Source organism: Ectopseudomonas toyotomiensis (assembly GCF_900115695.1).
Classification (GTDB): domain Bacteria; phylum Pseudomonadota; class Gammaproteobacteria; order Pseudomonadales; family Pseudomonadaceae; genus Aquipseudomonas; species Aquipseudomonas toyotomiensis.
In genome coordinates this window covers 221,072-277,979 of sequence record NZ_FOXK01000008.1, presented here as the reverse complement: position 1 = coordinate 277,979, position 56,908 = coordinate 221,072, and the positions used below count along the sequence as shown (strand labels likewise).

Below are 56,908 nucleotides of genomic sequence, written 5' to 3'. Positions count from 1 at the left end.
CTGGCCGGCTACAGGCCCGAGGAATACAAGCCGGGGCCGCAGTACCAGAGCGAGGAAGACCTGCAGCGCGCTGCGGGCGAGATCGGCACTACCATCTTCCACCCGGTCGGCACCTGCGCCATGGGCCAGGGCCGTGAAGCGGTGGTCGATGCCCGTCTGCGCGTACATGGCATCGCCGGGCTGCGTGTGGTCGACGCGTCGATCATGCCGAGCATCACCTCGGGCAATACCTGCTCGCCGGTGCTGATGATCGCGGAGAAGGCCGCGCAGATGATCGCCGCCGATGCGCGAGCGGCGATAAGCATGGTGCCGCAGCGCGAGCCTGGTTGCGGGGTGAGCGCGTGACCGCTCGATTCGAAGTGCCTTGGCGGGCGAGGCGACAGGTGTGCTCTGCTAGCATTGGGCGTCGATGAATGGAGGCGAACATGGCTCTGCGTGGAGTGCTGATCGGGTTGGGCTTGCTGCAGGTCGCCACGGGTGTTGTAGCTGGCGACCTGGCGTTGGACCAGCGCGCCTTGCTCCTGGAGGACAGTAGGTTGCCGCGTGAGGCAGCCCTGGATCGTCTGCAGCAGGTGCGCTTCGCCTTTCGCGAGGCGGCGCCTGAGGCCGGCGAGTGGCCGCTGTGGTCGCGTACTTACGGCATCCAGGGGAGCTGGGGCGACGCCGGCCTCGAGCGCCGCGGCGAGGGGCTGCTGATGGGGATGGATCGTGCGCTGGGCGGACAGTGGATCGGCGGTGTGCTGGGTGGAGTGACGCGTGCCCGGCTGGATCATGATCAGGGTCATGGCCGCACCGATAGCCGTTACCTTGGGGTCTACGCCGCGACTCGGGTATACAACCAGTTAGGGTTTCGGCTCGGGTTGCTGCACGGCTGGCACGAGCTGGAACGGCGCGATAACGCGCGCAGTTGGCAGCTGTTTGGCGAAAGCAGTTACGCCATGGACTATCGCGATTTCACCTTGGAGCCATTTGCCGGCCTGGCGTTAGTGCATCTGGATGCCGACGCCCGGCGTTTCGACGGACTGCGCCTGGCGGCAGCGCACGAGCAGGCTGGTTACCTGACGCTTGGCTGGCGCCTGGCCGCGCCCTGGTATTGGCAGCAGCGCAAGTGGGTAGGGCGTGCCAGTCTGGCGCTGCGGCAGAACCTGGGCAGCGACCGCTTGCGTGACGAGGCGGTCGACGGCCAGGGCGTACTCCAGCAAATGCACAGTCGTGAGTTCGAGCGCAGCAGCCTGCGTCTTGACCTGAGCCTGGATCATGAACTCAGCCGCAGTCTCTACCTGGGCCTGACCTATGCGGGCCACTATGCCGAAGACGCGCGCGACAACGCCTTGGCCGCACGCCTGAGCCTGAAGTTCTGAGCGCGCCCCGCCGGTCAGCCAGCGGGCTGCCAGGGGGCTTCGAGTCGGGTATACTCGCCGGCTTTTCAGAAACTTTGCGGTCACGGCTCTTGCCGTGCTCGGCCAGGGCAGCGCATCAGCCGCCCGGGTGAGCCGGATTGAGCCGTTTCGCGTCTTTTGCCCGAGAGTGCTGCCCACCATGGAAATCAATCCGATCCTCAACAGCATCAAGGACCTGTCCGAGCGAACCCAGTCAATTCGGGGGTATCTTTGACTACGATCACAAGCATGATCGTCTGGTCGAAGTAAACCGCGAGCTGGAAGACGCCAGCGTCTGGAACAAGCCCGAGTACGCGCAAGCCCTGGGCCGTGAGCGCGCCATGCTGGCGCAGATCGTCGAAACCATCGACGACCTCACCGGCAGCCTGACTGATTCCAAAGATCTGCTGGAAATGGCTGCCGAAGAAAACGACGAAGGCGCGGTGAACGACATCGCCGCCGAAGTCGAGCGCCTGCGCGAAATCCTCGAGAAGCTGGAATTCCGCCGCATGTTCAGCGGCGAGATGGACCCGAACAACTGCTACCTGGATATCCAGGCCGGCTCCGGCGGTACGGAAGCGCAGGACTGGGCCAACATCCTGCTGCGTATGTACCTGCGCTGGGCCGACAAGCGCGGCTTCGACGCCACCATCATCGAACTGTCCGAGGGTGAAGTCGCCGGTATCAAGGGCGCCACCGTGCACATCAAGGGCGAGTATGCCTTCGGCTGGCTGCGCACCGAGATCGGCGTGCACCGCCTGGTGCGCAAGAGCCCGTTCGACTCCGGCGCGCGTCGTCACACCTCGTTCTCGGCAGTGTTCGTATCGCCCGAGATCGACGACAAGGTCGAGATCGACATCAACCCGTCCGACCTGCGCATCGACACCTACCGCTCCTCCGGCGCTGGTGGTCAGCACGTCAACACCACCGACTCGGCGGTGCGTATCACCCACGTGCCGACCAACACCGTGGTCGCCTGCCAGAACGAACGCTCCCAGCACGCCAACAAGGACACCGCCATGAAAATGCTGCGGGCCAAGTTGTACGAGCTGGAGATGCAAAAGCGCAACGCGGCTTCGCAGGCGCTGGAAGACAGCAAGTCGGATATCGGCTGGGGGCATCAGATCCGCTCCTACGTGCTCGATGACTCGCGCATCAAGGACCTGCGTACCGGCGTCGAGCGTAGCGATTGCCAGAAAGTCCTTGATGGCGACCTCGACGGCTACCTCGAGGCCAGCCTCAAGCAGGGCCTGTAAGCCCAGTAACCAATCCGTGGGAGCCGGCTTGCCGGCGCCTGCTCAAAATCTTGTACGACACGCCAGGCAGAAAAAGCGACCATGAGCGACCAACAACTCGACCACAACGAACTGCAACAGGAAGAAAACAAGCTGATTGCCCAGCGCAAGGAAAAGCTTGCTGCCGTCCGTGAGCAGGGCATTGCCTTCCCCAACGATTTCCGCCGCGACCGCCTGTGCGCCGACCTGCAGAAACAGTACGAGGGCAAGAGCAAGGAAGAGCTGGAAGCCGCCGCGATCCCGGTCAAGGTGGCTGGGCGCATCATGCTCAACCGTGGCGCCTTCATGGTCATCCAGGATACCTCCGGGCGCCTGCAGGTCTACGTCAACCGCAAGACCCTGCCGGCCGAGCAACTGGAAGCGGTCAAGCACTTCGACCTGGGCGACATAATCGCTGCCGAGGGCACCCTGGCCCGCTCGGGCAAGGGCGATCTGTACGTCGACATGCAGAACGTGCGCCTGCTGACCAAGTCGCTGCGCCCGCTGCCGGACAAGCACCATGGTCTGACCGACACCGAGCAGCGCTACCGCCAGCGCTATGTCGACCTGATCGTCAACGAGGAAGTGCGCCACACCTTCCGCGTACGTTCGCAAGTGATCGCGCACATCCGTCGTTTCCTCAACGAGCGCGGCTTCCTTGAAGTGGAAACCCCGATGCTGCAGACCATCCCCGGCGGCGCTGCGGCCAAGCCGTTCGAGACCCACCACAACGCGCTGGACATGGCCATGTTCCTGCGTATCGCCCCGGAGCTGTACCTCAAGCGTCTGGTGGTCGGTGGCTTCGAGAAAGTGTTCGAGATCAACCGCAACTTCCGTAACGAAGGCGTCTCGACCCGGCACAACCCCGAGTTCACCATGCTCGAGTTCTACCAGGCCTATGCCGACTACCGCGACAACATGGACCTCACCGAGGAGCTATTCCGCGAGCTGGCCCTGGCCGTGCTGGGCAGCACCGACGTGCCATATGGCGACAAGGTGTTCCACTTCGGCGAGCCGTTCGTGCGTCTGTCGGTGTACGACTCCATCCTCAAGTACAACCCGGACATCACCGAGGCTGACCTCAACGACGTCGAGAAGGCCCGCGCCATCGCCAAGAATGCCGGCGCCAAGGTGCTCGGCCACGAAGGCCTGGGCAAGCTGCAGGTGATGATTTTCGAAGAGCTGGTGGAGAGCAAGCTGGAGCAGCCGCACTTCATCACCGAGTATCCGTTCGAAGTGTCGCCACTGGCGCGTCGCAACGACGACAATCCCAACGTCACCGACCGCTTCGAGCTGTTCATCGGTGGTCGTGAGATCGCCAACGCCTACTCCGAGCTCAATGACGCCGAAGATCAGGCCGAGCGTTTCCTCGCCCAGGTGGCCGAGAAGGATGCCGGTGATGACGAAGCCATGCACTACGACGCCGATTTCGTCCGCGCCCTGGAGTACGGCATGCCGCCGACGGCTGGTGAAGGCATCGGCATCGACCGCCTGGTGATGCTGCTGACCAACTCACCCTCGATCCGCGACGTCATCCTGTTCCCGCATATGCGTCCGCAGGCTTGATGCCACACAGAAAGCCGCCTTCGGGCGGCTTTTTGCTACTTGTCGTTGCACTTTTCACGGCGATTTCACCGGTCGCCCGGGCTGTAAGCGAAACGGAGCCTTTTGCTTGCCTGTCCAAGCCATTACTCTCCCTGTCATAACTAGAACCTAGAGGGTCGACCCATCTTGAGCTCCGTGCCCGCGTCCCCGAATGCCACCCAGGCAGCCAATGCCGTCGCCGAAAGCGTCCAGTACCAGGGCCGCAAGGCCAGCCGTCAGGGCAGCGAGCAGCGCCGCCAGGCGATTCTCGATGCCGCCATGCGCATCATCGTGCGCGAGGGCGTGCGCGCCGTGCGCCATCGCGCTGTGGCGGCCGAGGCGCAGGTACCCTTGTCGGCCACGACCTACTATTTCAAGGACATCGATGACCTGATCACCGATACCTTCGCCCAGTTCGTCGAGCGCAGCGCCGCGCAGATGGCGGCATTCTGGGCCGGTACCCAGGGTGCGCTGGAGGAGATGGTCGGGCGCCTGGATGGCAGCGAGCAGGCGCGTCGGCAATTGGCTGACGAAATCGCCGCTCTGGCGGTGCAGTACGTGCAGCGCCAGTTGCATGAGCGTCGTGATCACCTGATCGCCGAGCAGGCATTCCAGCAGGAAGCCTTGCTCAATCCACGACTGCGCGAGCTGGTGCGAGCCCACCGGCAGATCCTGCAGCAGGGGGTCACCCACTTCTTCGAGGTACTGGGCTCGCGCCAGCCTGAACAGGATGCCGTGCTGTTGACGGCCGCCATCGTGCGGATGGAGTATCAGGGCCTGCTAGACGGTGTAGAGCACCTGGACAGCCAAGGAATGCTGGCCATCCTTAAACGCTACATGAATCTGGTTCTGGGGTTGTAAACCGTCGATCATCGGGTCGAACGGCCTTCACAAGGAGAGCGTAATGAAAGCCTGGCGCGCATTGGTCGCCCTGTCCTTCCTGCTGTTGAGTGGTTGCCTGGTCACCTTCAAGGACCCGATTCCGGCCAACGAGGCTGCCCCGATACCTCTGCTGGGCGAATGGACCCGGCAGGACGAGTGGGGCGACCAGCTGTTTCTGGAGATCACCCGTGCCGGCTCCAACCTCTACCTGGCGCGTATCTACGAAGGCAGCGCGGACAACGAAAGCAGCTTCGAGGAGTTCGGTTTCACCGTCGCTCATCATGGCCGCCGCTGGTACCTCTCGGCGGGCCTGCCGAAGAGCCTGGGGGCCAACTTCGCCATTGCCGGTTTCGAGTTGACCAAGGACAACGAGCTGGTGCTGTACAACCTCGACGCTGACCGCATTCTCCAGGATATGGAAAAGGGCCTGCTGGAAGGGCAGACCGTTTCCATGCCTGAAGCGGACGGCGCATTGATCACCAGCCCGCTGGACAAGGTGTTCGCTTACCTCGACGACCCGGCCAATGCCGACCTGTTCGTCGAAGTGGCGCGTTATCAGCGGGCCGCCGAGTAGGAACTGCAATGAATAGCCAGCAGAAACTGGACGACTATCAGCTCTGTATCCGCGCCCTCAGTGACCGCATCGTGGAAGCACAAACGCCCATCCGTGTACTCGATGCGGTGAAGTGGGACGACGGCATCCGTGACGGCTTTCTCAAGGCCAAGGGCAAGCAGCCGCCGGCCGTCGATCGCGACTACTACCTGAGTCGGCCGCTGGCCTTCGATGCCGCCGCGAAGAAACTGGAATTTCAGAACATCGAGCGCGACATTACCCGCCAACTCGGCCAGTTCAACCCGGTCGGGCAGATCATGCGGCGCATGTGCAAGGAATACCGCATGGTCATCCGCATGCTCGAAGCACGTGGCACCGAGGACTTCGGTCTGATCAGCCAGGAGCTGTATGGCGCTGCCTCCGACGCCTTTCATGCCGGTGATCCGACCCTGGCCGACCTCGGCCTGATGCTATCGGACTACCTCAACAACATCGCTGCGCGTGGTGACCTGGAAGACGAGGCCAAGACCCTCGGTGCCAGTGATGCGGTGAACATCCTGCAGCAACGTCTGGCCGGGGTGTTCGGCGACGACACCATTCGCGTGTTCGAGTCCGACGGCATCCTTGCCGACGCGGCCGCTGGCGCCGATTACATCAAGATCCGCAGCGATGCGCGTTTCAACGAGCGCGACGTCAAGGCGCTGGAAGTGCATGAAGGCCTGGTGCATGTCGGCACCACGCTCAACGGCCTCAACCAGCCGATCTGCACCTTCCTGGCCAAAGGCCCACCCTCATCGACGGTGACCCAGGAAGGTCTGGCCATTCTCATGGAGGTCATCGCCTTCGCCTCCTATCCGACCCGCCTGCGCAAGCTGACCAACCGCACCCGCGCCATCCACATGGCCGAGGAGGGCGCGGATTTTCTCGAGGTGTTCGAGTTCTTCCGCGAGCAGGGCTACGGCCTGGAAGGCGGCTACAGCAACGCCAGCCGGGTGTTCCGCGGTTCGCTGCCGACGGGCCTGCCGTTCACCAAGGATCTCTCGTACCTCAAGGGCTTCATCCTGATCTACAACTACATCCAGCTGGCGGTGCGCAAAGGCAAGCTGGAGCAGATTCCGCTGCTGTTCTGCGGCAAGACCACCCTGGAGGACATGCGCACCCTGCGCAAACTGGTGGACGAGGGCCTGGTGCAGCCGCCCAAGTATCTGCCGCCGCAGTTTCAGGACATGAACGCGCTGTCGGCCTGGATGTGCTTCTCCAACTTCCTCAACCATCTGAGCCTGGATCGCATCGAAGCGGACTACGCCAATATCCTTTGATCGCAGCCCGGTAGGGTGCGCCGCGCGCACCGCTGGCGCAGCGCATCGCCAGGCATACACCGTCGTGGCCTACCCTGGAGACCCGTAAGTGCCCAGCCATCAACTCGAATACGAAATCCTCGGCGCTTCGGCGCAATCGGTGGAGATCATCCTCGATCCTGGCGAGACGGTGATCGCCGAGGCCGGCGCGATGAACTACATGACCGACGGCGTGCGCTTCGAAACGCGCATGGGTGACGGTTCGTCCAGCGGTCTGCTGGGCAAGCTGTGGAGCGTTGGCAAACGCATGCTCACCGGCGAATCGCTGTTCATGACCCACTTCAGCAATGCTGGCAAGCGCCAGGCGCGGGTCGCCCTCGCCGCGCCTTATCCGGGTACTGTGGTGCCCATCGATCTGGCGAAGATCGGTGGGCGCTTGATCTGCCAGAAAGACGCCTTCCTTTGTGCCGCCCATGGCACCAGCATCGGTATCAGCTTCGCCAAACGTCTGGGCGCCGGTTTCTTCGGCGGCGAGGGTTTCATCCTGCAGAAGCTCGAAGGCGATGGCCTGGCCTTCGTGCATGCCGGTGGCACGGTGATCCGCAAGGAGCTGAACAATGAAACCCTGCGCCTGGACACCGGCTGCCTGGTGGCCTTCAGCAGTGGCATCGATTACGACATCGCTCTGGCCGGCGGCCTCAAGAGCATGCTGTTCGGTGGCGAGGGCATTTTGCTGACCACGCTCAAGGGTACCGGCACGGTGTGGATTCAGAGCCTGCCATTCTCGCGCCTGGCCGAGCGCGTCTATGCGGCGACCGTGCAGGCGCGCGAGGAGGTTCGCGCCGGTGGCAAGTAGCCTGCGAGCACTGGTCTTGCTGCTGGCCAGCCTGTGGCTGGCTGGTTGCAGCGGCCTGTTGTTCTACCCGGAGCCGGGTTTACCGATCACTCCGGCTCGCGCTGGCCTGGAATACCGCGACATCGAACTGCGCGCAGCCGATGGCACGCGTTTGCATGCCTGGTGGTTGCCGGCCCAGGCTGGCGTGCAGGTCAAGGGCACGGTGCTGCATCTGCATGGCAATGGCGGCAACCTGGCCTGGCACCTGGGCGGCGTTCACTGGCTGCCGGAACAGGGCTATCAGGTGCTGATGCTGGATTATCGCGGCTACGGTCTGTCCGAAGGCAAGCCGCGGCTGCCGGAGGTCTATCAGGACATCGATGCCGCTTTCGTCTGGCTCGAACAGGCGCCGCAGGTGCAAGGCGCGCCGCTTTTCCTGCTCGGGCAGAGCCTCGGTGGTGCATTGGCCGTGCATTATCTGGCCGAGCATCCCGAGCGCCAATCGACCTTGCAGGCCATCGCACTGGACGGGGTGCCGGCCAGTTATCGCGACGTCGCCCGCCATGCGCTGAGCAAGTCCTGGTTGACCTGGCCGCTGCAGGTGCCGCTGTCCTGGCTGGTGCCGGACGGCGACAGCGCGATTCACAGCATCGATCGACTCGCAGGCGCGCCCTTGCTGATCTATCACAGTGTTGACGACGTGATCGTGCCGCTTTCCAATGGCCAGCGTTTGTATCAAGCTGCGCGCCCGCCACGCGCCTTTCAGGCGACTCGTGGCCTGCACGTGCAAACCTTTGCCGAGCCCGCCTGGCGTCAGTCGCTACTGGCGTTCTTCGTCGCGCCGCAGGCCTACGTCGAGCGCCTGGGACCGGCTACCGAATCCGCAACAGAGAGTCCGCAATGACCGAACGTAATCCCATCCCCCTGATCCTCACGGGTGTCGCCAGCATCGTCGGCACCATCGGCGTGCTCTGGTACTACGGCTACGTGCATTTCGCCAAACCGGAAGATGCGCTGCTGCTGTCCGATTTCACCATGCTCAAGACCGTTCCAGGTGAGGACTACAAGGTCTCGCTGAAACCGGCCAACCAGGTGGCGCAGTGCATCGATGGCGTGCTGGTGTTGTTCGACATGCAGCAGAAGGGGCTGACCGGCGTGCTGGTGGACAACAAGAAGCAGGCGGTGCGCTGCATCGGCCAGGAAACCCCGGCCCTGGAGCAGTAAGGCAAAACGCCAAAAAAGAAACCCGCCATCAGGCGGGTTTCTTCATTCCGGCATGGCTGTCAGGCGCCGGTAGCCGAACGCGGAGCGACCGGCTGGTTGTCGTTGGAGATGGTCACCTCCACACGACGGTTCTGTGCACGACCGGAGTCACTGGAGTTGTCCGCGACCGGATACTCCTTGCCATAACCCTGGGCGACGATGCGCGTCGGCTCCACGCCGGCGCGAATCAGTGCGCGACGTACGGACTCGGCGCGACGCTCGGACAGGCCCTGGTTGTAGCTGGCCGAGCCGACGCTGTCGGTATAACCCTCGACGATCACCTGGCGCTCCGGATTTTCCTGGAGAAAGCGTGCCAGCTGGGTGACGTTGGGCAGTGCGCTGCTCTTGAGTTCGGCCTTGTTGAAGTCGAACAGGACGTCACCGAAGGTCACCAGGGTGCCGCGTTCGGTCTGCTTGGCGTTGAGGCTGTCCTGTAGCTTACGGATCTGCGCGTCGCGAGCATCGAGCAGGGCCTGGGCGCGCTGCGCCGAGGAGTTCTTCAGCTCGGCTTCGGCGTTACGCAGGACGATGGTCTGCTTGGCTACCTCGACGCGCTTGTTGGTCAGGTAGGCCAGTTGGTCGACCTTCTTCTCGTCTTCCTTTTCCATGTAGGCCTTGTCGGCCTTGTTCAGCCATTCCTGGGCTTCCTTGGTTTCCAGCGCCGCGACCTTGCTCGCCTGCGGATCGCTCTGCAGCGAGGAGAAGTTGCTACGCGCCGACTCCAGGTTGGCATTGGGCTGGTGCGAGCAGGCGGCCAGGCCGACGCTCAGGGCCAGAAGGGCGGGGATCATCACGTGTTTACGCATGGCGTTCATCCTTTGATCTGTCAGCGAATGGGTGGGGTGCATGCCGCTCACTGAGCGTTACGCATGCCTTCCTCACGCAGTTCCTGAACACCCTGACGGGCGTCCTGCAAAGCCTGCTCGGCTTTGGCGGCCTGGGCCTTGCGCTCGGCGAGTCGGGCATCCCACTCGGCCTGTTCAGCCAGGCGACGGGCCTTCTCATACTCTTTTTCGTGCATGGCCAGCTCCGCCTCTTTGAGCTTGTCCTGCGCGGACTTCATTTCCACGGCGGCAAACTCGGTACCGCCAGCGCTGATCGCCGAGTTCACGGCAGACTGCGTCACGGCGTATTGCTCGCTGGGCGGGTTACCCGCACAGCCAGCCAGTACCAGGCTGCTACCCAGTGCCAGGGCAGCCAGTTTGATCCCGTGCAGGCGGCTGCGCGGGGCTTTCTCGGTATGGGTCTTCATGGCGGCTAACTCCATTTGAAACACTCCTATGAATGACGATATCCGTGGCAATTGGCCTATCGTGTTGCTCGTCTACCAAGGGGGTTGGCGCTATTGGCGTGCCACGATGGCCTGCAGTTGGGACCGACAGGTTTTTCGAATAGTTCAGAAAAAAACACAGCGTGCTTATGGTTTTCTGGATGACTGGTCAGTCAACTATTTGCCTGTGACAAGGCCGCGGTAGGGCCTTCCATGCGGTTGGAAACGCTCTTTTTGCCCTTCTATGTAAAGGGTTTGGTGGGTTTCTATGGGGCGAAGGAGGGCCCTGGCGCCCGCGCATTGCCGAAGGTGGGGGAGGCGCGGTGTCAGTGCGAAAAGGGCCGGCCGGGAGACTTACGTTCTCCCTGAGCGCCTGGAATTGAACAATATGTCGAACGCAAAGAGTTGTTCAGGGCGTCAATGGCTTGTCTCTTTACCCGTGTCACTCAGTTCACGCAGGTATTTGCGCGACAGCGCCAGAAAGCGCGGTGTGGGCCCTATGTCCTCGTACAGCGGGTCGCCTTGCTCGTCCAGTGCTACGACCTTGCTGCCGCGCACGTAGGGTAGGCTGGCTTCGAGTTCCTCGAGCGCTGCGCCGATCAGTTCGCCGAGCAGTTCCTCGCTGTGGTGCTTGGGGTACATCTCGGTGAGCGCCGCCAGGCGAGCGGCCGACTCGACATCCAGATGAATGTGATAACGGGTAGGTGTCAGGTGCCCCTTGGCATTCTGTTCCCAGTGTTTTGCCAGTTCGCGAATTCTCATGTCGTTACTCCTCACGGGTGGCGCAGCTGATGCCGGCTAGCGCATCCACTACGCCTGTCAGTAAGCCTAGTCCCAGCACGCACGACTGCCTGGGTACGCGTCGCACCCTTGTAAGAAGTTGGCGCGCTGGGCACTCTGTTGACACTGGACAGGAGAAGGAGTGCGACATGGCGGAAATCGATGCGCGCCTGCGTGAAGAGGTGCACCTGCTCGGCGAACTGCTCGGGCATACCATCAGCACCCAGTTGGGCGACGAGTTTCTCGACAAGATCGAACGCATACGCAAGTCGGCCAAGGCCGGTCGTCGCGGCTCTGCCGCGGGTGCCGAGCAGTTGACCAGCACCCTCGGGGACCTGGGTGACGACGAACTGCTGCCGGTGGCACGGGCCTTCAATCAGTTTCTCAACCTGGCCAACATCGCCGAGCAGCAGCACCGTGTGCGCCGCCGCCGTGCGGGTGAGCCCGAGCCGTTCGAGTTGCGCGTGCTCGACGAGCTGCTCGAGCGCCTGCTCGCCGCCGGGCAGGGCAGCGATGAACTGGCGCGTCAGCTGGGGCGTCTGGATATCGAACTGGTGCTGACAGCGCACCCCACCGAAGTGGCGCGGCGTACGCTGATCCAGAAATACGATGCCATCGCCGCGCAACTGACGGCACTGGATCACAGCGATCTGTTACCAACAGAACGTGAACGCATCGCCCAGCGCCTGCAGCGGCTGATCGCCGAGGCCTGGCACACCGAGGAAATCCGTCGTAGCCGGCCCAGCCCGGTGGACGAAGCCAAATGGGGCTTCGCTGTCATCGAGCATTCGCTATGGCAGGCCGTGCCGCAGTTCCTGCGCCGTGCCGATCAGAGCCTGCAGGCCGCCACCGGTCTGCGTCTGCCGCTGGAGGCTGCGCCGATTCGCTTCGCCTCGTGGATGGGCGGTGACCGTGACGGTAACCCCAATGTCACCGCGCGCGTGACCCGTGAGGTGTTGCTGCTGGCGCGCTGGATGGCCGCCGATCTCTACCTGCGCGACGTCGATAATCTGGCCGCGGAACTGTCCATGCAGCAGGCCAGTGACGAACTGCGCGCGCAGGTGGGCGACAGTGCCGAACCGTACCGTGCCTTGCTCAAGCAGCTGCGCGAGCGCCTGCGCGAAACGCGCAGCTGGGCGCAGCAGGCCCTCAGCGCCGATGTGGCGCCGAGTAATGCAGTGCTGCGCGACAACCATGAGCTGCTGGTGCCGCTGCAGCTCTGCTACCAGTCGCTGCATGCCTGCGGCATGGGTGTGATTGCCGATGGCCCGTTGCTCGATTGCCTGCGCCGGGCAGCCACCTTCGGTCTGTTTCTGGTACGCCTCGATGTTCGTCAGGATTCCTCCCGGCACGCTGCGGCGATGTCGGAAATCACCGATTATCTCGGCCTCGGTCGCTACGCGGAATGGGATGAGGAGGCGCGCCTCAGTTTTCTCCAGCGCGAGCTGGATAACCGCCGGCCACTGCTGCCGAACGACTATCGTCCTTCGGCCGATACTGCCGAAGTACTCGCCACCTGCCGCGAGGTGGCTGCCGCTCCCGCCGCATCGCTGGGCTCTTACGTGATCTCCATGGCCGGTGCTGCCTCCGACGTGCTGGCCGTGCAACTGCTGCTGAAAGAGGCCGGGTTGCGCCGGCCGATGCGGGTGGTGCCACTTTTCGAAACCCTGGCCGATCTGGACCACGCCGGGCCGGTTATCGACCGGCTGCTGGGGTTGCCCGGCTATCGCGCGCGGCTGCATGGCCCGCAGGAAGTGATGATCGGTTACTCCGATTCGGCCAAGGACGCCGGTACAACCGCCGCTGCCTGGGCGCAGTACCGCGCCCAGGAAGAGTTGGTGCGTCTGTGTCGCGCGCATCAGGTCGAACTGCTGCTGTTCCATGGTCGCGGTGGCACCGTTGGCCGTGGCGGTGGCCCTGCTCACGCGGCCATTCTGTCGCAACCGCCCGGCTCGGTTGCGGGGCGCTTCCGCACTACCGAGCAGGGGGAAATGATCCGCTTCAAGTTCGGCCTGCCGGATATCGCCGAGCAGAACCTCAACCTCTATCTGGCTGCGGTGCTGGAAGCCACGCTGCTGCCGCCACCGGCACCGGAGCCAAGCTGGCGGGCGATGATGGATCGCCTTGCCGATGTTGGCGTGAAGGCCTATCGCAGCGTGGTGCGCGAGCATCCGCAATTCGTCGAGTATTTCCGCCAGGCCACGCCGGAGCAGGAGCTCGGCCGCTTGCCGCTGGGCAGTCGCCCGGCCAAGCGGCGCGAAGGTGGTGTGGAGAGCCTGCGGGCGATCCCATGGATTTTCGCCTGGACCCAGACCCGTCTGATGCTGCCGGCCTGGCTCGGCTGGGAGCAGGCCCTGGGACAAGCCCTGCAAGGCGGTGATGCTGAGCTGCTGAAAAGCATGCGCGAGCAATGGCCGTTCTTCCGCACCCGCATCGACATGCTGGAAATGGTCCTGACCAAAGCGGACGCCAATATCGCTGCCCTGTATGACGAACGCCTGGTCGAACCGTCGCTGCAGGCGCTGGGTGCGCAGTTACGCGACCTATTGTCGCAGGCCTGCGCTGCTGTGCTGGAACTGACTGGCCAGTCGCGCCTGCTCGCACATAATCAGGAAACCCTGGAATCGATCAGCGTGCGCAACACCTACCTCGACCCGCTGCATCTGTTGCAGGCCGAACTGCTGGCGCGCTGTCGGCAACGTGAACAGGCGCCGGAGAGCCCTCTGGAGCAGGCGCTGCTGGTCAGCGTAGCGGGTATTGCAGCGGGCTTGCGCAACACTGGCTGAGGGCGGCAGGGCGCTGGCAGGCAGCTGCCTGAGCTGCGCCGCGTAGCAGGTCCAGGCCGCCACGAGGAGGGTTTTTATCCGACTTTTGGCGGCTTGTGCGCCTGGGGTGCGCTGTGTATCTTGAGCAGCCTTTTGGCCGCTACGGCTACCGCACTACATTCAAGAGATTGGCCCCACGAGGCGAGTCCGACCGATTACTACATAACTCTTGAGGAGCACATCGATGCGCGTGATTCTGCTGGGGGCGCCCGGTGCCGGCAAAGGTACCCAGGCTCGCTACATCACCGAGAAATTCGGCATTCCGCAAATCTCCACTGGCGACATGCTGCGTGCTGCGGTCAAGGCTGGCACCGAGCTCGGCCTGAAGGCCAAGAGCGTTATGGATGCCGGTGGCCTGGTCTCCGACGACCTGATCATCAATCTGGTCAAGGAGCGCATCGCTCAGGCCGATTGTGCCAATGGCTTTTTGTTCGACGGTTTCCCGCGCACCATCCCGCAGGCCGAAGCGCTGCGCGATGCCGGTGTCGCGCTGGATCACGTGGTTGAAATCGCCGTTGAGGACGAGGAGATCGTCAAGCGTCTGTCCGGCCGCCGCGTTCACCCGGCTTCCGGCCGCGTCTACCACACCGAGTACAACCCGCCGAAGGTTGCCGGCAAGGACGACATCAGCGGTGAAGAGCTGGTTCAGCGCGAAGACGACAAGGAAGAAACCGTGCGTCATCGCCTGTCCGTCTACCACTCGCAGACCAAGCCGCTGGTGGACTTCTATCAGAAACTCTCCGCTGCATCCGGTACCCCGAAATACAGCCATATTCCGGGTGTCGGCAGCGTCGAAGAGATCACCGCAAAGACCCTGGCGGCTCTGGACTAATCCAGATCGCCCGTTGTCATCGCAGCAAGGCCCCGCAAGGGGCCTTGTTCGTTTATGGAACCTGATACGTTCAGGTCGCTCTCAAGCATGGCCGCGCAACGCGTGCCGGCTAGTATCGACGATGCAGCCTCCGGTCTGCGCCGGGGCGTGTCGATAACCTATAGGGAAGAGGGCATTCAATGACCGAGAAACGCATCCGGCTGGGCCTTGCGATATCGCTGCTGGCCACTGAGCTGGCATTTGCCGACACCGCGACGGATTGTTCCGTCGCCGAGTTCACCATGGGCCTGCGCTTTCAGCAGCAGTCTGCGGAAATCCAGGCGCTGCAGTTGCAGGCCTACAACATCGCCACGGAAAAGCTCGATAAGGCCGTAGCGGCGGCGAAGGATTCATCGAAGCTGGCCATCGTCACCGACCTCGATGAAACCGTGATCGACAACAGCGCGCTGCTGGCGCGCGATCTGGCCAACTGTCACCAGTACGACGCCTGGGATACCTGGCTGCCCTGGGAGCGTGACGGCACGCCCGCACTGATCCCTGGCGCGAAGAAATTCCTCGAGCATGCCGACAAGCTTGGCGTGACCATCCGCTACATCTCCGACCGCGCCGACGAGCAGAAAAAATACACCCTGGCCACCCTGAGCAAGCTGGGCTTGCCGCAGGTTTCGGAGAAGAGCGTGCTGCTGCTGGGGCCGCCCAAGGTCGAGCGTCGCGCCATCGTCAGCGCCGATCATCAGATCATCATGCTACTGGGCGACACGCTGCATGACTTCGACGCACGTTTTCGTAAGACGCCGCTCGATGCGCAGCGCAAGACGGTCGCCGAAGAGTCCGGCAAGTGGGGCGTCGAGTGGATCGTGTTCCCCAATGCTGGCTACGGCACCTGGTCCAAGGCGTCGCTTAAAGGCTGGGAGGCCGAGCCGGTGGTCGAGCCCTGGTAAGGCGGTGCTGATCTCCGTCGGTCGCTCGGCGCGAGCCGAGCGCCGTCATGGTGCTGGAAAAAAATGCGTCGAGCCGGTCTAATGCCGGCTCTTTTTTCTTCCGCTGTCCGAATGCAATGACCACTCTCCTGGCCCTCGATACCGCCACCGAAGCCTGCTCCGTCGCGCTGCTGCATGATGGTCGCGTACTCAGCCACTACGAAGTCGCCCCGCGTATGCACGCGCAGCGCCTGTTACCGATGATTCAGCAACTGCTGGGTGAGGCGGGGATCGCCGCTTCGGCGCTCGACGTCATCGCCTTCGGTCGCGGTCCGGGTGCGTTCACCGGGGTGCGTATCGCCATCGGCGTGGTGCAGGGGCTGGCTTTTGCCCTGGATCGACCGGTGCTGCCGGTATCCAATCTGGCCGTGTTGGCCCAGCGCGCACTGCGTGAGCAGGGCGCGACTCAGGTTGCTGCCGCCATCGACGCGCGTATGGACGAGGTTTACTGGGGTTGCTATCGCGCAGAAGCCGGCGAGATGCGCTTGCTTGGCCAGGAAGCGGTGTTGCCGCCGGAGCAAGCCGAGGCGCCGCGTGGCAGCGATGGTGAGTGGTTCGGTGCCGGTACCGGTTGGGGCACCTTCGCCGCGCGTATCGCCCTCACACCTGTGAGCATGGATGGCAGCATGCTGCCGCACGCCGAAGACTTGCTGACGCTGGCCCGTTTTGCCTGGGCGCGTGGAGAGGCGTTGCCGGCTGATCAGGCGCAGCCGGTGTACCTGCGTGACCAGGTCGCCACGCCGAAAGCACCGCCGGCATGACAACTGGTCGGATGCTTGGCGCCAAGAACTCTTCGGCATTTGCCAAGGACGCAGCCCGCCGCTACATTGCCAGCACTGTCCTTTGTTCAGCCGAGCCCACCGAGCAGTCCTAGATGCGGATCGACGGTTACCTACCTTCCTACTCGCCAGATCGTGGCCCCCGTTCGGGGACTGCGGTCACGCCCTATCGCGAGGCGCAGCGGGAGGTCGAGGCTCAGCGTGAACAGCCGGCTGCCCCGGCCAGCAGCCAGGGGCTTGAGCAGGCGCCGCAGATTCGCCGCGTGCAGGCCAGCAGCAGTAACACCGATAGCCTGCCGGCTCGCTCACAGGACCTCGGTTATCAACAGCCTGCGCTGAGCAACCGTGCTGTTCAGGCGTTGGCCAGCTACAGCACCACCGCCGCTTACGCCAGCGAGTACGATGCGCAGGAAGTGCTCGGGCTCGATCTCTACGCATAACCCCGTTTCACGGAGTGGCTCACGCCCATCAGCTTGGACCGTCGCATAGATCGATGAGCGCTGCGCTTCCCTATTACCTTGGTTGTCCATCCTGGAGCGAAGCGGCCTGGCGCGCCACGCTGTATCCGCAGGATACCCGGCCAACCGAGTTTCTCAGTCGCTACACCGAGGTGTTCAACGCGGTGGAAGGCAACACCACGTTCTATGCCAGGCCCAGCGAGCAAACGGTGGCGCGCTGGGCGCAGGCAATGCCGGCGCACTTTCGTTTCTGCGCCAAGTTGCCGCGAGACATCAGTCACAGCGAGGATCTCTGCCAGCAACTGGATGAGGTCACGCAGTTTCGCCAGTTGCTGGCGCCGCTTGGCGAACGGGTGGCGCCATACTGGCTGCAGTTGCCGGCCAGCTTCGGACCGTCGCGGTTGGCGGAGCTGGCGGCGTTCATCGAGCAGTGGGGAGACTGGCCGCTGGCGATAGAGGTGCGCCACCCGGAATTCTTCGCCAAGAGCGATGCCGAGCGTATGCTCAATCGCCTGCTGCACGAGCGTGGTATCGAGCGCATCTGCCTTGATTCGCGCGCGCTGTTCAGTTGCGACTCGCAGGAACCCGCCGTACTGCATGCGCAAGCCAAGAAGCCGCGTCTGCCGACTCGGCCTACCGCGTTCAGTCAGGACCCGCAGTTGCGCTTCATCGGTCACCCCGAGCTGCTGGCCAACGACCCCTTCATGCTGCCCTGGCTGGACAAGGTCGCCGGCTGGATCGAGCAGGGGCTGCGTCCTTATGTTTTTGCCCATACCTCGGACAACCGCCTGGCGCCGGAGCTGGCGCGGCGTTTTCATGAGCAACTGATGCAGCGCCTGCCTGGCTTGCCCGAACTGCCTGTATTGCAGATTGAACCGGAACTGGAGCAGCTTGGCTTACTCTGATGGAGCATGGATATGCTGATACGGATAATCGGCCGTTTGCTGTTTCTCTCCCTGCTGCTGGGCGCAGCGCTACTGGTGGCGCTTTGGCGTGGCTGGCTGGAGGTGGCGCCGCGTTTCAACCCCTGGGCGCCGCTGGATGTGCGAGAGACGCCGAACCTGCTGACCCCCTTCAAGCTCTGGCGTCTGGGTGACGATCGCGAGTTGTGCGACCTGGCCCTGGTGACGTCCGGGCTGCGTTTTACCCGTCTTGCCGACAGCATCCCGCACCCGGGTTGCCCGGTGGAAAACGCCGTGCGCATCCAGGGTGCCAACGTTGGCCTGAGCAGCAGCTTCATGGCTACCTGCCCGCTGGCGGTGAGCTTCGCTTTGTTCGAGCGACATGGCTTGCAGCCGGCTGCGCAAGCGGTGTTCGGCCAACCGGTGACCCGCGTCGAGCATGTCGGCAGCTTCGCCTGTCGCAGCATTGCCGGCAGTCAGCGGCCCAGCCAGCATTCCTATGCCAACGCGCTGGATATGGTCGGTTTTCGTCTGCGCGACGGCCAGCACATCAGTGTGCTGCGAGACTGGCCAGGGCAGGGCGATAAGGCGCGCTTCCTGCGTCTGGTGCAGGAAGCGGCCTGTTACAGCTTCAACGTCACCCTGGGGCCGGAATACAACGCCGCCCATCGTGATCATTTTCACGTGGACATGGGCATGTGGCGGATGTGCCGCTAGCGTTTGGCCAACAGCAGGTCGGCTGCCTGTCCGCTGCGCCCGTCGGTGAACTCGAATCGGCCCAACTGGGCGATCTGGTCGTAAGCACCCAGGGCGATGCTGACGTCGCGGGCGCGCAGGTCGATGGCGCTGACGCCTGCTTCGCCGAGTGTCTGCAACTGCTGGCGGCTCTGGGCATCGAAACGCAGCAGGCGCAGTTGGTCGAATACCGCATCGGCCGCATCGATACGGCCGTCGCCGTTGTCGTCGAAGCGCGCCAGTTCGGCGAAGCCATTGACGGCGCCATGCTGATCGCCGAACAGCTCGCGGCCATCGTCGATACGCCCGTTGCCGTTGCGATCCAGCGCCAGTAGCGCGTCGTCACCGGTGGGTACGCTGATCGAGTCCATGCGTCCGTCGGCATCCAGATCGAAGCGCACTGGACGGCCAAGACCGCTGGTGGAGAAACCGTTGCCGGCCATATCCAGTACCAGCGGATCGACCTGCTGGGGCGCCTGGCCCACGCTGACATTCAGCTCCAGGCTGCGTTGATCGATCAGCGTCTGGCTGATGACGGCGGCGCTGCTGGACACGGCAGGTTGCTCGGCGGTTTCCCGCAGTTCACGAGCGACCTCACCAGGTTTCTGCTCGTCTTCGATACCCAGAGTGCGGCGCAGAATCTGATAGTTGATGGATTCGCGCGCCGCACGGTCGAGCTCGTCATCCAGCGGACGGGGGCTGGCAGGGCTGCTACTAGGACGCGGGGCGGAGAGGGCGTCGAACATGTTCACTCTCGATGCGGCTGTCGGCGGCCGGGTCTGGCAGAATGCCGCTTCTTCGATATCGGCCGTGTGGCCGGTGCTTTGAGTGATTTTTGAGCAGAACGAGCCAATGACCGACGAGCGGCGCAACGCCAGCATCCGTATCCAAGCCCTCCACCCCCAGTACGCCGAAGCGGCCGCTCAATGGGCATCGCGCCTGGGCTTGAGGCAAGACGGTGAAACCGAGTTCGCCCTGCAACTGGGTGACGATGGGCTGCAACTGGTCGAGCTGGGCGACAAGGCGCCTGGCCCGGTGCGGGTGGATTTCGTCGAGGGCGCGGCGGCGCATCGCCGCCAGTTCGGCGGCGGCAGTGGGCAGATGATCGCCAAGGCCGTGGGCGTGCAGTCGGGCATTCGGCCACGGATTCTCGATGCGACCGCGGGGCTGGGGCGCGATGCCTTCGTGCTGGCCAGTCTGGGCTGCGAGATGACCCTGATCGAGCGCCAGCCGCTGGTGGCGGCGTTGCTGGAGGACGGCCTGCAGCGTGCGGCACTGAACCTCGACGTGGCACCCATCGTGGCGCGCATGCGCCTGCTTACGGGTAACGCTATCGAGCTGATGCGCAACTGGCAAGGGGAGGCGCCACAGGTGATCTATCTCGATCCGATGTTCCCGCATCGCGACAAGAGTGCGCTGGTGAAGAAGGAAATGCGCCTGTTTCGCCCGTTTGTCGGCGATGACCTGGATGCGCCGGCATTGCTCGAGGCGGCGCTGGCGCTGGCCACTCACCGCGTGGTGGTCAAGCGCCCGCGCAAGGCCCCGGCAATCGAAGGTAGCAAGCCGGGTTATGTGCTTGAGGGCAAATCCAGCCGTTACGACATCTACCCGAAGAAGAAGCTGGAGCCCGGCGCTCAGGTGTAAGCAGTCAGGGTCTGTAGGCGCGCAGGAACAGTTGCACGGCGTCCTGAGCGTGATGCTCGGCGGCTTCACCTTCCAGCGGTTCGCCACAACCGATCAGCAGGCGAAAGTGCGCGCCGCCCTTGAGCAGGCTGAAGAAGTGATCGGCGGCCAGATGGGGATTATCCAGGCTCAGCAGACCGCGCTTGGCGGCCTTGTGCAGTAGCACTTCCATCTCTTCCTGCACCCGTTTCGGGCCGGCCTCGTAGAACAGCTGCGACAGCTTCGAGCCCTGGCTGGCCAGATTCACCATCATCCGGTGCATTTCTACCGATTCGCGACTGTTGACCAGCGCCAGGAAACCACGCGCGATTTCCAGGAGCTGGCTTTCCAGCGGCACGTTATCCGGCAGTTCGAACAGCAGTTCGGGAAGCTGCTCCTCGCACTTGGCCTTGATCGCCGCAGAAAACAGGGTCTCCTTGTCAGTGAAGTGGCTATACACCGTGAGCTTGGAAACGCCTGCCTCTGCGGCGATGGCGTCCATGCTGCTGCCGTCGTAACCATTACGCAGGAATAGGCTCTTGGCCGCCTCGAGGATGGCACGACGTTTGGCGGGATCCTTCGGTCGGCCGGGGCCGGAAGGTTGTAACAACTTGTCAGGCATTGGCGGATTTTAATACTGGACTGGCGAGTTTGCTATTTTTACTATACCCGCCAGTACAAATATTCCAAACCTTCTCTGAAAGGTCTTACACATGTCTCGCCATGTTCTCCCGCTCGTTGCTTCTCTGGGTCTCGTCTTCCTGCTGTCTGCCTGCGGTAACGGTGAACAGGCGGAGCAACCGATCCGTCCTGCCATGGTGGTGCAGCCGCAGCCGGCTACTGCGCTGGTCGACAGCTATCCGGGCGAGGTGCGTGCACGTTACGAGCCGGAGCTGGCCTTCCGTATCGCCGGCAAGGTGAGCAAGCGCATGGTGGATGTCGGTGACCGGGTGAAGCAGGATCAGCCACTGGCCGAGCTGGACCCGCAGGACGTGCGCCTGCAGCTGGAAGCCATCCGCGCGCAGATGGCGGCAGCCGAGGCCAACCTGCAGACCGTGCGCGCCGAGCGTGAGCGCTACAAGGCGTTGCTTGGGCGCAACCTGGTCAGCCGCTCGCAGTTCGACAATATCGAAAACCAGTACCGTGCTGGCGAAGCACGTCTGAAACAGGTCAAGGCCGAGTACGACGTGGCCCGCAATCAGACCGACTATGCCGTGCTGCGGGCCTCGCAGGACGGCGTGATCGCCCGTCGTGCGGTCGAGGTGGGGCAGGTGGTGGCGGCTGGTCAGACGGTGTTCACTCTGGCTGCCGATGGTGAGCGTGAGGTGTCGATCAGCCTGCCGGAGCAGAGCTTTGGTCGTTTCGAGATTGGTCAGGTGGTCGAGGTGGAACTCTGGTCGCAGCCGGATCAGCGTTTCCCCGGACGCATCCGCGAGATGGCGCCGGCGGCCGATCCTCAGTCGCGTACTTTCGCCGCTCGTGTCGCGTTCACCGAAGGCAAGGTGCCGGCTGAGTTGGGGCAGAGCGCGCGGGTATTCATCGCCAGCAATGGCGAGGTACCGCTGGCGGTGCCGCTGTCGGCACTCAGCGCCGAGCAGGACCAGGCGTTCGTCTGGGTCGTGGACCCCAAGGAGCACATCGTGCAGCGCCGCCCGGTGCGTGTCGGTGCCTATGGCGATGACCGGGTACCGGTGCTGGAGGGGCTCGCCGCTTCCGATTGGGTAGTCGCAGCCGGGGTGCAGATTCTCCGCGAAGGCCAGCAGGTACGCCCGGTCGATCGGGACAACCGCAACGTCGAACTGGCAGTCAAGGAGTAAGCCCGCATGAGCTTCAACCTGTCTGCCTGGGCGCTGCGCCATCGCCAGATCGTCCTCTACATCATGTTGTTGTTCGCCGTGGTGGGGGCGCTGTCCTACACCAAGCTGGGGCAGAGCGAGGACCCGCCGTTCACCTTCAAGGCCATGGTGATTCGCACCAACTGGCCGGGGGCCAGCGCCGAAGAGGTATCGCGCCAGGTCACCGAGCGCATCGAGAAGAAGCTGATGGAGACCGGTGAGTACGATCGCATCACCAGCTTCTCCCGTCCGGGCGAGTCGCAAGTGACCTTCATGGCACGTGACTCCATGCGCAGCGCCGAGATTCCCGAGTTGTGGTATCAGGTGCGCAAGAAGATCAGCGACATCCGCCACACGCTGCCGCCCGGCATCCAGGGGCCGTTCTTCAACGACGAGTTCGGCACCACCTTCGGCAATATCTATGCGCTGACTGGCAACGGTTTTGACTACGCGGTGCTCAAGGACTACGCCGACCGCCTGCAGTTGCAACTGCAGCGGGTCAAGGACGTGGGCAAGGTCGAGTTGGTGGGGCTGCAGGACGAGAAGATCTGGATCGAACTGTCCAATACCAAGCTGGCGACCCTGGGTCTGCCACTGTCTGCCGTGCAGCAGGCGCTGGAGGCGCAGAATGCGGTGGCGGCTGCCGGTTTCTTCGAAACCGCCAGCGAGCGTATTCAACTGCGTGTGACCGGGCGCTTCGAATCGGTGGAGGAAATTCGCGATTTTCCCATTCGCGTCGCTGATCGTACCTTCCGCATAGCCGACGTGGCCGAGGTCAAGCGCGGTTTCAACGATCCACCCGCGCCGCGCATGCGCTTCATGGGTGAGGATGCCATCGGCATCGCCGTGGCGATGAAGGACGGCGGCGACATTCTGGTGCTGGGCAAGGCGTTGGAAGGTGAGTTCGCCCGCTTGCAACAGACGCTGCCGTTGGGCATGGAGCTGCGCAAGGTGTCGGATCAGCCGGCGGCGGTGAAAACCGGTGTGGGTGAGTTCGTCAAGGTGCTGGTGGAGGCGCTGGTGATCGTGCTCGCGGTCAGCTTCTTCTCCCTGGGAGTGCGCACCGGCCTGGTGGTGGCGCTGGTAATTCCGCTGGTGCTGGCGATGACGTTTGCCGCCATGTACTACTTGGGGATAGGCCTGCACAAGATCTCCCTCGGTGCTTTGGTGCTCGGCCTCGGCCTGCTGGTGGACGACGCGATCATCGCGGTGGAGATGATGGCGATCAAGATGGAGCAGGGCTACGACCGCCTCAAGGCCGCCAGCTTCGCCTGGACCAGCACCGCCTTTCCGATGCTCACCGGCACCCTGATCACCGCGGCCGGGTTCCTGCCCATCGCCACCGCGCAGTCCGGCACGGGTGAATACACCCGGTCGATCTTCCAGGTGGTGGCCATTTCGCTGATCGCCTCATGGATCGCGGCGGTGATGTTCGTGCCCTATCTGGGCGACAAGCTGTTGCCCGATCTGGCCAAGCTGCATGCGGCGAAACACGGCGGCAGCGCAGGCGGTCATGACCCTTATTCGACGCCGTTCTACCGCCGTGTTCGCGCCACGGTTGAATGGTGCGTGCGTCGTCGCGGCATCGTGATCCTGCTGACCATTGCGCTGTTCGTCGCCTCTGTGCTGCTGTTTCGCTTCGTGCCGCAACAATTCTTCCCGGCCTCCGGTCGCCTGGAGCTGATGGTCGACATCAAGCTGGAGGAGGGCGCCTCGCTGAGCGCCACCGAGGCCGAAGTGCATCGCCTGGAGAAGCTGCTCAAGGAGCAGTCTGGCATCGACAACTACGTGGCCTATGTTGGTACCGGCTCACCGCGTTTCTATCTGCCACTGGATCAACAATTGCCGGCGGCAAGCTTTGCTCAGTTCGTGGTACTGGCCAAAAGTATCGAAGAGCGCGAGCGCCTGCGTGGTTGGCTGATCAAGGTGATGAACGACGAGTTCCCGACCCTGCGTAGCCGCGTCAGCCGCCTGGAAAACGGGCCTCCCGTGGGTTACCCGATCCAGTTCCGCGTCAGCGGCGAGCATATCGACGAGGTGCGCGCGCTGGCCCGTCAGGTGGCGGACAAGGTGCGCGAGAACCCGCATGTGGTGAACGTGCACCTGGACTGGGAGGAGCCGAGCAAGGTGGTGATCCTCAATATCGATCAGGATCGTGCCCGTGCCTTGGGGGTCAACACCGCCGAGCTGTCGCGCTTCCTGCAAGGCTCGCTGTCCGGCACCAGCGTCAGCCAGTACCGTGAGGGCAATGAGCTGATCGAGATTCTTCAGCGCGGCACGCCGCAGGAACGCAAGGCACTGAGCCTGCTGCCGAGCCTGGCGGTGCCGACCGACAGCGGTCGCAGCGTAGCGCTGTCGCAGGTGGCGACGCTGGAATACGGCTTCGAGGAAGGCATCATCTGGCATCGCAATCGCCTGCCCAACGTCACCGTGCGTGCCGACGTCTATGGCAAGCAGCAGCCGGCCAGTCTGACCCAGCAGATCCTGCCGACGCTGGACCCGATCCGCGCGGAACTGCCTGCGGGTTATCTGCTGGAGGTCGGCGGCACGGTGGAAGACTCGCAACGCGGACAGAAATCGGTGAACGCCGGTATCCCGCTGTTCATCGTGGTGGTGCTGACGCTGCTGATGCTGCAGCTGAAAAGCTTCTCGCGTTCGGCGATGGTGTTTCTCACTGCGCCACTTGGCCTGATCGGCGTCACCCTGTTCCTGTTGATCTTCCGCCAGCCGTTCGGCTTCGTCGCCATGCTCGGCACCATCGCCCTGGCCGGGATGATCATGCGTAACTCGGTGATTCTGGTCGATCAGATCGAGCAGGACATCAGCCACGGTCTGGATCGTTGGCACGCCGTTATCGAGGCCACGGTGCGCCGTTTCCGTCCTATCGTGCTCACTGCACTGGCGGCGGTGTTGGCGATGATTCCGCTGTCGCGCAGCGTGTTCTTCGGGCCGATGGCGGTAGCCATCATGGGCGGGCTGGTGGTGGCTACGGCGCTGACCCTGCTGTTCCTGCCGGCGCTGTATGCAGCGTGGTTCCGGGTCAAGGAGAGCGAGGCGCGACAGGCGGGATAATTCGCTCCTGCAAAAAGCGGAGCGCCATGTAGGGTGCGCTGTGCGCACCGAAACATCGGCGCCACTGTCATTGGTGCGCATGGCGCACCCTACGTAGCCTATGTTCGAGCGTCAGGGCATGAAAAACGGGAGCCAGTGGCTCCCGTTTTTCGTCGAGCGGATCGGACTTATTCGTCCATCTGCGATTGCAGGTAGTTCTGCAGGCCGACGGCTTCGATCAGGCTGAGCTGGGTTTCCAGCCAGTCGATATGATCCTCTTCGGAGCAGAGGATTTCTTCGAGTAGTTCGCGGCTGGCGTAGTCACCGATGCTCTCGCAATAGGCGATGGCGGCCTTCAGATCACCGTGAGCCTTGTGTTCGATCTTCAGGTCGCACTCGAGCATCTCCTTGGTGTTTTCACCGATCAGGATCTTGCCCAGGTCCTGCAGGTTGGGAATGCCTTCGAGGAAGAGAATGCGCTTGATCAGCTTGTCGGCATGCTTCATCTCGTCGATGGACTCGTGGTACTCGTGCTCGCCGAGCTTCTTCAGGCCCCAATCTTCGTACATTCGCGCATGCAGGAAGTACTGGTTGATGGCGACCAGTTCGTTACCAAGAATCTTGTTCAGGTGTTGAATGACCTTCTTGTCGCCTTTCATGACCGCTCCTGCTACTTCAATGACCGTGATGACTTCGAATTTTCGGCCTGGTTTTCCCTTATGTCAAACTTAAGTGTTTGAAACATAAGTAAAAATAAAACTGAATAAGAATGTTTTTATTCCGCATCATGACGCCAAGTTATTGAATCAACGCAATAAAAAAGTTGCTGAAAGTTCCACGCTGACTAAAACGGGGAAGTAACCCCGATATTTTATTTTTCCGCGCCCATAAAAAAGCCCCGCAGAGCGGGGCATGGGGCACGCAGAATTCAGGCAGCGTAAGCCGAATGCGGGTCGCGGCTGTTCAGGTAGTCCTGCAGGCGGTCCTGCTGCACCGGGGTCATGAAAAGGCCCAGTTTGCTGCGCCGCCAGAGAATGTCGGCACTGCTGCGCGCCCATTCTTCACGGCGCAGGTATTCCACTTCGCGGGTGTAGAGTCCGGCACCGAGATGTTCGCCGAGGTCGGTAAGGTTATGTACGCCATCGAGCAGGCGCCAGGTACGGCTGCCATAGCTGGTAGCCCAGCGTCTGGCCAGGCTGGTGGGTAGCCAGCCATAGCGTTCGCAGAGCGCTTCGACCAGGGCGCTCTGGCCTTGCAGATCTTCGCCACCGGGGAGCGGGGCGGTGGCTGTCCAGCTCGGGCCCAGGTTGGTGAAATGCGCGGCCAGTTCATGCATGGCGGATTCGGCCAGCTTGCGATAGGTGGTCAGCTTGCCGCCGAACACTGAAAGCAGCGGCGCCTCGCCCGGCGCGCCGGAGAGCGACAGGGTGTAGTCGCGGGTAATGGCCGACGGCTCATCGGATTCGTCGTCGCACAATGGGCGCACGCCCGCGAAGCTGTGCAGCACATCGTCGCGACTGAGCTGTTGCTTGAAGTGATCGTTGACCACCTTGAGCAGATAGTCGGTTTCCTCGGCGGTGATCGTCACTTGGGCGGGGTCGCCCTGATATTCGCGATCAGTGGTGCCGATCAGGGTGAAGCGCTCCAGATAGGGGATGGCGAAGACGATGCGACGGTCTTCGTTCTGCAGGATGTAGGCCTGCTCACCGTCATACAGGCGCGGCACGACGATATGGCTGCCCTGGATCAGGCGAATGCCATAAGGCGATTGCTGCTTGAGGTCTTCACGGATGAAGCGCGCGACCCAGGGGCCGGCGGCGTTGACCAGGGCGCGGGCGCGAATGGACAGCAGGCTGCCGTCGCTGCGCTCGAGATGGATATGCCAGAGACCCTTGCTGCGCCGTGCACTGACGCAGCGGGTGCGCGGGTGGATGTGCGCGCCTTTTTCCCGCGCGGCCATGGCGTTGAGCACCACCAGGCGAGCATCGTCCACCCAGCAGTCGGAATATTCGAAACCGCGGCTGATCTCCGCTTTCAATGGGCTACCGGCGCCGAAGCGCACGCCGCGCGAGGCCGGCAGGCGCTCGCGCTTGCCCAGGTGGTCGTAGAGAAACAGGCCGGCGCGGATCATCCAGGCCGGACGCAGGTGCGGGCGGTGTGGCAGGACGAAGCGCATCGGTTTGACGATATGCGGCGCCTTGGCCAGCAACACTTCTCGCTCGGCCAGTGCCTCACGTACCAGGCGGAATTCGTGGTGCTCCAGGTAGCGCAAGCCGCCATGGATCAGCTTGCTGCTGGCAGATGAAGTATGGCTGGCCAAGTCGTCCTTTTCGCAAAGGAACACGGACAAGCCACGACCGGCTGCATCGGCGGCGATGCCCACACCATTGATACCACCGCCAACGACGGCGAGGTCATAGACTTCCGCAACGGGGCTGGCGAACTGGTCGTGGGGCATGTGGCACGCTCGGCTATTGGATTCGAATGTGGTTATGTTCACTTTCGAAAATATGCTAGACGAAGATGCGCAGCTTCGCTACCCCGGCGCGCGATTGCGCGCCGAGCGGTCGTCGAGGCATGTTGGACGTAGCTCAGGCCGAGCGGGATCAGACCAGGTCGAGCTGGACCTTGTGGTTGTGCAGCAGGCGGGTGATGGCGGCTGAAGGCGCGCTATCGGTAAAGACGCGGTCGACCAGCGCGATTGAGCCCAGGCGCACGACGGCGTTGCGGCCGAACTTGCTGGAGTCGGCGGCGAGGAAAACCTGCCGCGCGTTGTCGATGATCGCCTGGGAAACGCGTACCTCCTGATAGTCGAAGTCGAGCAGACTGCCGTCGTCGTCGATGCCGCTGATGCCAACGATGGCGTAGTCGACCTTGAACTGCTGGATGAAATCCACCGCCGCCTGGCCGACGATACCACCGTCGCTGCGCACCGTACCGCCGGCCACCAGGACCTCGAAGTCGGCCTTGGCGCTGAGTTGCGCAGCGACGTGCAGATTGTTGGTGATGATCTTCAGGCCCTTGTGGTTCTGCAGCTCGCGGGCGATGGCCTCGGTGGTGGTGCCGATATTGATGAACAGTGAGGCGTGATCAGGTATCTGCGCCGCCACGGCTTCGGCGATACGCTGTTTTTCTTCGCGCATCTGCCCGGCGCGCATGCCATAGGCGGTGTTCTGAATGCTCGATGAGTCGCACGCAGCGCCGCCATGGGTACGACGCAACAGACCGTGCTCGGCCAACTGGTTGATGTCGCGGCGAATGGTCTGTGGGGTAACGGCGAAGGCTTGAGCCAGTTCATCGATGCTGACGTAGCCACGGTCGCGGGCGAGGTTGAGGATGTCGTGCTGGCGGGGAGCGAGATTCATGAGCGCTTCCTGTGATGGTCACCCATTATAGGCTGTAGATGCGGAGGATTTCGGCCTGTTAATGTAGGGCATCTTTCACAGCGTTTTCACATTCGAACATGACTCCAGCCATCGATCTGTTGAAAAAGGCCAAGGCCGAACACCGTGTGCATAGCTACCAGCATGACCCCAAGGCGCCGTCCTATGGGCTGGAAGCGGCGGAAAAGCTCGGCCTGGCGCCCGATTGCGTGTTCAAGACTCTGCTCGCGGTGACTGAGAAAGGCGAGCTTCTGGTGGCCGTGGTGCCGGTCGTCGGCAGTCTCGATCTCAAGGCGCTGGCCGCAGCGGCTGGCGCGAAGAAGGCCGACATGGCCGACCCGACTGCCGCGCAGCGCGCCACTGGTTATCTGGTCGGCGGCATCAGCCCGCTGGGGCAGAAGAAACGCTTGCGCACCTTCATCGACGAGACCGCACGCCAGCACCCCACCATTCACGTCAGTGGCGGCCGGCGCGGGCTGGAACTGGAACTCTCGGCCGAGACCCTGGCGCAACATACCCAGGGGCAATTCGCCGCTATCGGCAAAGCCTAAACCGAGCATTATGCTGCCAGCAAAATAAGCCAGTCTGCAGTCAACTGCACTGAATGCTACCGATAACAACAAGGAACCTTGCATGACCCAGTACCTGCTAGCCATCGACCAGGGCACCACCAGCTCCCGCGCCATCATATTCAGTGCCCAGGGCTTGCCGGTTGCGCGTGCCCAGCAGGAGTTCAAGCAGTACTTCCCGCAGGACGGCTGGGTCGAGCACGATGGCCAGGAAATCTGGCTGTCCACGCTCAAGGTCTGCCGTGATGCGATTGCCAGCAGTGGACTGCAGCCGGAAGCGATCGCCGCCATCGGCATCACCAACCAGCGCGAAACCACCCTAGTGTGGGATGCCGTTAGTGGCACGCCTATCCACCCTGCCATCGTCTGGCAGGATCGCCGCACCGCTGATTATTGCGCCGGGCTCAAGGATCAAGGCCATGAGGCAATGGTCTCGGCCAAGACCGGTCTGCTGATCGACCCCTATTTTTCTGCCACCAAGCTGCGCTGGATACTGGAGAACGTTCCAGGTGCCCGTGAGCGAGCTGAGCGTGGTGAACTGCGTTTTGGCACCGTCGACAGTTTCCTGCTGTGGCGCCTGACCGATGGCAAGGTGCATCGCACCGACGCCAGCAACGCCTCGCGCACGCTGATGTTCAATATCCACACCCAGCAGTGGGACGACGAGCTGCTCAAGCTGTTCGAGATCCCCGCCAGCCTGTTGCCCGAGGTGCTCGATTGCGCCGCCGAGTTCGGTCACACCGACAGCGAGCTGCTCGGCGCCAGCATCCCGGTGCTGGGCATGGCCGGTGACCAGCAGGCGGCGCTGATCGGCCAGGCCTGCTTCGAGCCGGGCATGGTCAAGAGCACCTACGGCACCGGCTGTTTCATGATCCAGAACACCGGCGATCAGCCGGTGAGCTCGAAGAATCGTCTGCTCACCACGGTCGGCTATCGCCTAGATGGCAAGGTCACCTATGCGGTGGAGGGCAGCATCTTCGTGGCCGGCGCGGCAGTGCAGTGGTTGCGCGACGGCATCAAACTGATCAGCCACGCGCGCGACAGCGAGGCGTTGGCCGAGGCCACCGGTGAAGCCTGCGGCGTCTATCTGGTGCCGGCGTTCACCGGCCTGGGGGCGCCGTATTGGGACCCCAAGGCGCGTGGCGCCATCTTCGGCCTGACCCGTGACACCGGGATCAAGGAAATCGTCACCGCCGGTTTGCAATCCGTGTGCTACCAGACTCGTGACCTGCTCGAGGCCATGCGCCAGGACGGTGCCGCGGCGCCTAGTGCGCTGCGTGTGGACGGTGGCATGGTGGAGAATAACTGGGTCATGCAGTTTCTTGCCGACATTCTTGGGGTCAGCGTCGAGCGCCCGGAGGTCACCGAAACCACCGCACTAGGTGTCGCGTACCTGGCGGGCCTGAAGCTAGGCCTCTACCAGGACCTCAATGCCATCGCCAGCCACTGGCATCGCCAGCAGCGCTTCGAGCCGCGGATGAATGAGGCGCACCGTGAACGCCTCTATGCCGGTTGGCTGGATGCCGTGAAGCGCGTGCGCAGCGAGCCCTGAAGCACCCCAGGATCGCAGGAGCGGCTTTAACCGCGATGCTGTAAGAGGGTGTTTACAAGATAGGCGAACGAAGGCAAGACAATACCGATGGCGGCCCCGCAAAAACGATCGAGAAACGGTCGGAGTCGCGGTCGACTTTACGTGCTGTAAATGAGCATTTCGACTGGGCTCGCACGCGAGATCGTTTTCAACGCAGTATTGCCAAGTGCAGCCATTTTGTAGACACCCTCTCAGAGCATCTGGAAAACAGGAACTGTATCTGTTGCGGCTTACCCTGCGCAGGCATGCTGGCGGCTCTCATCTGGCCAGGAATGCAACATGCCTCTCGAATTCCATCAAGTCGACGCCTTTACCGACCAGCCGTTCGCGGGCAATCCCGCCATGGTCTATCGCCTGGACGCCTGGCTCGATGATGCGTTGATGCAGCGCATCGCCGCCGAGCACAACCTGGCGGAGACGGCATTTGTGGTGAAGGAGGGCAGTGCCTGGCATATCCGCTGGTTCACCCCGGTCAGCGAGGTGCCGCTCTGCGGGCATGCCACCCTGGCGGCGGCCAAGGTGTTGTTCGACATCTATCAGGAACCGGCCAAGGTGCTGGATTTCACCTGCTTGTCCGGAGCGCTGCAGGTCGCCCGTCAGGGTGAGCGTCTGCAGCTGGACTTCCCAGTGCGCCCGGTGGTGCCGGTGGCGGCGTCGCTACAGGCCGACGTCGAACGCGCGCTGGGTCAGCCCGCGCAGCAGGTTCTGGCTCTGCTGAATGCCGATGGCAGCGTGCAGGAACTGATGGTGGTGCTGGCGTCCGAGGCGCAGGTGCGCAGCTTCACCGCCGATCTGCCGGCGCTGGCCGTACTGCCGGGCCTGGGTGTGCTGATCACCGGGGCAGGCGAGCGGCACGATTTCGTCTCGCGCTACTTCGCGCCGAGCATTGGTATCGATGAAGACCCGGTGACCGGCTCGACGCACTGCATGCTGGTGCCCTACTGGGCCGAACGCCTGGAGCGCAGCGAGCTAAGCGCTTTCCAGTGCTCGGCGCGCGGTGGTGAGCTGCTCTGTCGTCTGGAGGGCGAGCGGGTCAAGATTGCCGGCCACGCGCGACATATCGCCAGTGGCCAGCTGATGCTTTGATCAGTTGCTGCTGACTCGGCGCACGCCACCGGAGTCGCTGAGTTGCAATTGCGCGGCGACGCTGCCGAGAGCCGGGAAGGCCACCAGGTGATCGGCGGCGACGCGAATGCCCACCTCGTCGCCTGGCTGGTGATCGGCATGGCTGGGGAAGATCGATTCCAACTGACTGCCAGTCGGCAGTTGCAGGCGGTAGAGCGTCGCAGCGCCGAGGAAGGTCTTGCCGACGATGCGCGCCTTCAGTTCGCTGCTTTCATCCGGGACGATGTCGTCCGGGCGCAGCAAGACGTCCACCGCGCTGCCCTGAGCCCAGGTATAGGCACGGTTGCCGCGGATCATGCCGAGCTCGGTCTGCACTGTTTCCGGGCCGAGCAACTGGCCGCGAATGAAGTAACCCTGACCGATGAAGCTGGCGACGAAAGGTGTCAGCGGCTCGTGATAGAGATTGAACGGCGTATCCCATTGTTCCAGGCGACCATCCTTGAATACGCCGACGTGATCGCTGACAGCGAAGGCTTCTTCCTGATCATGAGTGACCAGAATGGCGCTGGTGCCACGCGCTTTGAGAATTTCCCGAACCTCATGGCTCAGGCGCCTGCGCAGTTCGCCATCGAGGTTGGAGAAGGGTTCGTCGAGTAGCAGCAATTTCGGTTCCGGGGCCAGAGCGCGGGCCAGGGCGACCCGTTGCTGCTGACCACCGGACAGCTCGTGCGGGTAACGTTTGGCCAGGTTACCGAGCTTGACCAGCTCCAGCAGCTCTTGAGTGGCGCGCTCGGCGTTGGGCTGCTTGCGGATACCGAAGGCGACGTTCTCGGCCACACTCAGGTGGGGGAACAGGGCGTAGTCCTGGAACACCATGCCGATATGGCGTTTCTCCGGCGCCAGGGTAAAACCGGCGCGGGAAATCACTTCACCTGCCAGTTCGATCTCGCCTTCCAGGACTGGCTCGAAACCGGCGATGGCGCGCAATGTGGTGGTCTTGCCGCAGCCCGATGGGCCGAGCAGGCAGCCGATGTCGCCAGGGTTGAGGTGCAGGTCGAGATCCTGCACCACCTTGTGGGCGTGGTAGCCGCAGTTCAGCCCGCGTAGCTGCAGCAGAGGCTGGCTCATGCGTGGTGGTACGCCGGTTCGACCAGCATCTCCAGCAGCGCCTTCTGGGCGTGCAGGCGGTTCTCGGCCTGATCCCAGGCAACCGAGCGCGGGTCGTCGAGCAGGTCGAAGCTGATTTCTTCGCCACGGTGCGCCGGCAGGCAGTGCATGAACAGCACGTCTTCGGCGGCGGCGTCGAGCAGCTCGCGGGTGACCTGGTAGGGGCGGAACAACGCCATGCGTTGTTCGGCTTCGTCTTCCTGGCCCATGGAAGCCCACACGTCGGTGCTGACCAGATGGGCGCCGGCCACCGCTTCACGCGGATCACGCACAACCTGCACGCGCTCGCCAGCCAGGGCCAGGAAGCGCGCATCCGGCTCGTAGCCAGTAGGGCAGGCGACCTTGAGCTGGAAGTCGAACTGCATCGCCGCTTCGATGTAGGAGTTGCACATATTGTTGCCGTCGCCGATCCAGGCCACCGTCTTGCCGGCGATGCTGCCGCGGTGTTCGAGGAAGGTCTGCATGTCGGCCAGCAACTGGCACGGGTGCAGGTCGTCGGACAGGCCGTTGATTACCGGCACCTTGGACTTGGCGGCGAACTCGGTGAGGTTGCTGTGGGCGAAGGTGCGGATCATCACCGCGTCGAGCATGCTCGACATGACGATGGCGGCATCGCCGATCGGCTCGCCACGGCCCAGTTGGGTGTCGCGCGGTGAGAGGAAGATGGCCTGGCCACCGAGTTGGATCATGCCGGCTTCGAAGGACAGGCGGGTGCGAGTCGAGGCCTTCTCGAAGATCATGCCCAGCACGCGATTCTTCAGCGGCTCGAAAAGTACGCCACGGTTGCGCAGATTCTTCAGCTCGATGCCTCGGCGGATCAGTCCCACCAGTTCGTCCGGTGTGTAATCCATCATCGAGAGAAAGTGTCTGACGCTCATCGTTAACTACCTTTATCACTACAGTTCGCAAGCCCGCAGCCGGGGATAAAACCGACAAAAACAGCAGAGCTTGCGGCAGGAGGCCGCAGGGTGCGACGAAACAGGGGAAGGCGCGATCTTATAAGGAAATGACGAGACGGCGCAAATTGCCGCCCGTGGGCTTGCAGAATCATGTTTTACAAGCCTTTTGCCAAAGCTTTGGCGCCAGCGATATCGAAGACGGCAGCGCCTGGACCGTTGTACGTTCCGCGCCTGAATCGGCAGGCTTGATGCCTGCCGATTCATGAGACGAACGCTGCTGGCGTCGTCTCCGCGCTCGGCCCATAGTTCATGACCTGCGACCTGACCGGTCGTCTCGGATCAGAACAAGAGGCCAGGCCATGACCAAGTCCCTTCATTACCGTGCGTGCCATCTGTGCGAAGCCATCTGCGGACTCGCCATCGAAACCGAAACCCAGGCAGACGGCTCAACGCAGATTCGCTCGATCAAGGGCGACGCCCAGGACAGTTTCAGCCGTGGCCATATCTGCCCCAAGGCCGTGGCACTGCAGGACATCCAGAACGACCCGGATCGAATTCGTCAGCCCATGCGCCGCGTTGGCGAGCAGTGGCAGGCCATAGGCTGGGACGAGGCCTTCGACCTGGTGGCCGCGCGCCTGAGCACAATCCAGGCGGCGCATGGGCAGAACGCCGTGGCGGTTTATCAGGGCAATCCCAGCGTGCATAACTACGGGCTGATGACCCACAGCAACTATTTCCTCGGTCAACTGAAAACCCGCAACCGCTTCTCCGCCACGTCGGTCGACCAGTTGCCGCACCACCTGACCAGCTACCTGATGTATGGCCACGGCCTGCTGATTCCGATTCCCGATATCGATCACACCGACTTCATGTTGATCCTCGGCGGCAACCCGCTGGCTTCCAACGGCAGCATCATGACCGTGCCGGATGTGGAGAAGCGCCTGAAGGCCATCCAGGCGCGTGGCGGCAAGCTGGTGGTGGTCGACCCGCGGCGCAGCGAAACCGCGGCCATCGCTGACCAGCACCTGTTCGTGCGCCCCGGCAGCGATGCTGCGCTGCTGCTGGCGCTGCTCAACACCTTGTTCGAGGAAGGTCTGACGCGTAATAGCCATCTGCCGGTGGAAGGATTGGAGCAGGTACGCGAAGCGATTGGCGGGTTCCATGCCGAGGCCATGAGCGCGCGTTGTGGGGTCCCGGCCGAAACCATTCGGCAACTGGCGCGGGATTTTGCCGCCGCAGACAAGGCTGTGTGCTACGGCCGTATGGGCGTATCCACCCAGGCTTTCGGCACTCTCTGCCAGTGGTTGGTGCAGCTGATCAACCTGGTCACCGGCAATCTGGATCGCAGCGGCGGCGCGCTCTGCACCACGCCCGCGGTGGATCTGGTGGCTAGCACCTCGGGTGGCCATTTCAATCGCTGGCAGAGCCGTGTGTCCGGCCTGCCGGAATATGGCGGCGAGCTGCCGGTCTCGGCGCTGGCCGAAGAGATGCTCACGCCCGGCGAAGGGCAGATTCGTGCGCTAGTGACCGTGGCCGGCAACCCGGTGCTGTCGACACCCAATGGACGCCAGCTGGAGCAGGCGCTGGACGGCCTGGACTTCATGCTCTCGGTGGATTTCTACATCAACGAGACCACTCGTTACGCCGACCTGATCCTGCCGCCGACCGCGCCACTGGAGCACGATCACTACGACACTACTTTCAATGTGTTCGCCGTGCGCAATGTCACCCGCTTCAACGAGGCAGTGCTGGCCAAGCCGGACGGCGCCTTGCACGACTGGGAAATCTTCGTCGGTCTGGCCAAGGCCTTCGCGACGCGCAATGGCCTTGAGCTGAAACCGACCATGGCGCCGGAGCAGATGATCGACATGGGCCTGCGTTTCGGCCCCTATGGTGATAGTAGCGAGCGTAAACTCAGCCTGGCGGCTTTGCGCGAGCAACCGCATGGGCTCGACCTGGGGCCGCTGCAACCGAATCTTGCTGCGCGCCTGAAAACGCCGAGCAAGGCGGTGCAGGCCGCGCCTGAGCTGCTGTTGGCCGATCTGGCACGTTTCGCCGAGCAGCAACAACCGGCTGCCCATGAACTGCTGCTGATCGGCCGTCGTCACGTGCGCAGCAACAACTCCTGGATGCACAACTATCACCGTCTGGTAAAGGGTAAGCCGCGTCATCAGTTGTTGATGAACCCGGCGGACCTGGCCAGTCGTGGTTTGGCCGATGGCCAGCGCGTACGGGTGCGCTCGCGGGTCGGCAGCATCGAGGTGGAGGTGGCCGCCAGCGATGAGGTGATGGCTGGCGTGGTCAGCCTGCCTCACGGTTGGGGTCATGCTCGACCCGGCGTGCAGATGGACATCGCCCGTGCGCAGCCGGGTGCCAGCGCCAATGACCTGACCGACGAGCGCCAGCTCGACGCGCTGTCTGGCAATGCGGTGCTCAATGGTGTGCCGGTGGAGGTGGTGGCTGCGTAACGACCTGCTGCGCGTCGGCCCTGCTGCGTTAAAAACAGGCTCGGAAAACCGCTTGCGGCTAACGCGCTTCAGCGCGGCCCGAAGGGCGAACGAAGTGAGTACTGCTCATTTACAACTCGTAAAGTCGAACGCGACTCCGACCGCTCCTCGCCTGTTTGGACCAGCCGGAGGCTGTTACTAAAGTAGCGCCTTGCATGTCTCTAGCTCGCGAGGTCGTAAACAGGCTAGGGAGGACGGCAAGGCCGAGCATTATGCTCGGCTTTTCGCTACAATCGCGCCACCGTGGCGACCGTCGGGTCGCGAAGTCTATGCTGAGGTGCCCCATGGATATCATCGAAACCATCAAAGAGCAGATCGCCAACAACACCGTTCTGCTGTACATGAAAGGCTCGCCCAACGCGCCGCAGTGTGGCTTCTCCGCCCGTGCTGCCCAGGTGGTGATGGGCTGCGGCGAAAAGTTCGCCTATGTCGACATCCTGCAGAACCCGGAAATCCGCGCCAACCTGCCGAAGTACGCCAACTGGCCGACCTTCCCGCAGCTGTGGGTAGGTGGTGAGCTGGTCGGCGGTAGCGACATTCTCACCGAGATGTACGAGAAAGGTGAGCTGCAGACCCTGATCAAGGATGCCGTGAGCAAAGCCGGCGCCTGATCACTGTTCGTGCAAAAAAGAACCCGCCTAGGCGGGTTCTTTCGTTTCTGCTGCAGGCTTTCTATTTCTGCAGCCACTGGCCGTTCAGCTGGATGAATTGTCCCTTGGGCGTACGCTTGATGGCCTTCTTGCCGGCGATGGCTTCCACGTCGCTCAGGCTGATGCCATTGTCCTGCGCCACCTTCTGATACTCGGCGCGACGCGCCTGGTTGATCAGGCGGGCAATTTCGTCGGCCTGGCCGCCGGGTTTGACCACGCCCAGGTAGCCGTTGGGTTGCTCGCCGAGCTGGCCGCTGGCCTTGGCATCGCCCAGGGCACTCATGGCCTGGTTGAGGTTCAGTGCGTACGCCGGCAGGCTCAGGCTCAATGCCAGCAGCAGGGTCGAAATGTATCGAATCATTGTCTCTCTCCGTAGAACCTGTGCGGCGGGCTCAAAACAGACCACTGTCTTCGTTGAATACGCTGTCCAGCGCCTTGTCCACCTTGATGTAGATTTCGTGCTCGACCTTGACGTTCAGGTTGATGTTGATCGGTTCGTTCGGCATCGCCAGTTGTACCGTCGGGGTACAGGCCTGGCACAGCAGCCCCAGGCTCAGGACTGCGAGGAGGCGGTACTTGCGCATGGCGCTACTCCTTTGGTTCTTGGGGGACACGCTGACGCATCCATTGCTGAATCCGTTGCTGGATGATGCCGCTGACCTTGTCGGTCAGCTGCAGGCTGGCCAGCAAGGCCGGAATGTCTTCTTCCAGATTGATGTTGAAATGGATGGGCCGGCCTTTCTCGATGGCCGGGTTCTGTCCATGCAGGCGCATGCCTAGCCGCAGTGTGCCGGACTGATCATAGTCGACGCTACTGCTGAGCAGATCGTAGTGGAAGTCTTCCAGCGCGTCGGTGACCAGCTTCATACCCGGGTTGGCCTGACCCATGGCGCGGATGCGCGGTGAATGAAAACGCAGTTGCCCTCCCGGTGGCCTGGCTTCGATCAGGCCCTGTTCGATACTGATGGCGCCAGCCAGGCGCAGCGGCAGGGTGCCGTCGATCAGCCCGCTACCGGCCAGCCCTTCGGCTGGGTAGACGCGAAACAGCTCTTGCAGATCCAGGCCACTGAGCCGCAGGGGCAGCAATTGGCTGGGTTGTTCCAGTGCCCAGGTCGCCGGTGCCAGGCTCAAGCTGCCGCCGAGAATGCCCAGTTCCGCGCGCTGGTGGGTCAGGCTGCCGGCCAGTGGTCGTTGCAGGCTGGCCTGGTAGCTGGCCTGCAGCTGCAGAGGGCCGAGCTCGATGCCAGGGTCGAGCTGCTTGGCACTCAACTGAGGCAGGTCGAGGCGAAGTCGGTCGCCGCTCAGTTGCAGGTGCAGTTCGGCATCGACACCGCTCAGGGTGGTGCGGTCATAGATGCCGGCCAGGCCCTTGCCGGCCAGGCTGGCCTTGAGTTGCAGGGGCTTGCCGCTGGGCAGGTTGAGGCTGGTGTTGCCCTGAATACGGCCGTTTTCCAGGGTCATTAGCGGCGGCCAGTTGGCCAGGGTTTGCGCCAGCGGGTTGCCGGCGCGCAGGAACAGCTCGTCCAGAGTGGCATTCAGGTTCAGCGCGTTGGTCGTGTTGTCCAGGCGCAGGGCCATGCTCAGGCCCGAGTCGGCCAGCAGAGCACCGTCTAGGGTCTGGCTGCCGGCGTCGGCGTTGACGCTTCCCTGCCATTGCCAGCCCTGTGCCTGCAGTTGTGGATGGTGCAGACGTTGGATGCGCAGGCTCAGCGGGCCGGACAGGGTCGGTGCGCTTGGGGTGCCGCTCAGGGTGATGCCGGCCAGCGCCGCTTGAGCTTGCTGCAGGTCCAGCTCGGCGCCGCGCAGGCGCTGGACGTCGAGGCGCGAGCGGTCGGCCAGGCTGAGCTGCAACTGCTGCTGCGTGAAGTTGCCTTTGAGGCCAACGCTCAGGCGCAGGTCATCGAGACGGCTGTCAGCCAGGTCCATGCGTTTGCTGCGCGCCTCGAGCTGCAGGTGTCGAACGTCGAGTGCCCAGTCGGAGGATTGATGCAGGGCAAGCTCGGCATCTGCCTGCAGTTCCAGCGGGCCGTGGCCGCTGACGTTCAACAGCAGGGTCAGCGCTTCATCGGCATCGCCATCCAGAGGCGCGAGGTGCAGCTGCAATTGCCTCGGCCGTAGGCCGCTCGGCAGCGACGCCAGCCAGGGCGCGTCCTGCGTGTCGAGCTGCAGTTGCGCGTTCAAACGCCGGGCCTGCCATCTGCCCAGGGTATTGCTGAGATCGAGCGCCAGCTCACCGCTGACCAGGCCGACGCCGGGAAGCGGCCAAGGCTGCGGTAGCTGCGCATCGACCCGCAGCCACCCAGAGGTGGCCAGCAGTTCGCTGAACGTAGGGGGGACCTGCGGTGCCTGCAGCTGCCACTGGGCGTTCATCCCGGCCTGCCGGGGCGTGCCCGGCAGAGTGGCAGAATCGAGTAGCGTCCATTCGCTCAGCCACTCGGCGAGCCAGGCCATATCCTGCAGCGCGGTAACCTCAAGCTCGCCGCTCCATTGCAGGGCATCGGCCTGAGCCTGCAAGTCGCTATGCAGGGCGATCTGCGGTTGATCATCGAGATGCAGGTTCAACTGCAGCTGTCGCGGGCTGTTCAGCTCGCTGCCCAGCCCCTGCAGTTGTGCTTGCAACTTCGCCCTGTGGGCTCCGCGCAGCAGCAGCGTATGCAACTGCAGGATATCGTCCAGCAGTCGTAGGTCGACATCGCCCTGCAGTGTGCAGCGGCCGCTGGCGCAGGGCAGTTGCGCTTGGGCATTGCGCAGTTCGATGTGCCGTGGAAGCCATGGCAGGGCATTGCTCAGGGTTTGCAGGAGTCCGGCCAGATCGCTGTCGCTCGGGCTTTCGGATTCTCCCTGCGCAGGCTGCCATGACAGGCGCAGGTCCTGCGCAACCAGGCGGTAGCGAGGCGCCTCACTGGCCAGCCAGTAGAGTTGCAGCTGGCCGCTTTGTACCAGCAGCTCGCCGTCACGGCGTTGTACCAGGCTTGCATCCTGGAAATGCAGGCCTCGCCAGGAAAGGCTCAGTCGCTGCCAGTCCAGCTCGATGTGCTGTTCCTCGAGCAGCTGCTGCACGCGGTAGCCGACATAGCAGGCCAGAAGCGACAGCAGCGCCAGTATCGCTACGCAGGTGCTCAGCCAGAAACGCCGGCGACTCATGAGTGTTCCTTGCTCGGTGCGGTCCACTGGACGGTACCCCATGCTCGAGTGGGTGCCAAGCGGCTTTCCGTGCTATTGTTTATTTACAGCTTTAAATATTTATTTTGTCGTAAACGAGCGAAGGAGGATGTGATGAGTGCTGTGACTCGCTCTCAGCCCGATGCCGATGCGGTACTGGCTAAAGCCCTGCTCAATACCCGTGAGCACCTGGGGCTGACGCAGCAGGAGCTGGCCGACATCGTCGGTGTCCATCGCAGTGCCATCAGCCGCTGGAACGAGCAGGGTGGTTTGCGTCCGCAGAGCAAGACCGGCGAGCTGGCGCTGTTGCTGATTCGCGTCTATCGCGCGCTGTTTGCCCTGTTTGGTGGCAATCAGCAGGACATGCGCCATTTCCTGCGCACCGAAAATCGCCATCTGGCTGGCATTCCGCTGCAGCAGATGAGTCAGGTGCAGGGGCTGGTACGTGTTGTCGAGTATCTGGACGCCATTCGCGGCAAGGTCTGAAAGCCAATCAGTCCTGCTGCATCGAGAACGGGCTCGGTAGGCTGCGTACGGCCAGCGCAGTTCGTCCGAGGGGGTGATTGCGGTGGATTAAAATACTGTATAAATATACATATTAGCGGCTCTGGCCATTGCTTGCCTGTTGTGATCAGCCGGAGGCTGTCACTAACCCAGCGCCTTGTACGGCTCCAGCGTCGCGATGCCTTTAGCAGGCTCTACCCTTGGGAGGTATCGCCATGGATATCTGGCAACTATGTGACGGCGAGCGACAGGTGCGACCGCTGCGCGGCAAGCTGTTGCGCATGGTGGAAAGCCAGGCGCAGGTGGCGACCCTGCAACTGGTGGATAACCTGGCCGAACAGGCCCTGCTCGAGGAACTGCTTGAGAGCAGCAAACCACCGCTGCCTGAAGCCGCCGAGCCGTTGCACTATCTGCTGAAGACGCCGTTTCGTTATCCGCCGCTGCGTTGGGGCTCGCGCTTCGGCAGCGTGCACGAGCCCAGCCTGTTCTACGCCGCTCAGCGTCTGGAAACGGCGATGGCCGAGGCCGCCTACTACCGTTTCGTATTGTGGAATGGCATGGCCGTGCCGCCGCCCAGTGGCCGCATCCTCTCCGAGCATTCGACCTTCGAGGCGCGTTACCGCGTCGAGCGAGGTATCCAGTTGCAACAGCCGCCTTTCGATCAACATGGCGCACTGTTGGCTCACCCCAGTGATTACAGCGTGCCTCAGCGTCTCGGTACGTCGATGCGCGCGGCGGGCATTCAGGCTTTCGAGTACCGCTCGGCACGCTGTCCTGACGGTGGCAGCAATGTCGCGCTCTACGTGCCGGCTGCGTTCGCGGAGAAGCGTCCGCGTAATCTGACGGCCTGGTTGTGTGAAACCACGAGCGAGTACGTGGCGTTCAAGCATGCGCAAACGCCGGATCAACCGCGGCTGTTTCACTGGGAGCAGTTTCTGGTGCAGGGGCAATTGCCGCACCCCGCGTAATGCCTGCGCTGGCGCGTCAGATGCCCCGAAACAGAGCGCTGCGCGGATCTGTCGCAGGGAGTTGTGCACAATGCTGAAGCAGGCTGTCACATCACTGTCAGAAACGCCGCTAAACGCTTGATTTTTCGTGGTTGATTTTTAAGTCAATGAAAAATATGAATTTTTTTCGTTGGTGAAAAAATCGACAGTTTGACTGAGAGCCCCATGGCATCAGGCCTGTGAGTTCTTTCGCCCAAGTTGTTCACGGAGTTATCCACAGCTTCTGTGGATTGTGAGGGAACTCTTTTCTGCAGCCGCAATCGATCCGGCAGGCAAGACTTTACCTTCGAGAAAAAAGGAGTAGAGTGGCGCGCCCCGGCAGTCACCCCCCTTTATTTATGCCTCGCGCTTTGCCTTCTTCATCCCCTGCAACTCGTTCCGGATCTTCTCGTCTGCCCATGCGCGTTGCGCTGTGGCTGCTCGACAGTCCGCGTCTGGGACAAACACCTAGCGTCAAACGCATCGCCGGCAACCTGCTCAAGCAGCCTGCCCGCAAGGGCTGTGTGCAGGCGCAAAGTCGGTTGGGCCAATTGCTCTGTCGCGACTGCGGTAATACCCGTGATCGCCGCATCGGTTACGAACTGCTACGCCAGGCTGCTCGCGCGGGCGATCGCAGTGCTCAGCTGGAGCTGGAGCGTCTGTCGCGCTGATTGCGTGCTGGCCCCGTGTAAATCCCCGGCGGGTATACTGCACGGCGGTCAAACATGGAGCGTCTATGCCAATCGATCCCCTCTCTCTCGCCATCGGCACCGTCGTTGCGCTGGTTCCGTTATTGGCTGGCATTTGGTCCTTGCAGCGCCGGCTGGCTCGCGCGCAAGGCGAGCAGGCGCTACTGCAGGAACGCCTGGAGCATGCGCAACTGAGCCAGGCCGGTTTGCTGGCTCAGCTCGATGCCTGTCGCGCCGAGTTGGCCGAAGTCAGCGAGATCAAGGTGGAGCAGCAGACCGAGTTGGCCGGCCTGCGTCGTGAGAACGAGTTGCTGCAGCAGGAGCGGCAGATTGCCCGTGAGGCCGCGCAGTCCTGGAATCAACAGCGCGAACGCAACGAAGCCGAATTGCGTCGGCTCACCGCCGAGTGTGCGGCGCTGGCTGCCGAGCTGCAGGAAAATCGCGATAACCAGCAACAGCGCCTCGACGATCTGCAGGGCGCGCGCAACGAGCTGCGCGCGCAGTTCTCCGAACTGGCGACGAAGATCTTCGATGAGCGCGAGCAGCGTTTCGCCGAGACCAGCCAGCAGCGCCTCGGCCAGTTGCTCGACCCACTCAAGGAACGCATCCAGGCATTCGAGAAGCGCGTCGACGAGAGTTATCAGCAAGAAGCGCGCGAGCGTTTTTCCCTGAGCAAGGAATTGGAGCGTCTGCAGCAGCTCAACCAGCGCCTGGGCGACGAGGCGACCAATCTGACTCGCGCACTCAAGGGCCAGAAGACCCAGGGCAACTGGGGCGAGTTGGTGCTGGAGCGGGTGCTGGAGCATGCCGGTCTGGAGAAGGGGCGCGAGTACCACACTCAGGTCAGCCTCAAGGGCGCTGGTGGCGAGCGCTTTCAGCCTGATGTGCTGATCCGCCTGCCGGGCGACAGGCAGGTGATCGTCGATGCCAAGGTCAGCCTCAGCGCCTACCAGCAGTATGTCGCGGCTGCGGACGAACCGATCCGCCAGCAGGCGCTCAAGCAACACCTGATCTCGCTGCGCAGCCACCTCAAGGGCCTGTCCGGCAAGGATTACCAGCGCCTCGAAGGTTTGCACAGTCTGGATTTCGTCCTGCTCTTCGTGCCCATCGAGGCGGCCTTCGCCGCGGCGTTGCAGGCCGAGCCGGATCTGTTCCGGGAGGCCTTCGAGCAGCAGGTGGTGATCGTCAGCCCGACCACCTTGCTGGCTACCCTGCGGGTGATCGACAGCCTCTGGCGTCAGGAGCGTCAGGGCCAGAATGCGCGCGAGATCGCCGAGCGTGCCGGCCAGCTGTACGACAAGTTCGTTGCCTTCGTCGCCGATCTGGACGAGATGGGCAGCCGTCTGCAGCAATTGGACAAGGCTTACGCCAGTGCCCGTAACAAGCTGGTGGACGGTCGCGGCAACCTCATTGGCCGTGTGGAAAACCTCAAGCTGCTGGGCGCTCGCGCAAGCAAGAGCCTGCCAGGCGAGCTGCTCGAGCGCTCTGCCGATCTGCCGGCGCTGGACGAACTGGGCGAGTGAGCGACGTCTACCTGCTAGCGCAGGGGCGCTTGCTCGGGTTGTGTGCGAGGACGAGCCTGCTCCAGTCTGCTGACGTAGCCACGCAGCCAGCCGGCCAGGGCGTTGGGCTCGGCCAGTAACTGCCAGTGACCGGCGCGGACTTCGCGACGGGTAAGCAGTGGCGCCCAGTGCTGCAGATCCTCGAACAACTGTGGGCGTACGAAGCGGTCGTTCAGCGGCACGATCAGTTGCACTGGCACGCGGGTGCTGCGCGAGCGCGGCCTGAGCAGGCGGCGCATGAAATTGGCGCGATACAGCTGCACACCGCGCATGCCATCACTGCGCTGCGTAGGGCTCGCTGGCAGATCGCCTACACCTTCGAGGCGGCGCAGCAGCCAGGGCCAGGTGCGATCCAGGCCCAGACGCCAGCACAACTCCGGCAACAGTGGGGTGTGGAAGAAGGCGATGTACCAGGAGCTGAGCAACTGCCCCAGCGCCTGCAGTAGTGCATCAGGGCGACGCAGGCTCAGGCGCTGGCGCATCCAGTGGCCGACATGGTCGAGGCAAGGGCCGGAGATGCTGGTGTAGGACGCCAGCTGCGGCTGCATGCGTGGCTCGGTTACTGCCTCCCAGCTCTGGATCGAGCCCCAGTCGTGGGCGACCAGATGCACCGGGCGATCCGCACTGGTGGCCTGCACCACCGCTTCGAGATCGCGACCCAGTTGCTCCAGACGGTAGTCGCGCAGACGTTTCGGCACCTCCGATGCACCACAGCCACGCACATCGTAAGCGACGATCCGGTAGTCGGCGGCCAGCTCGCGGATCAGCGGCCGCCAGATCTCGTGATTGTCCGGATAACCATGCACCAGCAGCAGGGTCGGGGCGCCGGCCTTGTCCCAGACATAGGTACGCAGGCGCAGGCCGTCGCTATCCACGTCCAGCTGCCGAGGTGACAGTTCATCCCATGACAGTGACGCGTTCATCGCAGGTAATCGAATGGTTGGGCGAACAGGAACATGGCTGGCTCCACGAATGACGATTGCATCGCTCGGTGTATGGGCCATTGTTGAGTGCTGGCTTGCCTCTGCCTAGCCTTGGTGGGCTGGCGTTACGAAAGTGCCAGTAAGGTCTGTGCCGCTCTGAAACAGGGGGTTGGGCGATCCTGGAAGGTTTTGTGCAACGCCAGTGCCTGGCAAGTCCAGTCCTTGGTTGGGGCTCTCGAACGCATGGTTGCCGCGAGTCGCGAAATCGCGAACGTGTCCGGCCGTTGCTACCGGCTTGCTGCCGCTCGGTCAGATTGATGAAGTGCCGGGCATTCGCTGGCGTTGCGTCCCCACCAGCGATGGCGCCTGGTGCGCCAATGCCGGTGGGAGCCTCGCGGTAGAGGTGGCAAACCTTCAGCAGTGGTCTCGCTCTGCGGAAACGTTCTGCCCCTAGCCGCGCAACACCAGATGGCGGCTGAGCAGAGCGCGCAGGGCCGCAGGCTTGACCGGTTTGGGCAGGTAGTCGAGGCCGGCGGCGTGCACCTCGGCGACCAGCTCCGGGCGACCGTCAGCGCTGATCACCACGCCCGGCACCGGTTCGCCCAGGCGCGTGCGCAGCCAGGCCATCAGCTCGGTACCGGTTTCGCCCTCGTCGAGGTGGTAGTCGACCAGCGCCAGCTGCGGGTGCACATCTTCGCTGAGCAGGTGCTCGCATTCCAGACGATTACGCGCTGTCCACACCTGGCAGCCCCAGCGTGACAGCAGGCTGTACATGCCGGTGAGGATGCTGTCTTCGTTGTCGATGCAGATCACCTGGGTGCCCTGCAAGGGCTGGCCATCCACTGCCGGTACGACTGGGCCTTGCGGCTTCGGCGCCGGTTTTCTCGCCAGCGGCACGCTGACGCTGAACACGCTGCCTTTACCTGGCCAGGAACGCACTTCCAGGCGGTGGGCGAGCACGCGGCACAGGCCGTCGGCAATCGCCAGGCCCAGGCCCAGGCCTTTCTCTGCGCGCGTCTGGTGACTGTCCAGGCGCTTGAACTCCTCGAAGATCACCTTGCGCTTGTCTTCGGGGATACCCATGCCGCGGTCCCAGACTTCCAGGCGCAACTGTCCGCCTTCACGGCGCACGCCCAGCACCACGCGGCCCTTGGCGTAGCGGAAGGCGTTGGTCAGGAAGTTCTGCAGGACCCGGCGCAGCAGCTTGATGTCGCTGTCGATCCACTGGCGACTACCGTGCACGCGCAGGTCGATACCCTGTTCGGCAGCCAGCACGCCAAACTCGGCGGCGAGGGTATCGAACAGGCTGGAGAGGGCGAAGGCGTGACGATCTGGAGTGATTCGGCCGTTTTCCAGACGTGAGATGTCCAGCAGGTCGGTGATCAGGTCCTCTGCCGAACGCAACGAGCTGTCCAGATGCCGGACCAGCTCCTGGGCTTCATTGGGCAGGGCGTCGTCCTGATGGGCCAGCGCGGCTGAGAACAGCCGGGCTGCATTAAGCGGTTGCATCAGGTCATGGCTGACCGCGGCGAGGAAGCGCGTTTTCGACTGGTTGGCGGCTTCGGCGTGGGCCTTGGCTTCGGTCAGTGCCTGGTTCAGCTTCGACAGCTCATGGGTGCGTTCGGCAACCCGTCGTTCGAGGCTTTCGTTGGCGTCCTTGAGGGCTCGCTCGGCTTCGCGGAATTCGGTGATGTCGGTGAAACTCATGACGAAACCACCACCGGGCATGGGGTTGCCGATCAGCTCGATCACCCGGCCGTTGGGGAATACCCGCTCATAGCTGTGCGCGGTGCCCTGGCGCATCCAGTACAGGCGCTTGGCAACGTTCTCCTCCAGGTCGCCGCTGCCGAGCATGCCGCGTTCGGCATTGAAGCGGATGATCTCGGCAATCGGCCGACCGACGTAGATCAGGCCTTCGGGGTACTCGAACAACTCCAGATAACGGTGGTTCCAGGCCACCAGCCGCAGGTTCTGGTCGACCACGCTGATGCCCTGGGTAATGTTCTCGATCGCACCCTGCAGCAGGGCGCGGTTGAACTGCAGCACCTCGCTGGCTTCATCGACGATGCGCACCACATCCTCGACCTGCATCTCGCGGCCTTCGATGGCGGCCTTGACCACCGCGCGGGTCGAGGAGGCGCCCAGCACGCCGGCGAGCAGGCGTTCGGTGTGGGCGATCCACTCGCTGTTGGCCGGCTGGTTGGGATCGAAGTCCTTGCCTTTGCCCTGGCGCAGGGCGAAGCGGTTGAAGCTCTGGCGTGCGCGTTCTTCGCCGACGAAACGGCTGGACAGCATCAGCAGGTCGGCCACCTGCACTGCCAGCAGGCTGCGGTTGCTGGGTTTGGTGCCCAGGTCATGGCCGATGAAACGCCCGGCCTGCCAGTGCTCGGAAACGCGGGTACGCGAGAACCAGGAAACCCAGGCGAACAGCAGCAGGTTGCCGGCCAGTGACAGCACCACGCCGCGCGTCAGCGGATCAACCTGTAGGCCGATGGGGGCGTAGAGCAGGGTGGTCAGGCCGGGGAAGCTGTCCAGCGACCAGCCCATGCCGCGCGCCGCCAGTGGCAGTACCAGGGTGTAGAACCAGAGCATGGCACCGAAGATCAGGCCGGCGAACACGCCGCGGCGGTTGGCCTGTTTCCACACCAGCGCGCCGAACATGGCGGGGGCCAGTTGGCCAATGGCGGCAAACGACACCTGGCCAATGGTGGCCAGGCTGGCGCCTTCGCCGAGCAGACGGTAGCAGACATAGGCCAGCAGCAGGATCAGCACGATACTGACCCGGCGCGCGGTGAGCATCCAGTGACGGAAGGCCTCGAACGGCCGCTCGGTGCTCTGCCGACGCAGCAGCCAGGGCAGTAGCATGTCGTTGGAGATCATGGTCGACAGTGCCACCGAGGCGACGATCACCATGCCGGTAGCGGCTGACGCGCCGCCGATGAAGGCCAGCACCGCCAGGCTTGGATGGGCTTCGGCCAGCGGCAGGCTGATGACGAAGGAGTCCGGTGTCACGCCTGCTGGAAGCAGCATCTGCCCGGCGAGGGCGATGGGCACGACGAACAGCGCAGCCAGCATCAGGTAGGCGGGGAATACCCAGCGCGCCAGACGCAGGTCCTTGGGCTCGATGTTCTCCACCACGGTGACGTGGAACTGCCGCGGCAGACAGATGATGGCGATCATCGCCATGCCGGTCTGCACCAGCATCGCCGGCCAGTTCACCGCCTCGTTCCAGAAGGCGTCCAGCTCGGCGGTGTTGTGTGCCTTGTCGAGCAGATCGTGGAAGCCGTTGTACAGGCCGAAGGTGACGAAGGCGCCAACGGCGAGAAAGGCCAGCAACTTGACCAGCGACTCGAAGGCAATCGCCAGCACCATGCCGCGATGGTGCTCGGTGACGTCGAGGTTGCGAGTGCCGAACAGAATGGTGAACAACGCCAGGGCCAGTGACACGATCAGCGCGGTGTCCTGAGCGCTGGTGCCGGTGTCCTGGGCATGTACACCGATCAGCAGATTGACGCCGAGCACGATGCCCTTGAGCTGCAGGGCGATGTAGGGCAACACGCCGACCAGGCAGATCAGCGCCACCACGATGGCCAGCGACTGTGACTTGCCGTAGCGCGCGGCGATGAAGTCGGCGATGGAGGTGATGTTCTCCTGTTTGCTGATCATCACCATCTTCTGCAACACCCAGGGCATGGTCAGCAGCAGAATGGTCGGCCCGAGGTAGATCGGAATGAACGACCATAGCTGTTCGGCGGCCTGGCCGACGGCGCCGAAGAAAGTCCAGCTGGTGCAGTAGACGGCCAGCGACAGCGAGTACACCCAGGCACGGATCTTCGGCGGCATAGGCGTGCTGCGGCGGTCACCATAGAAGGCGATGGCGAAAAGAATGGCCATGTAGATCAGGGCGACCGCGGCGATCAACCCGGGGGACAGCGACATGCAGACTCCGAAACGCACAGTGAAACGAAATGAGCCTGGCCGCCGAGGCGAGGCCGATGTTGATCAGTGTTGCACAAAGCCGGGCGCTGTCGGCTGCGACCAAGGTCGCAGCCAAGCAGGCGTGCTTTGCGATGGGACTCGATTGTGCTGCAGCGCAGGGGCTGATAGCTTGGCGCGTTTGCGACTCTGTCCGAGGAAGGACCCTATGTTCAAGCCGCAGCTGGTGACTTTGCAACGTGGCGCTCTGCGCCTGGAACCGCTCTCTGACGCGGATATCCCCGCGCTGGTGGCGCTGGCCGAAGCCAATCGCGAGGAGCTGCTGTACATGAGCGGCACCCAGCGACTGGACTGGTATCGCAGCGCCCTGGCCGATATGCGCGAGCAGCGGGCACTGCCATTCGTCATTCGTCTGGGGGACGAGTTGGTAGGCACCACCCGCTTCGCCGACTTCATGAACACCCTGCCGGCCTGTGAAATCGGCTGGACCTGGCTCGACCGCGGCCAGCATGGCAGCGGGCTGAACACCAGCATCAAGTATTTGATGCTCAAGCACGCTTTCGAAAATTGGGGCATGGTTCGCGTGCAACTGAAAACCGCCGCCAGCAACCTGCGTTCGCAACGCGCCATCGAGAAGCTTGGCGCCGTTCGTGAAGGGTTGCTGCGCAACCATCGCCGTCTGGCTGATGGCCGACTCGATGACACCGTGCTGTACAGCATTACCGATCTGGAATGGCCGGCGCTGCGTGGGGCCATGGAGGCGGGCTTCAACGCCTGAGCCTGATGCACAGTCGCGAGCAGACCCGCTTCTGGCAAGCTTCCGCATTGAGCGGCGTCGAGCTGTTGCAGGCGCGCTACCTTGAACAGCGCTTCGCGCCCCACGTGCATGAAGGTTTCGTGTTCACCGTGATCGAGCATGGCGCACAGCGCTTTCGTCATCGCGGTTGTGATCATCTGGCACCGCAGGGCAGCATGGTGCTGATCAACCCGGACGAAGTGCACACCGGCTCCAAGGCGCACGAAGACGGTTGGCGCTATCGCGGTTTCTATCCCGACAACGCCCAGGTACTGGGGGCGCTGCAGGAGCTGGGCCTGGCCAAGGCTGGCATGCCGTCGTTTGCCTTCAGCGTGCTGCATGATCCGCGTTTGCATGCGGCCTTTCTGCAACTGCACCAACTGCTCGAGGGTGGTGCCGAGGCACTGCAGCAGCAACTGGCCTGGCGTGAGGCGATTCTGCTGCTGTTTCAGCATCATGCGCAGCTTGCCGAACCACCTGCGCCTGGGCGTGAGCCATGGGCAGTGGCCTGCGCCAAGCAGATGCTTGCCGAACGCCTGGTCGAGCCGCCGTCTCTGGAAGAGCTGGCGGCTGCGGTTAGCCTCTCTCCTTTTCACTTCGCGCGCGTATTTCGCCGCGCGACCGGCTTGCCGCCGCATGCCTGGCTCAAGCAGCGTCGCCTCGAACAGGCGCGGGCGTTGCTCAAGACGGGCTGTACGGCGGTCGCTGTGGCCATGCAGTTGGGCTTCGCCGATCAGAGCCACTTGTCGCGGCAGTTTAAGCAGGTTTATGGCGTGAGCCCTGGCGAATATCGCAGCGCGGTGGCCCGGAGCTGACAGCAGGCATAAAGGTCCAGGCATGAAAAAGCCGGCGCTCCTTATCGGGGCGCCGGCTTTTTCAGTCCGCTATGTCGATCAGAATTCGTGATCGGCGGTGTCCGGGTTCAGGTCGCTGATGCCCAGTTTGCCCGCAGCCTGCTCGATGGCGCCGGTCTGCTTGACCAGGGCAGCGATGGCGTCACGCACCAGTTGCTGGCCTTCGGCGTTGCCTTCCGCGATCAGCTGGTCGAAGTGCACGTTGTTCTTCTCGGCGCTGTCGACCAGTGCCTGCAGTTTGGCTTCGGTTTCCTGCAGGTCGGCCTTGAGCGTGGCGTCGGCCTGGGCGTCGGCCTTGGCCACCAGCTCGGACAGACTCGGGCCGGTGAGGGTGCTGCCGTCGACCTTCTTGTACTCGCCCAGGTAGACGTTACGAATGCCTTTGCCGTTGTAGAAGTGCGAGTTGTGGGTGTTGTCGCTGAAGCAGTCATGCTCGTCTTCGGTGGAGTTGGCTTCCAGTGCGACCTTCATGCGCTCGCCCGCCAGTTCGCCGAGCGACAGGCTACCCATGCCGAACAGCATCTTGCGCAGACCGTTGTCGGCCGAATCGGCGACCAGCTCGCTGCGGTAGTTGCCTTCCACGCCGTCTTTCCACTGCTCGACCATGTCGTCCAGATCGCTGACCAGCAGATCGGTAGCGGCTTTCAGGTAGGTACGACGACGCTCGTTGTGGCCACCGGTGGCGCCTTCGCCGACCAGATAGTCGGTATAGGGACGCTCGCCGGCGCCTGGCTCGGTGCCATTAAGGTCCTGGCCCCAGAGCAGGAATTCGATGGCGTGGTAGCCGGTGGCGACGTTGGCTTCGGAGCCGCCCAGCTCGTTCAGGCTGGCCAGCAGCTCGCCGGTGATTTCGCTGACGTCGATCTTGTCTTCACCCACCTGGATCTCGGTGTTGGCGATGATGTTGGCTTGCGCGCCCGGGTTACCCAGGGCGTGTTGGTAGTCCTCGGCCACGTAGTCGATCAGGCCTTCGTCCAGCGGCCAGGCGTTGAGCTGACCTTCCCACTCGTCGACCACCGGGTTACCGAAACGGAACACCTCGGTCTGCATGTAGGGCACGCGTGCGGCCAGCCAGGCTTCGCGCGCAGCTTTCAGAGTCGCTTCGCTGGGATCGGCAAGCAGTGCATCGACGGCAGTCTGCAGGGCCTTGCCGGTGCTGGCGGCGTCGCTGAACACGGCCAGGGCCAGATCGGCGTAATGGTTGACCACGGCCTTCGCCGCTGCTTCGTCGACCTTCGCCGCAGTGGCAGGCGCCACGCTCTCGGTGGTGGCAGCAGGCGCAGCTGCCTGGGGCGCGGGGGCTTTGTCTTCGCCACAGCCAGCGAGGGAAATGGCGATGGCCAGCAGGCTGGCGGAGGCCAGAGGCATACGAATCATGGCGGGGTCCTTTGCATGTACGAAATGTGGACGGTACTCAGTGGTACCTGAAAAACTGCAACATAATGCAAATGTTTCGCATTATGTGTAAAGGCCATTATTCGTCGCTGTGCGGGATATCGCTATCGAACCACCTCGTTGCCGTTAGAATGCCAGCACCCGATTCGCAGTTCTGCCTGGAGAAAACTGCATGAGCCTGACCGCCGTGATCATCATCGTTGTCCTCGTTCTGCTCGGCGCCTACGCGGTGTCGCTGTACAACGGGCTGGTGCGCCTCAAGCATGGCGTGAGCAAGGCCTGGTCGAACATCGACGTGCTGCTCAAGCAGAGACACGACGAACTGCCCAAGCTGGTGGAAACCTGCAAACAGTACATGCAGTACGAAGGCTCGACCCTGGAGCGGGTGATTGCAGCGCGTAGTGCCGTTGCCAGTGCTCGCGAACAACATGATGTCGGCGCCCTGGGCAAGGCTGAAAGTGGTCTGCGCGCGGGCCTCGGTCAGCTCTTTGCTCTGGCAGAGAACTACCCTGAGCTGAAGGCCAACGACAGTTTCCAGCATCTGCAGCAGCGTATCAGCGGCCTGGAAAACGGCATCGCCGACCGCCGCGAGCTGTACAACGAGGCGGTCAACCTCAACAACGTGCGCATCGAGCAGTTCCCCGATGTACTCATCGCGCGCATGTTCAACTTCCAGGCTGCCGAACTGCTGGTGTTCAGCGAGGCGGAAAAAGCCGACGTAGACATGAAATCACTGTTCAACTGAGAACCTGCCGATGATGCAGGTCGACCCCTTCGGCTTCTTCTTCACGCTCACGTTCACCCTCGGTGCCTGCCTGGGCGGCGCCTGGTGGTGCCTGCGGGGTTGGTCGCAGGCGCGCCATCTGCTCGATACGCCCACCTCGAAGATCCGCTCGGCGGCGCAGGGTTACGTCGAGCTCTATGGTGTGCTCGAAGCGTTGCCGGACATGCAGTTGCGTGGGCCGCTGACTGGCAAACCCTGCCTGTGGTGGCGCTTTCGGATCGAGGAATATCGCTCCAGCGGCAAGAAGCGCAGCTGGCGGGTAATCGAGAGCGGCGCCAGTGACGCCTGGTTGCGCCTGGTCGATGGCACCGGCGAATGCCTGATCGACCCGCGGGGCGCCGAGATTCGTGCGGCGGTGCGTGACGTCTGGGAGGGTAACCTGCGGCACCCACTGGGTCCGGCCAAGACCGGATTGTTCGGCTTTCTCACCAGCGGCCAGCGCTATCGCTACAGCGAAGAACGTTTTCATGTAGGCCAGCCGCTGTATGCCATCGGTGATTTTCGCACCCGTGGCGCTGCGCAGCAGGGCTTCGACAGGCATGCCGCTCAGGGCGAAGTGATCCGCGAATGGAAGGGCGATTACGTTGGGCTGCTGCGGCGTTTCGACAGTGACGGCAACGGCGAGCTCGACGAGCAGGAATGGAATCGCGTGCGATTGGCGGCGCAACTGGAAGCCGAGGATCGGCACCGGCAAAAGGCCTCCGAGCCGGCGCGGCACCAGATGGCCAAGCCTGGTGAGCGCCAGCCGTTCGTTCTTTCCAACAGCGGAGAGGACGAGCTGGCCCGCAGCTTCTACTGGCAAGCCGCTGGCGGCGCCGTACTGTGTCTGGTCGGCGCATTGGCCACGGCCTGGCTGCTGGGTGTACAGCACTGGTGAGCTGTTTTTGCCGGGCTCGAACGAAAACGCCGCGACTGATCGCGGCGTTTTTGTGGGGGACGTTCAGAGCGTCGCGGCTGAGCTCAGGCGTCGCGACTGCTTGAGGAACAGCGTCAATTCGCGCGCCGGCAGCGGTTTGCTGTAGAGGTAGCCCTGACCCTCATGGCAGCCCTGGGCGATGATGTAGGCCTCCTGCTCGGCGGTTTCCACGCCTTCGGCGATCACTTGCATGCCCAGGCTCTTGCCCAGTTGGATGATGGCGCGAACGATGGTGGCGTCGTCTTCGTCTTCGAGCAGGTCCTGCACGAAGCTCTTGTCGATCTTGATCTTGTCCAGCGGCAGGCTTTTCAGATAGCTCAGCGAGGAATAGCCGGTACCGAAGTCGTCGATGGCGATCAGCGCGCCGGAGCGGCGCAGGCTGAGCAGGTGCTGGGCGGCGGTGCTGATGTCTTCCATCAGGCCGGTCTCGGTGACTTCCAGCTCCAGGCTTTTGGGTGGCAGGCGGTAGACCTGCATGAGATTGTTGACCACGCGCGGCAGCTCGGCGTGGTGCAACTGCACGGTGGACAGGTTGATGGCCATGCGCAGATCGCTGAAACCCTGATCATGCCATTCGCGCAGTTGACGGCAGGTCTGGTCGAGGATCCATTCACCGATGGGAATGATGGTGCCGTTCTGCTCGGCCAGCGGGATGAACAGGTCCGGTGCAACGAAACCATGTTGCGGGTGCTGCCAGCGCAGCAGCGCTTCGACGCCGACCACGCGGTGGTCGCGGTAATCTATCTGGGGCTGGTAGACCAGGTGCAGCTGGTTCTGCGCCAGGGCATCGCGCAGATCCTTTTCCAGCTCACGGCGGCGGCGCATCTCGCTGTCGACGCTGGCGATGTAGAACTGGTAGCGATTGCGCGAACGACTCTTGGCCAGGGTCATGGTCTGTTCGGCTTTCTGCAGCAGCTTCTCGGTGCTGTCACCATCTTCCGGGAACAGGGTGATGCCGATGGTGGCGCGCAGGCGCACTTCGTGCTGGTCGAGCAGGAAGGGCAACTCCAGGTCGTCGAGTACGCTCTGCGCCAGTTCGGCGGCTTCGTAGGGTTGTTCGATATCGGCTTGAACCAGGGCGAACTGGTCACCGCCCAGACGGGCCAGTGCGCCGAGACGACCGCTATGGCTGCGCAGGCGGTCGGAGAGTGCGAGCAGCAACTGGTCGCCGCTCTGGTAACTGAATTGTTCGTTGATGCCCTTGAAGTCATCCAGGCCGACGCAGAGCACGGCGACGCGACGCTGCAGGCGGCCGGCATCTTCGAGAATCTGATCGAGCTGCTGTTGCAGTTGTTGGCGATTGGGCAGGCCGGTGAGGAAGTCGTACTGAGCCATGCGTAGCAGGCTGTTCTCGGCTTCACGGCGCAGATGAGTGTTGCGCTCGATGGAGGCCAGCAACTGGTTGGCGGTGTTGATCCACAAACCCAGCTCGTTCTTCTCGTTGCCCTTGAGCATGGGCAGCTTGTGTTCGCTGGGTCGGTCGGGATTGATGTTGGTGAGGTGCTCGATGATCTTCGACAGTGGTTTGGTCAGCAGCCAGTGATAGACCAGATAAAGCACCAGGCCCATGGCCAGGGCGCGCAGCACCCCTGAGATGAAGATGATCACCGAGTTGGTGACGAAGCTTTCGCCGTAAGGCGCCGTATCGAGGGTGATGTTGAGGTCACCGTAATACTCGCTGTAAGGGCCGCGGCCGACCAGTTTGGTGGCGAACAACTGCTCCTGACCGAGTATCGGGTCGGTCAGCCAGCGAGTCGGCATCTGTGCCAGATCGCGAGTGCGCTCGGCCAGCATGGGTTCGTTGGGGTGGCCGATGGAGGCGTGACGCACCGATTCGTGCTGGAACAGCCCCTCGATCACCTGCATGCCCATCTCGCGGTCCAGGCTGTATACCGCCTGGGTCGAAGGGTCGCGGAACATGCCGAGGATGCGATGGGCATCGTTGGCCACCGCCTGACGTGTCTTGTAGGCGTCGAAGACAATCTGCGCACAACTCAATACCACCCCTACTACGAGTGCTGACAACAGCACCACGCGGAGCAACTTGAGTGACAAGCTGTTCTTCAATTCCAGCTTCAAAGGCAATTCCTTATGTCGATGCTTGCAGCGTCAGTCAGACGAGAGTATTGGCAATCTAGGCCTGGCCGTCAAAGGGCCATCATGCCTGGTGGCACTATTTATCCCACAAGGAACGCTCCTGGTGCGAATCGCCGCTTGGAGGCCGACTCACTGCTCTGTGTCGGTGCGATTGCGCCGTACTTGAACAGCTTTTGTCATATTGACCGTCCGTCGTTGTTACGCCCTATGACGCGCCACCTGCCGTCTGCTTGGCCGCTGGCACAAGAGTTGCGAAGGCCGGGCATCGACCGGGAGGGGACTCGTGATGAAAACGCTCATGCTGTTGCTCGTCGCTGTCAGCTTTGCCCCACAGGCCCATGCCGCCAGCGAAGAGGCCGCCAATACGGCCTGGCTGGTGTTGGCCAGCGTGCTGGTGTTCTTCATGCAGGCGGGTTTCGCCCTGTTGGAGAGCGGCATGTCGCGGGCCAAGAACGCAGTCAACGTGATGATGAAGAACTACATGGACTGCTGCGTTGGTGGCATCGTGTTCTGGTTGTTCGGCTTCGGCCTGATGTTCGGTGCCAATGTCACTGGCTGGTTCGGCATGAGTCACTTCGCGCTGAATGACGGCGAGCCCTGGGACTACACCTTCCTGCTGTTCCAGATGATGTTCGCCGCCACCGCTGCGACCATCGCCAGTGGTGCCATGGCCGAACGCACGCGGTATGGCGCCTATCTGGTTGGCGCGGTGCTGATCAGCGGTGTGATCTATCCGATATTCGGCAGCTGGGTGTGGGGTGGTCTGTATGGCGGTCAGGGGTGGTTGGCCAAGCTGGGTTTCATCGATTTCGCCGGCTCGACCGTGGTGCATAGCATCGGTGCCTGGTGCGCACTGGCAGGGATTCTGGTGCTCGGTCCACGTCTCGGACGTTTCGCTCCTGATGGCGAGGCGCGCTTGATCCCAGGGCACAATCTTGGCCTGGTGGCATTGGGCGGCTTCATCCTCTGGGTGGGCTGGTTCGGCTTCAACGCCGGCAGCAACCTGGAAATCAGCAGCAGTCTTGGCTTGATCGCCCTGAACACGCACCTGGCTGCGGTCGCTGGTGCGCTCGGCGCTCTGCTGGCACAACGCAGCACGGCCAGCCCGGTGCTGCTGACCACCACGGTGAATGGCTCGATTGGCGGGCTGGTCGGCATCACCGCCGGTTGCGCCAGCATGGCGCCGGGTTTCGCGCTGCTCAGCGGTCTTGTCGCCGGTTTCGTCGTGGTCTACGGCATGCGTCTACTCGATCGCCTGCGGCTCGACGATGTGGTCGGTGCGATTCCGGTCCATGG

51 protein-coding genes (2 of these 51 cut by a window edge) are annotated in these 56,908 nt (G+C 63.0%); 34 read left to right on the top strand and 17 right to left on the bottom strand.

Translation table 11 applies throughout. From position 1 onward, the window contains the following. The 10 genes from BM186_RS18095 to BM186_RS18050 all read left to right on the top strand — a co-directional run. Positions 1-345, top strand: partial view of a GMC family oxidoreductase gene (locus BM186_RS18095; RefSeq protein WP_074917124.1) — the final stretch only. The gene continues 1,317 nt to the left of window position 1, outside the view; the window shows 345 of its 1,662 coding nt (coding positions 1,318-1,662); its start codon lies off the left edge, out of view; its stop codon occupies positions 343-345. Between the two features lie 80 nt (positions 346-425). After that, positions 426-1,361, top strand: coding sequence for an autotransporter outer membrane beta-barrel domain-containing protein (locus BM186_RS18090; RefSeq protein WP_074917122.1), 936 nt, complete (start codon positions 426-428; stop codon positions 1,359-1,361). Between the two features lie 178 nt (positions 1,362-1,539). Continuing rightward, a protein-coding gene (prfB, locus tag BM186_RS18085; RefSeq protein WP_099481820.1) for a peptide chain release factor 2 occupies positions 1,540-2,635 on the top strand; the annotation gives its coding sequence in 2 pieces (ribosomal slippage) (positions 1,540-1,611 and positions 1,613-2,635; 1,095 coding nt in all). A gap of 81 nt (positions 2,636-2,716) precedes the next feature. Then, positions 2,717-4,219, top strand: a complete 1,503-nt coding sequence (lysS, locus tag BM186_RS18080; protein ID WP_074917120.1) for a lysine--tRNA ligase — start codon at positions 2,717-2,719, stop codon at positions 4,217-4,219. 165 nt (positions 4,220-4,384) lie between these two features. Then, entirely contained in the window at positions 4,385-5,098 is a 714-nt protein-coding gene (locus BM186_RS18075; RefSeq protein WP_074917118.1) for a TetR/AcrR family transcriptional regulator, read from the top strand. Positions 5,099-5,141: 43 nt separating this feature from the next. Continuing rightward, positions 5,142-5,693: a hypothetical protein gene (locus BM186_RS18070; protein ID WP_074917116.1), complete on the top strand. Its 552-nt coding sequence runs from the start codon at positions 5,142-5,144 to the stop codon at positions 5,691-5,693. 8 nt (positions 5,694-5,701) lie between these two features. Next, complete coding sequence (locus BM186_RS18065) at positions 5,702-6,991, top strand: flavohemoglobin expression-modulating QEGLA motif protein (protein ID WP_017675103.1); 1,290 nt, start codon at positions 5,702-5,704, stop codon at positions 6,989-6,991. 88 nt (positions 6,992-7,079) lie between these two features. Next, positions 7,080-7,826 (top strand): TIGR00266 family protein, encoded by a 747-nt coding sequence (locus tag BM186_RS18060; protein WP_074917115.1) that lies wholly within the window; start codon positions 7,080-7,082, stop codon positions 7,824-7,826. Then, entirely contained in the window at positions 7,777-8,709 is a 933-nt protein-coding gene (locus BM186_RS18055; RefSeq protein ID WP_394327905.1) for an alpha/beta hydrolase, read from the top strand. The genes BM186_RS18060 and BM186_RS18055 overlap by 50 nt, the downstream gene beginning before the upstream one ends. Beyond that, positions 8,706-9,029 (top strand): PA3694 family proteiin, encoded by a 324-nt coding sequence (locus BM186_RS18050; RefSeq protein ID WP_017675099.1) that lies wholly within the window; start codon positions 8,706-8,708, stop codon positions 9,027-9,029. Before BM186_RS18055 ends, BM186_RS18050 begins: the two co-directional genes overlap by 4 nt. A 59-nt stretch (positions 9,030-9,088) precedes the next feature. Here BM186_RS18050 and BM186_RS18045 read toward each other — a convergent pair whose 3' ends face one another. From BM186_RS18045 to BM186_RS18035, 3 genes are all read right to left on the bottom strand, one after another. Beyond that, positions 9,089-9,874 carry a lipotoxin F family OmpA-related lipoprotein LptF gene (locus BM186_RS18045; protein ID WP_017675098.1) on the bottom strand — a complete coding sequence of 262 codons (786 nt, stop codon included), beginning with the start codon at positions 9,872-9,874 and terminating at the stop codon, positions 9,089-9,091. Between the two features lie 47 nt (positions 9,875-9,921). Continuing rightward, entirely contained in the window at positions 9,922-10,335 is a 414-nt protein-coding gene (locus tag BM186_RS18040) for a DUF4398 domain-containing protein (RefSeq protein ID WP_031306771.1), read from the bottom strand. Positions 10,336-10,755: 420 nt separating this feature from the next. Continuing rightward, positions 10,756-11,100, bottom strand: a complete 345-nt coding sequence (locus BM186_RS18035; protein WP_074917111.1) for a pilin assembly protein — start codon at positions 11,098-11,100, stop codon at positions 10,756-10,758. A gap of 167 nt (positions 11,101-11,267) precedes the next feature. On the opposite strand from BM186_RS18035, the gene ppc reads away from it, so the two are divergent. From ppc to BM186_RS18000, 7 genes are all read left to right on the top strand, one after another. Beyond that, entirely contained in the window at positions 11,268-13,904 is a 2,637-nt protein-coding gene (ppc, locus tag BM186_RS18030; RefSeq protein WP_074917109.1) for a phosphoenolpyruvate carboxylase, read from the top strand. A gap of 223 nt (positions 13,905-14,127) precedes the next feature. Next, the gene (gene adk / locus BM186_RS18025) at positions 14,128-14,775 is read left to right on the top strand and encodes an adenylate kinase (protein WP_017675094.1); all 648 of its coding nucleotides are present in this window, start codon (positions 14,128-14,130) and stop codon (positions 14,773-14,775) included. Between the two features lie 179 nt (positions 14,776-14,954). After that, the gene (locus BM186_RS18020) at positions 14,955-15,716 is read left to right on the top strand and encodes a 5'-nucleotidase, lipoprotein e(P4) family (protein ID WP_074917107.1); all 762 of its coding nucleotides are present in this window, start codon (positions 14,955-14,957) and stop codon (positions 15,714-15,716) included. Positions 15,717-15,832: 116 nt separating this feature from the next. Continuing rightward, entirely contained in the window at positions 15,833-16,516 is a 684-nt protein-coding gene (gene tsaB, locus BM186_RS18015; RefSeq protein ID WP_074917106.1) for a tRNA (adenosine(37)-N6)-threonylcarbamoyltransferase complex dimerization subunit type 1 TsaB, read from the top strand. A 113-nt stretch (positions 16,517-16,629) separates the two neighbouring features. Further along, positions 16,630-16,974, top strand: a complete 345-nt coding sequence (locus BM186_RS18010; RefSeq protein ID WP_072425866.1) for a hypothetical protein — start codon at positions 16,630-16,632, stop codon at positions 16,972-16,974. A 53-nt stretch (positions 16,975-17,027) separates the two neighbouring features. Further along, entirely contained in the window at positions 17,028-17,897 is an 870-nt protein-coding gene (locus BM186_RS18005) for a DUF72 domain-containing protein (protein ID WP_074917104.1), read from the top strand. A 12-nt stretch (positions 17,898-17,909) separates the two neighbouring features. After that, on the top strand, positions 17,910-18,611 hold the full coding sequence (locus BM186_RS18000) for an extensin-like domain-containing protein (protein ID WP_074917102.1): 702 nt from the start codon (positions 17,910-17,912) through the stop codon (positions 18,609-18,611). Here the strand turns inward: BM186_RS18000 and BM186_RS17995 are convergent. Continuing rightward, positions 18,608-19,375 (bottom strand): hypothetical protein, encoded by a 768-nt coding sequence (locus tag BM186_RS17995; RefSeq protein ID WP_241519864.1) that lies wholly within the window; start codon positions 19,373-19,375, stop codon positions 18,608-18,610. The two genes, BM186_RS18000 and BM186_RS17995, sit on opposite strands and share 4 nt — an antisense overlap. 106 nt (positions 19,376-19,481) lie before the next feature. Here BM186_RS17995 and BM186_RS17990 point away from each other — a divergent pair, with 106 nt between their 5' ends. Then, a complete protein-coding gene (locus BM186_RS17990) occupies positions 19,482-20,273 on the top strand; it encodes a class I SAM-dependent methyltransferase (RefSeq protein WP_074917099.1) in 792 nt (263 codons plus the stop codon). A gap of 4 nt (positions 20,274-20,277) precedes the next feature. Here BM186_RS17990 and BM186_RS17985 read toward each other — a convergent pair whose 3' ends face one another. Then, complete coding sequence (locus BM186_RS17985; RefSeq protein WP_072425861.1) at positions 20,278-20,913, bottom strand: TetR/AcrR family transcriptional regulator; 636 nt, start codon at positions 20,911-20,913, stop codon at positions 20,278-20,280. A gap of 91 nt (positions 20,914-21,004) precedes the next feature. Between BM186_RS17985 and BM186_RS17980 the strand changes: the two genes are divergently transcribed. Together BM186_RS17980 and BM186_RS17975 are read left to right on the top strand one after the other, a co-directional pair. After that, on the top strand, positions 21,005-22,108 hold the full coding sequence (locus tag BM186_RS17980) for an efflux RND transporter periplasmic adaptor subunit (RefSeq protein WP_072425860.1): 1,104 nt from the start codon (positions 21,005-21,007) through the stop codon (positions 22,106-22,108). Positions 22,109-22,114: 6 nt separating this feature from the next. Beyond that, positions 22,115-25,198 carry an efflux RND transporter permease subunit gene (locus BM186_RS17975; protein WP_074917097.1) on the top strand — a complete coding sequence of 1,028 codons (3,084 nt, stop codon included), beginning with the start codon at positions 22,115-22,117 and terminating at the stop codon, positions 25,196-25,198. A gap of 167 nt (positions 25,199-25,365) precedes the next feature. On the opposite strand, the gene bfr is transcribed toward BM186_RS17975, so the two are convergent. The 3 genes from bfr to BM186_RS17960 form a co-directional block, all read right to left on the bottom strand. After that, positions 25,366-25,836: a bacterioferritin gene (gene bfr, locus BM186_RS17970; protein ID WP_003462607.1), complete on the bottom strand. Its 471-nt coding sequence runs from the start codon at positions 25,834-25,836 to the stop codon at positions 25,366-25,368. 269 nt (positions 25,837-26,105) lie between these two features. Continuing rightward, entirely contained in the window at positions 26,106-27,635 is a 1,530-nt protein-coding gene (gene glpD, locus BM186_RS17965; RefSeq protein WP_072425857.1) for a glycerol-3-phosphate dehydrogenase, read from the bottom strand. Between the two features lie 148 nt (positions 27,636-27,783). Beyond that, positions 27,784-28,542 (bottom strand): DeoR/GlpR family DNA-binding transcription regulator, encoded by a 759-nt coding sequence (locus BM186_RS17960; protein ID WP_072425856.1) that lies wholly within the window; start codon positions 28,540-28,542, stop codon positions 27,784-27,786. A gap of 98 nt (positions 28,543-28,640) precedes the next feature. Here BM186_RS17960 and ybaK point away from each other — a divergent pair, with 98 nt between their 5' ends. From ybaK to BM186_RS17945, 3 genes are all read left to right on the top strand, one after another. After that, a complete protein-coding gene (ybaK, locus tag BM186_RS17955; RefSeq protein WP_072425855.1) occupies positions 28,641-29,111 on the top strand; it encodes a Cys-tRNA(Pro) deacylase in 471 nt (156 codons plus the stop codon). A gap of 82 nt (positions 29,112-29,193) precedes the next feature. Then, complete coding sequence (gene glpK / locus BM186_RS17950; protein ID WP_072425854.1) at positions 29,194-30,681, top strand: glycerol kinase GlpK; 1,488 nt, start codon at positions 29,194-29,196, stop codon at positions 30,679-30,681. Positions 30,682-30,999: 318 nt separating this feature from the next. Beyond that, positions 31,000-31,806 (top strand): PhzF family phenazine biosynthesis protein, encoded by an 807-nt coding sequence (locus tag BM186_RS17945; RefSeq protein ID WP_074917095.1) that lies wholly within the window; start codon positions 31,000-31,002, stop codon positions 31,804-31,806. Here the strand turns inward: BM186_RS17945 and BM186_RS17940 are convergent, their stop codons facing one another. Together BM186_RS17940 and argF are read right to left on the bottom strand one after the other, a co-directional pair. Then, positions 31,807-32,913, bottom strand: coding sequence for an ABC transporter ATP-binding protein (locus BM186_RS17940; protein ID WP_072425852.1), 1,107 nt, complete (start codon positions 32,911-32,913; stop codon positions 31,807-31,809). Then, entirely contained in the window at positions 32,910-33,830 is a 921-nt protein-coding gene (gene argF / locus BM186_RS17935; protein ID WP_074917093.1) for an ornithine carbamoyltransferase, read from the bottom strand. The genes BM186_RS17940 and argF overlap by 4 nt, the downstream gene beginning before the upstream one ends. Before the next feature lie 380 nt (positions 33,831-34,210). Between argF and BM186_RS17930 the strand changes: the two genes are divergently transcribed. Together BM186_RS17930 and grxD are read left to right on the top strand one after the other, a co-directional pair. Beyond that, a complete protein-coding gene (locus BM186_RS17930) occupies positions 34,211-36,319 on the top strand; it encodes a molybdopterin oxidoreductase family protein (protein WP_074917092.1) in 2,109 nt (702 codons plus the stop codon). A 323-nt stretch (positions 36,320-36,642) separates the two neighbouring features. Beyond that, complete coding sequence (grxD, locus tag BM186_RS17925; RefSeq protein ID WP_013716756.1) at positions 36,643-36,969, top strand: Grx4 family monothiol glutaredoxin; 327 nt, start codon at positions 36,643-36,645, stop codon at positions 36,967-36,969. Between the two features lie 61 nt (positions 36,970-37,030). Here the strand turns inward: grxD and BM186_RS17920 are convergent, their stop codons facing one another. The 3 genes from BM186_RS17920 to BM186_RS17910 are packed head-to-tail and all read right to left on the bottom strand — an operon-like array spanning position 37,031 to position 40,152. Then, positions 37,031-37,369 (bottom strand): YdbL family probable chaperone protein, encoded by a 339-nt coding sequence (locus BM186_RS17920; protein WP_074917090.1) that lies wholly within the window; start codon positions 37,367-37,369, stop codon positions 37,031-37,033. Between the two features lie 31 nt (positions 37,370-37,400). Continuing rightward, positions 37,401-37,592 (bottom strand): YnbE family lipoprotein, encoded by a 192-nt coding sequence (locus BM186_RS17915; RefSeq protein WP_017675074.1) that lies wholly within the window; start codon positions 37,590-37,592, stop codon positions 37,401-37,403. 4 nt (positions 37,593-37,596) lie between these two features. Next, complete coding sequence (locus BM186_RS17910; protein WP_074917088.1) at positions 37,597-40,152, bottom strand: intermembrane phospholipid transport YdbH family protein; 2,556 nt, start codon at positions 40,150-40,152, stop codon at positions 37,597-37,599. Positions 40,153-40,284: 132 nt separating this feature from the next. Here BM186_RS17910 and BM186_RS17905 point away from each other — a divergent pair, with 132 nt between their 5' ends. The 4 genes from BM186_RS17905 to rmuC all read left to right on the top strand — a co-directional run bounded on the left by BM186_RS17905 (position 40,285) and on the right by rmuC (position 43,872). Beyond that, positions 40,285-40,656: an antitoxin Xre/MbcA/ParS toxin-binding domain-containing protein gene (locus BM186_RS17905; protein ID WP_074917086.1), complete on the top strand. Its 372-nt coding sequence runs from the start codon at positions 40,285-40,287 to the stop codon at positions 40,654-40,656. A 233-nt stretch (positions 40,657-40,889) separates the two neighbouring features. After that, the gene (locus BM186_RS17900; RefSeq protein ID WP_074917084.1) at positions 40,890-41,642 is read left to right on the top strand and encodes an RES family NAD+ phosphorylase; all 753 of its coding nucleotides are present in this window, start codon (positions 40,890-40,892) and stop codon (positions 41,640-41,642) included. A 437-nt stretch (positions 41,643-42,079) separates the two neighbouring features. Beyond that, positions 42,080-42,331: an SEL1-like repeat protein gene (locus BM186_RS17895; protein ID WP_017675070.1), complete on the top strand. Its 252-nt coding sequence runs from the start codon at positions 42,080-42,082 to the stop codon at positions 42,329-42,331. A 65-nt stretch (positions 42,332-42,396) separates the two neighbouring features. Continuing rightward, on the top strand, positions 42,397-43,872 hold the full coding sequence (gene rmuC, locus BM186_RS17890; RefSeq protein ID WP_072425845.1) for a DNA recombination protein RmuC: 1,476 nt from the start codon (positions 42,397-42,399) through the stop codon (positions 43,870-43,872). 14 nt (positions 43,873-43,886) lie between these two features. Here the strand turns inward: rmuC and BM186_RS17885 are convergent, their stop codons facing one another. Continuing rightward, positions 43,887-44,834 (bottom strand): alpha/beta fold hydrolase, encoded by a 948-nt coding sequence (locus BM186_RS17885; protein ID WP_074917083.1) that lies wholly within the window; start codon positions 44,832-44,834, stop codon positions 43,887-43,889. A gap of 450 nt (positions 44,835-45,284) precedes the next feature. Then, positions 45,285-48,773 (bottom strand): hybrid sensor histidine kinase/response regulator, encoded by a 3,489-nt coding sequence (locus tag BM186_RS17880; protein ID WP_074917081.1) that lies wholly within the window; start codon positions 48,771-48,773, stop codon positions 45,285-45,287. Positions 48,774-48,978: 205 nt separating this feature from the next. Between BM186_RS17880 and BM186_RS17875 the strand changes: the two genes are divergently transcribed. Together BM186_RS17875 and BM186_RS17870 are read left to right on the top strand one after the other, a co-directional pair. Continuing rightward, the gene (locus BM186_RS17875) at positions 48,979-49,548 is read left to right on the top strand and encodes a GNAT family N-acetyltransferase (RefSeq protein ID WP_017675066.1); all 570 of its coding nucleotides are present in this window, start codon (positions 48,979-48,981) and stop codon (positions 49,546-49,548) included. Positions 49,549-49,553: 5 nt separating this feature from the next. After that, entirely contained in the window at positions 49,554-50,381 is an 828-nt protein-coding gene (locus BM186_RS17870) for a helix-turn-helix transcriptional regulator (RefSeq protein ID WP_074917079.1), read from the top strand. Between the two features lie 78 nt (positions 50,382-50,459). Here the strand turns inward: BM186_RS17870 and BM186_RS17865 are convergent, their stop codons facing one another. Beyond that, entirely contained in the window at positions 50,460-51,797 is a 1,338-nt protein-coding gene (locus BM186_RS17865) for an imelysin family protein (RefSeq protein WP_074917077.1), read from the bottom strand. A 190-nt stretch (positions 51,798-51,987) separates the two neighbouring features. Here BM186_RS17865 and BM186_RS17860 point away from each other — a divergent pair, with 190 nt between their 5' ends. Together BM186_RS17860 and BM186_RS17855 are read left to right on the top strand one after the other, a co-directional pair. After that, positions 51,988-52,560, top strand: a complete 573-nt coding sequence (locus BM186_RS17860) for a LemA family protein (protein ID WP_074917075.1) — start codon at positions 51,988-51,990, stop codon at positions 52,558-52,560. A gap of 10 nt (positions 52,561-52,570) precedes the next feature. Next, the gene (locus BM186_RS17855) at positions 52,571-53,476 is read left to right on the top strand and encodes a GIDE domain-containing protein (protein WP_074917073.1); all 906 of its coding nucleotides are present in this window, start codon (positions 52,571-52,573) and stop codon (positions 53,474-53,476) included. Positions 53,477-53,539: 63 nt separating this feature from the next. On the opposite strand, the gene BM186_RS17850 is transcribed toward BM186_RS17855, so the two are convergent. After that, the gene (locus tag BM186_RS17850) at positions 53,540-55,594 is read right to left on the bottom strand and encodes a putative bifunctional diguanylate cyclase/phosphodiesterase (protein WP_072425838.1); all 2,055 of its coding nucleotides are present in this window, start codon (positions 55,592-55,594) and stop codon (positions 53,540-53,542) included. Between the two features lie 304 nt (positions 55,595-55,898). On the opposite strand from BM186_RS17850, the gene BM186_RS17845 reads away from it, so the two are divergent. Then, positions 55,899-56,908: the 5' portion of an ammonium transporter gene (locus BM186_RS17845; RefSeq protein WP_083431623.1), read on the top strand. Its footprint extends 286 nt past the window's final position; only the first 1,010 of its 1,296 coding nucleotides appear in the window; the start codon lies at positions 55,899-55,901; its stop codon lies beyond the right edge, outside the window.

Coding starts and splice junctions, on each gene's coding strand:
- BM186_RS17865 (WP_074917077.1), bottom strand. CDS start 51,797: ATGATTCGTATGCCTCTGGCCTCCGCCAGCCTGCTGGCCATCGCCATT.
- BM186_RS17975 (WP_074917097.1), top strand. CDS start 22,115: ATGAGCTTCAACCTGTCTGCCTGGGCGCTGCGCCATCGCCAGATCGTC.
- glpD (WP_072425857.1), bottom strand. CDS start 27,635: ATGCCCCACGACCAGTTCGCCAGCCCCGTTGCGGAAGTCTATGACCTC.
- BM186_RS18090 (WP_074917122.1), top strand. CDS start 426: ATGGCTCTGCGTGGAGTGCTGATCGGGTTGGGCTTGCTGCAGGTCGCC.
- BM186_RS17980 (WP_072425860.1), top strand. CDS start 21,005: ATGTCTCGCCATGTTCTCCCGCTCGTTGCTTCTCTGGGTCTCGTCTTC.
- BM186_RS17885 (WP_074917083.1), bottom strand. CDS start 44,834: ATGAACGCGTCACTGTCATGGGATGAACTGTCACCTCGGCAGCTGGAC.
- BM186_RS18050 (WP_017675099.1), top strand. CDS start 8,706: ATGACCGAACGTAATCCCATCCCCCTGATCCTCACGGGTGTCGCCAGC.
- BM186_RS17910 (WP_074917088.1), bottom strand. CDS start 40,152: ATGAGTCGCCGGCGTTTCTGGCTGAGCACCTGCGTAGCGATACTGGCG.
- BM186_RS18000 (WP_074917102.1), top strand. CDS start 17,910: ATGCTGATACGGATAATCGGCCGTTTGCTGTTTCTCTCCCTGCTGCTG.
- BM186_RS17930 (WP_074917092.1), top strand. CDS start 34,211: ATGACCAAGTCCCTTCATTACCGTGCGTGCCATCTGTGCGAAGCCATC.
- BM186_RS17895 (WP_017675070.1), top strand. CDS start 42,080: ATGCGCGTTGCGCTGTGGCTGCTCGACAGTCCGCGTCTGGGACAAACA.
- BM186_RS17870 (WP_074917079.1), top strand. CDS start 49,554: ATGCACAGTCGCGAGCAGACCCGCTTCTGGCAAGCTTCCGCATTGAGC.
- BM186_RS18045 (WP_017675098.1), bottom strand. CDS start 9,874: ATGCGTAAACACGTGATGATCCCCGCCCTTCTGGCCCTGAGCGTCGGC.
- bfr (WP_003462607.1), bottom strand. CDS start 25,836: ATGAAAGGCGACAAGAAGGTCATTCAACACCTGAACAAGATTCTTGGT.
- BM186_RS18040 (WP_031306771.1), bottom strand. CDS start 10,335: ATGGAGTTAGCCGCCATGAAGACCCATACCGAGAAAGCCCCGCGCAGC.
- BM186_RS17995 (WP_241519864.1), bottom strand. CDS start 19,375: ATGTTCGACGCCCTCTCCGCCCCGCGTCCTAGTAGCAGCCCTGCCAGC.
- BM186_RS18005 (WP_074917104.1), top strand. CDS start 17,028: ATGAGCGCTGCGCTTCCCTATTACCTTGGTTGTCCATCCTGGAGCGAA.
- ybaK (WP_072425855.1), top strand. CDS start 28,641: ATGACTCCAGCCATCGATCTGTTGAAAAAGGCCAAGGCCGAACACCGT.
- BM186_RS17900 (WP_074917084.1), top strand. CDS start 40,890: ATGGATATCTGGCAACTATGTGACGGCGAGCGACAGGTGCGACCGCTG.
- BM186_RS17905 (WP_074917086.1), top strand. CDS start 40,285: ATGAGTGCTGTGACTCGCTCTCAGCCCGATGCCGATGCGGTACTGGCT.
- BM186_RS18020 (WP_074917107.1), top strand. CDS start 14,955: ATGACCGAGAAACGCATCCGGCTGGGCCTTGCGATATCGCTGCTGGCC.
- BM186_RS18070 (WP_074917116.1), top strand. CDS start 5,142: ATGAAAGCCTGGCGCGCATTGGTCGCCCTGTCCTTCCTGCTGTTGAGT.
- BM186_RS17960 (WP_072425856.1), bottom strand. CDS start 28,542: ATGAATCTCGCTCCCCGCCAGCACGACATCCTCAACCTCGCCCGCGAC.
- BM186_RS17915 (WP_017675074.1), bottom strand. CDS start 37,592: ATGCGCAAGTACCGCCTCCTCGCAGTCCTGAGCCTGGGGCTGCTGTGC.
- grxD (WP_013716756.1), top strand. CDS start 36,643: ATGGATATCATCGAAACCATCAAAGAGCAGATCGCCAACAACACCGTT.
- BM186_RS17855 (WP_074917073.1), top strand. CDS start 52,571: ATGATGCAGGTCGACCCCTTCGGCTTCTTCTTCACGCTCACGTTCACC.
- BM186_RS18035 (WP_074917111.1), bottom strand. CDS start 11,100: ATGAGAATTCGCGAACTGGCAAAACACTGGGAACAGAATGCCAAGGGG.
- BM186_RS18065 (WP_017675103.1), top strand. CDS start 5,702: ATGAATAGCCAGCAGAAACTGGACGACTATCAGCTCTGTATCCGCGCC.
- BM186_RS18010 (WP_072425866.1), top strand. CDS start 16,630: ATGCGGATCGACGGTTACCTACCTTCCTACTCGCCAGATCGTGGCCCC.
- glpK (WP_072425854.1), top strand. CDS start 29,194: ATGACCCAGTACCTGCTAGCCATCGACCAGGGCACCACCAGCTCCCGC.
- rmuC (WP_072425845.1), top strand. CDS start 42,397: ATGCCAATCGATCCCCTCTCTCTCGCCATCGGCACCGTCGTTGCGCTG.
- ppc (WP_074917109.1), top strand. CDS start 11,268: ATGGCGGAAATCGATGCGCGCCTGCGTGAAGAGGTGCACCTGCTCGGC.
- adk (WP_017675094.1), top strand. CDS start 14,128: ATGCGCGTGATTCTGCTGGGGGCGCCCGGTGCCGGCAAAGGTACCCAG.
- argF (WP_074917093.1), bottom strand. CDS start 33,830: ATGAGCGTCAGACACTTTCTCTCGATGATGGATTACACACCGGACGAA.
- BM186_RS17860 (WP_074917075.1), top strand. CDS start 51,988: ATGAGCCTGACCGCCGTGATCATCATCGTTGTCCTCGTTCTGCTCGGC.
- BM186_RS17880 (WP_074917081.1), bottom strand. CDS start 48,773: ATGTCGCTGTCCCCCGGGTTGATCGCCGCGGTCGCCCTGATCTACATG.
- BM186_RS17985 (WP_072425861.1), bottom strand. CDS start 20,913: ATGCCTGACAAGTTGTTACAACCTTCCGGCCCCGGCCGACCGAAGGAT.
- lysS (WP_074917120.1), top strand. CDS start 2,717: ATGAGCGACCAACAACTCGACCACAACGAACTGCAACAGGAAGAAAAC.
- BM186_RS17990 (WP_074917099.1), top strand. CDS start 19,482: ATGACCGACGAGCGGCGCAACGCCAGCATCCGTATCCAAGCCCTCCAC.
- BM186_RS17940 (WP_072425852.1), bottom strand. CDS start 32,913: ATGAGCCAGCCTCTGCTGCAGCTACGCGGGCTGAACTGCGGCTACCAC.
- BM186_RS17875 (WP_017675066.1), top strand. CDS start 48,979: ATGTTCAAGCCGCAGCTGGTGACTTTGCAACGTGGCGCTCTGCGCCTG.
- BM186_RS17920 (WP_074917090.1), bottom strand. CDS start 37,369: ATGATTCGATACATTTCGACCCTGCTGCTGGCATTGAGCCTGAGCCTG.
- tsaB (WP_074917106.1), top strand. CDS start 15,833: ATGACCACTCTCCTGGCCCTCGATACCGCCACCGAAGCCTGCTCCGTC.
- BM186_RS18055 (WP_394327905.1), top strand. CDS start 7,777: ATGCGGCGACCGTGCAGGCGCGCGAGGAGGTTCGCGCCGGTGGCAAGT.
- BM186_RS17945 (WP_074917095.1), top strand. CDS start 31,000: ATGCCTCTCGAATTCCATCAAGTCGACGCCTTTACCGACCAGCCGTTC.